Annotated in this window: 53 protein-coding genes and 5 tRNA genes (2 of these 58 only partly in view); 17 read left to right on the forward strand and 41 right to left on the reverse strand. The window is 37.0% G+C overall.

The features are described 5' to 3' along the window. Both dnaE and HQN86_RS11960 read right to left on the reverse strand, forming a co-directional pair. A protein-coding gene (gene dnaE / locus HQN86_RS11955; RefSeq protein ID WP_172661213.1) for a DNA polymerase III subunit alpha crosses the window boundary here: on the reverse strand, positions 1–3932 show its 5' portion. The gene continues 496 nt to the left of window position 1, outside the view; only the first 3932 of its 4428 coding nucleotides appear in the window; it begins with the start codon at positions 3930–3932; the stop codon falls past the left edge of the window. Positions 3933–4026: 94 nt separating this feature from the next. Continuing rightward, positions 4027–4509, reverse strand: a complete 483-nt coding sequence (locus tag HQN86_RS11960) for a lipocalin family protein (RefSeq protein WP_172661214.1) — start codon at positions 4507–4509, stop codon at positions 4027–4029. Between the two features lie 148 nt (positions 4510–4657). Between HQN86_RS11960 and mdh the strand changes: the two genes are divergently transcribed. Next, positions 4658–5596 (forward strand): malate dehydrogenase, encoded by a 939-nt coding sequence (gene mdh / locus HQN86_RS11965; protein WP_172661215.1) that lies wholly within the window; start codon positions 4658–4660, stop codon positions 5594–5596. A 24-nt stretch (positions 5597–5620) separates the two neighbouring features. Next, complete coding sequence (locus HQN86_RS11970) at positions 5621–6043, forward strand: retropepsin-like aspartic protease (RefSeq protein ID WP_172661216.1); 423 nt, start codon at positions 5621–5623, stop codon at positions 6041–6043. Between the two features lie 227 nt (positions 6044–6270). On the opposite strand, the gene gyrB is transcribed toward HQN86_RS11970, so the two are convergent. After that, positions 6271–8229 carry a DNA topoisomerase (ATP-hydrolyzing) subunit B gene (gyrB, locus tag HQN86_RS11975; protein WP_172661217.1) on the reverse strand — a complete coding sequence of 653 codons (1959 nt, stop codon included), beginning with the start codon at positions 8227–8229 and terminating at the stop codon, positions 6271–6273. A gap of 214 nt (positions 8230–8443) precedes the next feature. Between gyrB and HQN86_RS11980 the strand changes: the two genes are divergently transcribed. From HQN86_RS11980 to HQN86_RS11990, 3 genes are all read left to right on the forward strand, one after another. Continuing rightward, the gene (locus tag HQN86_RS11980) at positions 8444–9040 is read left to right on the forward strand and encodes an OmpH family outer membrane protein (RefSeq protein WP_172661218.1); all 597 of its coding nucleotides are present in this window, start codon (positions 8444–8446) and stop codon (positions 9038–9040) included. A 64-nt stretch (positions 9041–9104) separates the two neighbouring features. Next, on the forward strand, positions 9105–9587 hold the full coding sequence (locus HQN86_RS11985) for a nucleoside deaminase (protein WP_172661219.1): 483 nt from the start codon (positions 9105–9107) through the stop codon (positions 9585–9587). 77 nt (positions 9588–9664) lie between these two features. Then, positions 9665–10390: an EcsC family protein gene (locus HQN86_RS11990; RefSeq protein ID WP_172661220.1), complete on the forward strand. Its 726-nt coding sequence runs from the start codon at positions 9665–9667 to the stop codon at positions 10388–10390. Here the strand turns inward: HQN86_RS11990 and HQN86_RS11995 are convergent, their stop codons facing one another. After that, positions 10391–10792: an RNA-binding S4 domain-containing protein gene (locus HQN86_RS11995; protein WP_172661221.1), complete on the reverse strand. Its 402-nt coding sequence runs from the start codon at positions 10790–10792 to the stop codon at positions 10391–10393. It abuts the gene before it with no gap. A 129-nt stretch (positions 10793–10921) separates the two neighbouring features. On the opposite strand from HQN86_RS11995, the gene HQN86_RS12000 reads away from it, so the two are divergent. Next, positions 10922–11740: a 2,3,4,5-tetrahydropyridine-2,6-dicarboxylate N-succinyltransferase gene (locus HQN86_RS12000; RefSeq protein ID WP_048907289.1), complete on the forward strand. Its 819-nt coding sequence runs from the start codon at positions 10922–10924 to the stop codon at positions 11738–11740. 32 nt (positions 11741–11772) lie between these two features. Here the strand turns inward: HQN86_RS12000 and HQN86_RS12005 are convergent, their stop codons facing one another. Beyond that, positions 11773–12915 carry a glycosyltransferase family 4 protein gene (locus HQN86_RS12005; protein WP_172661222.1) on the reverse strand — a complete coding sequence of 381 codons (1143 nt, stop codon included), beginning with the start codon at positions 12913–12915 and terminating at the stop codon, positions 11773–11775. Between the two features lie 99 nt (positions 12916–13014). On the opposite strand from HQN86_RS12005, the gene HQN86_RS12010 reads away from it, so the two are divergent. The 4 genes from HQN86_RS12010 to miaA are packed head-to-tail and all read left to right on the forward strand — an operon-like array spanning position 13015 to position 16642. Then, entirely contained in the window at positions 13015–13581 is a 567-nt protein-coding gene (locus tag HQN86_RS12010; protein WP_172661223.1) for an L-threonylcarbamoyladenylate synthase, read from the forward strand. A 26-nt stretch (positions 13582–13607) separates the two neighbouring features. After that, on the forward strand, positions 13608–15014 hold the full coding sequence (locus HQN86_RS12015) for a CCA tRNA nucleotidyltransferase (RefSeq protein WP_172661224.1): 1407 nt from the start codon (positions 13608–13610) through the stop codon (positions 15012–15014). Positions 15015–15071: 57 nt separating this feature from the next. Beyond that, positions 15072–15725: an IS1096 element passenger TnpR family protein gene (locus HQN86_RS12020; protein WP_172661225.1), complete on the forward strand. Its 654-nt coding sequence runs from the start codon at positions 15072–15074 to the stop codon at positions 15723–15725. A gap of 8 nt (positions 15726–15733) precedes the next feature. Then, complete coding sequence (gene miaA / locus HQN86_RS12025; protein WP_172661226.1) at positions 15734–16642, forward strand: tRNA (adenosine(37)-N6)-dimethylallyltransferase MiaA; 909 nt, start codon at positions 15734–15736, stop codon at positions 16640–16642. Here miaA and HQN86_RS12030 read toward each other — a convergent pair. The 18 genes from HQN86_RS12030 to rpsU form a co-directional block, all read right to left on the reverse strand. Next, positions 16639–16953 (reverse strand): DUF3467 domain-containing protein, encoded by a 315-nt coding sequence (locus HQN86_RS12030; RefSeq protein WP_048907295.1) that lies wholly within the window; start codon positions 16951–16953, stop codon positions 16639–16641. The two genes, miaA and HQN86_RS12030, sit on opposite strands and share 4 nt — an antisense overlap. Before the next feature lie 86 nt (positions 16954–17039). Continuing rightward, complete coding sequence (rpoC, locus tag HQN86_RS12035) at positions 17040–21326, reverse strand: DNA-directed RNA polymerase subunit beta' (protein ID WP_172661227.1); 4287 nt, start codon at positions 21324–21326, stop codon at positions 17040–17042. Positions 21327–21418: 92 nt separating this feature from the next. After that, entirely contained in the window at positions 21419–25222 is a 3804-nt protein-coding gene (rpoB, locus tag HQN86_RS12040; protein WP_172661228.1) for a DNA-directed RNA polymerase subunit beta, read from the reverse strand. Between the two features lie 154 nt (positions 25223–25376). Continuing rightward, positions 25377–25751 (reverse strand): 50S ribosomal protein L7/L12, encoded by a 375-nt coding sequence (rplL, locus tag HQN86_RS12045; RefSeq protein ID WP_008243131.1) that lies wholly within the window; start codon positions 25749–25751, stop codon positions 25377–25379. A gap of 62 nt (positions 25752–25813) precedes the next feature. Then, positions 25814–26335: a 50S ribosomal protein L10 gene (rplJ, locus tag HQN86_RS12050; RefSeq protein ID WP_048907298.1), complete on the reverse strand. Its 522-nt coding sequence runs from the start codon at positions 26333–26335 to the stop codon at positions 25814–25816. A 2-nt stretch (positions 26336–26337) separates the two neighbouring features. Next, positions 26338–27036 (reverse strand): 50S ribosomal protein L1, encoded by a 699-nt coding sequence (rplA, locus tag HQN86_RS12055; protein WP_048907299.1) that lies wholly within the window; start codon positions 27034–27036, stop codon positions 26338–26340. A 23-nt stretch (positions 27037–27059) separates the two neighbouring features. Beyond that, positions 27060–27503: a 50S ribosomal protein L11 gene (gene rplK / locus HQN86_RS12060; protein WP_008243137.1), complete on the reverse strand. Its 444-nt coding sequence runs from the start codon at positions 27501–27503 to the stop codon at positions 27060–27062. Positions 27504–27574: 71 nt separating this feature from the next. Continuing rightward, positions 27575–28117, reverse strand: coding sequence for a transcription termination/antitermination protein NusG (gene nusG, locus HQN86_RS12065; RefSeq protein ID WP_048907300.1), 543 nt, complete (start codon positions 28115–28117; stop codon positions 27575–27577). A 9-nt stretch (positions 28118–28126) separates the two neighbouring features. Further along, positions 28127–28324 carry a preprotein translocase subunit SecE gene (gene secE, locus HQN86_RS12070; RefSeq protein ID WP_108206554.1) on the reverse strand — a complete coding sequence of 66 codons (198 nt, stop codon included), beginning with the start codon at positions 28322–28324 and terminating at the stop codon, positions 28127–28129. A gap of 13 nt (positions 28325–28337) precedes the next feature. After that, positions 28338–28408 (reverse strand) — tRNA-Trp (locus tag HQN86_RS12075). A gap of 117 nt (positions 28409–28525) precedes the next feature. Further along, positions 28526–29713, reverse strand: a complete 1188-nt coding sequence (gene tuf, locus HQN86_RS12080; RefSeq protein ID WP_048907301.1) for an elongation factor Tu — start codon at positions 29711–29713, stop codon at positions 28526–28528. A gap of 124 nt (positions 29714–29837) precedes the next feature. Next, positions 29838–29909 (reverse strand) — tRNA-Thr (locus HQN86_RS12085). Between the two features lie 87 nt (positions 29910–29996). Further along, positions 29997–30069, reverse strand: a tRNA-Gly gene (locus HQN86_RS12090). 10 nt (positions 30070–30079) lie between these two features. After that, positions 30080–30162: transfer RNA gene (locus tag HQN86_RS12095), tRNA-Tyr, on the reverse strand. An 8-nt stretch (positions 30163–30170) separates the two neighbouring features. Next, positions 30171–30243 (reverse strand) — tRNA-Thr (locus tag HQN86_RS12100). A gap of 209 nt (positions 30244–30452) precedes the next feature. Next, a complete protein-coding gene (gene hpf / locus HQN86_RS12105) occupies positions 30453–30800 on the reverse strand; it encodes a ribosome hibernation-promoting factor, HPF/YfiA family (protein ID WP_048907302.1) in 348 nt (115 codons plus the stop codon). A gap of 16 nt (positions 30801–30816) precedes the next feature. Then, entirely contained in the window at positions 30817–31701 is an 885-nt protein-coding gene (locus tag HQN86_RS12110; RefSeq protein WP_172661229.1) for a tyrosine-type recombinase/integrase, read from the reverse strand. Between the two features lie 128 nt (positions 31702–31829). Further along, positions 31830–32024 carry a 30S ribosomal protein S21 gene (rpsU, locus tag HQN86_RS12115; RefSeq protein WP_008243148.1) on the reverse strand — a complete coding sequence of 65 codons (195 nt, stop codon included), beginning with the start codon at positions 32022–32024 and terminating at the stop codon, positions 31830–31832. Positions 32025–32179: 155 nt separating this feature from the next. Between rpsU and HQN86_RS12120 the strand changes: the two genes are divergently transcribed. Further along, a complete protein-coding gene (locus HQN86_RS12120) occupies positions 32180–32551 on the forward strand; it encodes a hypothetical protein (RefSeq protein WP_048907304.1) in 372 nt (123 codons plus the stop codon). A gap of 101 nt (positions 32552–32652) precedes the next feature. Here the strand turns inward: HQN86_RS12120 and HQN86_RS12125 are convergent, their stop codons facing one another. Next, positions 32653–33825, reverse strand: a complete 1173-nt coding sequence (locus HQN86_RS12125; protein ID WP_172661230.1) for an acyl-CoA dehydrogenase family protein — start codon at positions 33823–33825, stop codon at positions 32653–32655. Positions 33826–34023: 198 nt separating this feature from the next. Here HQN86_RS12125 and HQN86_RS12130 point away from each other — a divergent pair, with 198 nt between their 5' ends. Then, positions 34024–35073 (forward strand): P-loop NTPase family protein, encoded by a 1050-nt coding sequence (locus HQN86_RS12130; protein ID WP_172661231.1) that lies wholly within the window; start codon positions 34024–34026, stop codon positions 35071–35073. Here the strand turns inward: HQN86_RS12130 and HQN86_RS12135 are convergent, their stop codons facing one another. The 4 genes from HQN86_RS12135 to HQN86_RS12150 form a co-directional block, all read right to left on the reverse strand. After that, positions 35074–35811: a LuxR C-terminal-related transcriptional regulator gene (locus HQN86_RS12135; protein ID WP_172661232.1), complete on the reverse strand. Its 738-nt coding sequence runs from the start codon at positions 35809–35811 to the stop codon at positions 35074–35076. A 246-nt stretch (positions 35812–36057) separates the two neighbouring features. Next, positions 36058–36585: an adenine phosphoribosyltransferase gene (locus HQN86_RS12140; protein ID WP_172661233.1), complete on the reverse strand. Its 528-nt coding sequence runs from the start codon at positions 36583–36585 to the stop codon at positions 36058–36060. A gap of 2 nt (positions 36586–36587) precedes the next feature. Further along, positions 36588–37205: a ComEA family DNA-binding protein gene (locus tag HQN86_RS12145; RefSeq protein WP_317171713.1), complete on the reverse strand. Its 618-nt coding sequence runs from the start codon at positions 37203–37205 to the stop codon at positions 36588–36590. Positions 37206–37211: 6 nt separating this feature from the next. After that, the gene (locus HQN86_RS12150; protein WP_172661235.1) at positions 37212–37499 is read right to left on the reverse strand and encodes a hypothetical protein; all 288 of its coding nucleotides are present in this window, start codon (positions 37497–37499) and stop codon (positions 37212–37214) included. Positions 37500–37632: 133 nt separating this feature from the next. On the opposite strand from HQN86_RS12150, the gene HQN86_RS12155 reads away from it, so the two are divergent. Together HQN86_RS12155 and HQN86_RS12160 are read left to right on the forward strand one after the other, a co-directional pair. After that, complete coding sequence (locus HQN86_RS12155) at positions 37633–39384, forward strand: lysophospholipid acyltransferase family protein (RefSeq protein ID WP_172661236.1); 1752 nt, start codon at positions 37633–37635, stop codon at positions 39382–39384. 222 nt (positions 39385–39606) lie between these two features. Next, on the forward strand, positions 39607–40809 hold the full coding sequence (locus HQN86_RS12160; RefSeq protein ID WP_172661237.1) for a hypothetical protein: 1203 nt from the start codon (positions 39607–39609) through the stop codon (positions 40807–40809). Positions 40810–40812: 3 nt separating this feature from the next. Here HQN86_RS12160 and HQN86_RS12165 read toward each other — a convergent pair whose 3' ends face one another. The 13 genes from HQN86_RS12165 to rpsT form a co-directional block, all read right to left on the reverse strand. Further along, a complete protein-coding gene (locus tag HQN86_RS12165) occupies positions 40813–41352 on the reverse strand; it encodes a hypothetical protein (protein WP_172661238.1) in 540 nt (179 codons plus the stop codon). Between the two features lie 130 nt (positions 41353–41482). Then, entirely contained in the window at positions 41483–42943 is a 1461-nt protein-coding gene (locus HQN86_RS12170) for a hypothetical protein (protein ID WP_246269578.1), read from the reverse strand. An 86-nt stretch (positions 42944–43029) separates the two neighbouring features. Next, a complete protein-coding gene (locus HQN86_RS12175; protein WP_084498422.1) occupies positions 43030–45825 on the reverse strand; it encodes a TonB-dependent receptor in 2796 nt (931 codons plus the stop codon). Positions 45826–45937: 112 nt separating this feature from the next. Continuing rightward, entirely contained in the window at positions 45938–46438 is a 501-nt protein-coding gene (locus HQN86_RS12180) for an Mpo1 family 2-hydroxy fatty acid dioxygenase (RefSeq protein ID WP_172661239.1), read from the reverse strand. Between the two features lie 103 nt (positions 46439–46541). Continuing rightward, complete coding sequence (gene rny / locus HQN86_RS12185) at positions 46542–48095, reverse strand: ribonuclease Y (protein WP_172661240.1); 1554 nt, start codon at positions 48093–48095, stop codon at positions 46542–46544. Between the two features lie 273 nt (positions 48096–48368). Continuing rightward, positions 48369–48659: a cell division protein ZapA gene (locus HQN86_RS12190; protein WP_068891351.1), complete on the reverse strand. Its 291-nt coding sequence runs from the start codon at positions 48657–48659 to the stop codon at positions 48369–48371. 33 nt (positions 48660–48692) lie between these two features. After that, positions 48693–48983 (reverse strand): hypothetical protein, encoded by a 291-nt coding sequence (locus HQN86_RS12195; RefSeq protein WP_048907317.1) that lies wholly within the window; start codon positions 48981–48983, stop codon positions 48693–48695. Between the two features lie 52 nt (positions 48984–49035). Next, the gene (gene pheT / locus HQN86_RS12200) at positions 49036–51435 is read right to left on the reverse strand and encodes a phenylalanine--tRNA ligase subunit beta (protein ID WP_172661241.1); all 2400 of its coding nucleotides are present in this window, start codon (positions 51433–51435) and stop codon (positions 49036–49038) included. A 77-nt stretch (positions 51436–51512) separates the two neighbouring features. After that, positions 51513–51710, reverse strand: coding sequence for a hypothetical protein (locus tag HQN86_RS12205; RefSeq protein ID WP_048907319.1), 198 nt, complete (start codon positions 51708–51710; stop codon positions 51513–51515). Between the two features lie 2 nt (positions 51711–51712). After that, positions 51713–53119, reverse strand: coding sequence for a radical SAM protein (locus tag HQN86_RS12210; protein WP_172661242.1), 1407 nt, complete (start codon positions 53117–53119; stop codon positions 51713–51715). Then, positions 53116–53853: a prolipoprotein diacylglyceryl transferase gene (locus tag HQN86_RS12215; RefSeq protein ID WP_172661243.1), complete on the reverse strand. Its 738-nt coding sequence runs from the start codon at positions 53851–53853 to the stop codon at positions 53116–53118. Before HQN86_RS12215 ends, HQN86_RS12210 begins: the two co-directional genes overlap by 4 nt. 5 nt (positions 53854–53858) lie before the next feature. Continuing rightward, positions 53859–54557, reverse strand: a complete 699-nt coding sequence (radC, locus tag HQN86_RS12220; protein WP_172661244.1) for a RadC family protein — start codon at positions 54555–54557, stop codon at positions 53859–53861. A 72-nt stretch (positions 54558–54629) separates the two neighbouring features. Beyond that, positions 54630–54884, reverse strand: a complete 255-nt coding sequence (gene rpsT / locus HQN86_RS12225) for a 30S ribosomal protein S20 (protein ID WP_048907321.1) — start codon at positions 54882–54884, stop codon at positions 54630–54632. A 409-nt stretch (positions 54885–55293) separates the two neighbouring features. On the opposite strand from rpsT, the gene purN reads away from it, so the two are divergent. The 3 genes from purN to HQN86_RS12240 all read left to right on the forward strand — a co-directional run. Next, positions 55294–55872: a phosphoribosylglycinamide formyltransferase gene (gene purN / locus HQN86_RS12230; RefSeq protein ID WP_172661245.1), complete on the forward strand. Its 579-nt coding sequence runs from the start codon at positions 55294–55296 to the stop codon at positions 55870–55872. A 73-nt stretch (positions 55873–55945) separates the two neighbouring features. Next, entirely contained in the window at positions 55946–57472 is a 1527-nt protein-coding gene (purH, locus tag HQN86_RS12235) for a bifunctional phosphoribosylaminoimidazolecarboxamide formyltransferase/IMP cyclohydrolase (RefSeq protein ID WP_172661246.1), read from the forward strand. Between the two features lie 88 nt (positions 57473–57560). Further along, positions 57561–57671: the start of a rod shape-determining protein gene (locus HQN86_RS12240; protein ID WP_048907325.1), read on the forward strand. It continues 912 nt past the right edge of the window; 111 of the gene's 1023 nt are visible here — the first part of the coding sequence; it begins with the start codon at positions 57561–57563; its stop codon lies off the right edge, out of view.

The raw sequence follows: 57671 nt of genomic DNA on the forward strand, positions 1-57671 counted from the left end.
CCTCCTACAACTAATTCTCTGTTTTTTATCCCTTCAAACTCTGCAAGTACCTCTTCATTTGTATCACCAGTTCTTATTTTGTTAACCACAGAAAGATGCTTAACCTTTTGCTGGCAAAATTCCTTTAATTCTAAACGATAATTATCAAGTGGATGGCCACTCAGAAATATCCCAATAGCATCCTTTTCAAATTTCAACCGATCAATTAAACTCCATTCCGGTGCAACAGGAAGTGATGGTTCTGAAATCATATCGGCAACCGAACCTCCAAATAGAGACGATTGAGATGAGGATTCATTATTTGAAAAATCGTTGGCAAACTTGATAAGCTTCTCAATACCGTTCATTTTCTCATTTAAACCCACAAAAAAGTACTGTGCACGATGATAACCGAAGCCATCAAATGCACCACTATAAACAAAGCTCTCATATGCTTTTTTGTTTACAGTACGAGTATTGGATCTTTTAGCAAAATCATGAACATCTTTGTACATACCATTAACATTACGCTCTTCGATAATACTTTCTACCGCCTTATCACCAACTCCCTTAATACCAGATAAACCAAAACGAATTTCACCTTGAGTATTTACAGAGAACTTAATGTCCGACTCATTAACATCCGGGCCTAGTACCTGAACTCCCATTTGTTTACACTCTTCCATAAAAAAGGCAACCTGTTTAATGTCACTCATATTGTTTGACAGCACAGCAGCCATATATTCGGCCGGATAATGAGCCTTTAAGTAAGCCGTTTGGTAAGCAATCCATGCATAACAGGTAGAGTGCGATTTGTTAAAGGCATAGGATGCAAATGCTTCCCAATCTTTCCAAATCTTTTCAAGCGTAGCGGCGTCGTGTCCTTTCTCTGCGGCCTGGGCTACAAATTTAGGTTTCATCTTATCCAGTACATCCTTTTGTTTTTTACCCATTGCCTTACGCAAAACGTCGGCTTCACCTTTGGTAAAACCTGCAAGTTTTTGCGATAAAAGCATCACCTGCTCCTGATATACGGTAATACCATAGGTTTCCTTTAAATATTCTTCGCAGGCATCAAGGTCATACTTAATCTCTTCTTCTCCGTTTTTCCGGCGCACAAAGCTTGGGATATACTCTAAAGGTCCAGGACGATACAGCGCATTCATGGCAATTAAGTCGCCAAAAACAGTAGGTTTCAGCTCCTTCATGTATTTCTGCATTCCGTTGCTCTCGTACTGGAAAATACCTATGGTTTCTCCCCGTTGGAAAAGCTCATATGTCTTTTCATCATCGATAGGGAAATTATCAGGATCAAGATCTACCCCATGGCCGAGTTTAACAAGCTTTACTGTATCCTTAATAAGGGTTAGCGTTTTTAACCCCAAAAAATCCATTTTTAACAAACCCGCACTTTCCACAACAGAGTTGTCGAACTGCGTTACATACAGATCAGAATCCTTAGCTGTAGAAACAGGAACGAAGTTCGTAATATCATCAGGCGTAATAATTACCCCGCAAGCATGTATACCTGTGTTACGTAATGATCCTTCCAGAATCTGTGCCTGAAGAATGGTTTCGGCACTTAGGTTTTTAGCTTCAGATAATACCTTTAATTCTAAAACCTTTTCATATTCATCTGCTCTTAAAGCACCTTTTAAAGTCTTTTCATCAAGCGTAAATATTTTGGCAAGCTTCATATTAGGTATGAGCTTGGCTATTTTATCAGCTTCAAAAAGTGGCAGATCCAGTACACGTGCAGTATCTCTGATCGAAGATTTTGCCGCCATGGTACCATAAGTAATGATCTGAGCAACCTGGTTTGATCCATATTTTTTAATTACATAGTCCATTACCCTGCCACGGCCCTCATCGTCAAAGTCGATATCAATATCGGGCATGGATACACGATCCGGATTCAGGAAACGCTCAAAAAGGAGGTCATATTTAATCGGATCTATGTTGGTGATCCATAAGCAATACGCAACCACCGATCCCGCAGCTGAACCACGACCAGGTCCAACAGAAACATCAAGGTTTCTTGCTTCAGCAATAAAATCCTGTACAATAAGGAAATAGCCTGGATAACCTGTTTTTTCGATAGTCTGCAACTCGAAATCAAGTCGCTCAATAATTTCCGGTGTAAGCTCGCCATACCGTTTTTTAGCACCTACATAAGTTAGATGACGCAGGAATTTGTTTTCTCCACGTTTTCCTCCATCTTCTTCATCCTCGGCAACTAGAAACTCTTCGGGGATATCGAACTTAGGCAAAAGAACTTCACGGGCGAGTTTATAGATCTCAATTTTATCTACAATAGACTGTATGTTTAAGATTGCTTCAGGAAGATCAGCAAAAAGTGCCTTCATCTCATCCGAAGATTTGAAATAGTATTCCTGATTAGGCAAACCATACCGAAAACCTCGGCCACGACCTATTTGTGTAGCTTGTTTCTCACCATCTTTTACACAAAGTAAGATATCATGCGCATTTGCATCCTTTTTACTAATGTAATACGTATTGTTGGTAGCAACAATTTTCACATCATGCTTGCGCGCCAGGGAAACAAGAGAAACATTTACAATATTCTCATCATCCTGATTGTGACGCATAAGCTCGATGTAAAAATCGTCGCCAAATTGTTCTTTCCACCATAGCAAAGCTTCTTCTGCCTGACGCTCTCCAATATTCAGTAATTTACTGGAAATCTCTCCATAAAGATTTCCTGATAATACGATAATATCTTCCTTATACTGTTCAATAACCGCTTTATCTATCCTTGGAACATAGTAAAAACCTCTGGTATAGGCAATGGACGACATTTTTGCCAGATTATGATAGCCATTTTTATTTTTGGCCAGCAATACCATCTGATAACCATCATCTTTACGTTTTTTGTCTTCATGGTTCTCGCATACAAAAAACTCACACCCAACTATTGGTTTTAAAACAACATCAGTAGGTTCCTCTCCTTTTTCTACAGCAGCAGCATTTTTAGCCTCTATGGCTTTATTATGATTGAGTACCTGGGTTACAAAATGAAAGGCTCCCATCATATTTGCATGATCGGTCATCGCTACAGCTGGCATTTTCTCGGCGGCCGCCGCCTTTATAAGCGCAGGAATATTAATGGTCGACTGTAGAACAGAAAACTGCGTATGGTTATGTAAATGCGCAAAAGAAGCGTTTTTAAGCTCTTCTTTATTACCTGCGAGTTCCTGTTTAGAAGGTCCACCGCTGGTTTTTTGCAACCTTTTCCTGATATCATCAGAGGCCGACTTAAGGTTTATATGTGTTAAACCGATGCGGTTTATTACCCCTGGGTTCTTTTCTTTAAAAAGACGTAAATAGTTCTGGTCTGTCTGTAACTGATCAGGTCGGAAGGCATCAATTTTGAGAAGTTGAAAAAAGCAACGTGTGGTTGCCTCTACATCGGCAGTAGCATTGTGTGCTTCCGAAAATGGCTCACCAAAAAGGTATTCGTGAAGTTCCGTTAAATTAGGTAGTTTAAACCTGCCTCCTCTACCCCCGGGAAGACGCAACAGCTCGGCCGTAGTTTCTGTACAGGTATCAAGAACAGGCATCTGTGCCATCGGACTTTCTACACCCATCCTATGAAACTCGCATCCCATAATATTAACGTCGAAACCAATGTTCTGACCTACAATAAATTTTGCCTTAGAAAGTGCAATATTAAACTTCTCTAACACCTCCTGTAATTCAATTCCTTGTTCCTGCGCAAGTTCAGTTGAAATGCCGTGAATACGTTCGGCATCATAAGGAATATTGAATCCGTTAGGATTTACAAGATAATCCTGGTTTTCGATAAGATTACCAAACTCATCATGAAGCTGCCATGCAATTTGAATACACCTGGGCCAATTATCTGTATCAGTAATCGGGGCATTCCAATTGCGTGGTAAACCTGTAGTTTCGGTATCAAAAATCAAATACATATTGTAATCAAATTACTCGTTTCGGAATTCAAGAATGGAAGTCCAAAAATAGGTATTTTTTGACTGTGATGTAAGGTGTTTCTAAATTTTAAGATCAGGCTAGTGCTGCATCAGCACAAGAAAGAATGTGATGTTCCTGAGAAACAAGCTTTGAGGTATCATAACCGCGCTGCCCACACCTGTCAATAATTTCTGCAAGTAGTTTATCAGCCATGCCCGGTTTACGCGATAGAATAGAAAGATGCCTGTGCTTAGGATGCCCAACCACGGCATACGAATAATCATCGGCCAGTTCCACTACCCAATAGTCAACTTTAAAAGGCCATACATATTGAGCCTTTAAAATAGCATTATTACTGCCCCTGGTTACAAAAAGTTTTGATCGGGTATATCTTTGCTCATCAGTCCCAACAACTTTATATGTTGTAAATACAGCATAGTAACCATCGGGGTGTATTACATAAGTTTCGGTAGTTTGATACCAGTCTTTATCCATAATAGTAGGTATGGAACATAGCGAATACCATTTGCCTGCATAAGACATTATATCAACTTTTTGTACTGGTATATTTTCCATAAGCCCCCCTATTTTTTCACTCGATTAGCAAATGTAAATTCTTTATCATAAAACCAGCAATAAAGAATAAAGTTTTAAAAACCATTTTTTAAACTCATGTATTTTTCTAACTTCGAAGGGAAGGTAACATATGTAAAAAACTATATTTATGAAGATAACGGTTGTAGGTGCAGGTGCCGTTGGCGCTACCTGTGCAGATAATATTGCCAGAAAAGAATTAGCTGAAGAGCTAATTTTACTGGACATTAAAGAAGGTTTTGCAGAAGGCAAGGCAATTGATATGATGCAAACGGCCGCTCTATTAGGCTTTGACACTAAAATTACCGGTGTTACCAACGATTATGCCAGCACGGCAGGATCTGAAGTTGTGGTTATAACTTCGGGCTTACCACGTAAACCGGGCATGACTCGCGAAGAGTTAATTGGAATTAACGCCGGCATTGTAAAAGGCGTTGCCGAAAATATCTTAAAACACTCTCCTGACACCATTATCATCGTGGTTTCGAACCCGATGGACACCATGAATTATCTCGCCTTAAAAACTTCAGGACTACCTAAAAACCGTGTAATAGGAATGGGTGGTGCTTTAGATTCATCAAGGTTTAAATATTACTTAAGTCAGGAATTAGGCTGTTCTCCAGCTGACCTGAATGCCATGGTTATTGGCGGTCATGGAGATACAACTATGATTCCTTTAATTAACCATGCCACCTGGAATAGCATCCCTGTTACTCAATTCCTAAGCAAAGAGCAACAAGAAAAAGTTGTTGCCAGCACCATGGTAGGCGGTGCTACTTTAACTAAACTAATTGGCACATCGGCATGGTACGCACCCGGTGCAGGTACTGCTGCAATGGTTGAAAGCATTGTACGCGACCAGAAAAAACTGATCTCATCCGGCGTGTTCCTTGAAGGAGAATACGGACAAAAAGATATTTCATTGGTTGTTCCGGTAATTCTTGGTAAAAACGGTGCCGAAAAAATACTAGATATTAAATTAAGTGATACTGAACAAGCTACATTTAACAAAAGTGCTGATGCTGTTCGTAACATGAATGACGTACTTTATGAAATGAAACTCGTTTAAACGAGGGTATACAGATCTGCTTAAATGAGACCAATCTCAATACCCTTAATATTAATAAGCTTACAAGACGACGGTTTCCACCTGCTGGTGGAAATTGTTGTTTTTGGACAAAAGTTATTTGCCGTTGTTGACACAGGAGCGTCCAGGTCAGTTTTTGACAAAACCTTTGTTAAAGAACACCTTAAGGAACTGGAACATAGCGAAGAGACACAGGCCACTACATTATTCTCTACCTCAAGTACATTGCAAGCGATAATACCGGCTATAAAAATTGGCAGCCTTGTATTAAAGGATTACGAAACAGTAGCACTGGATTTGGAAACCGTAAACCAGGCGTATGAGAATCTGGGCCACCCACCTATTATTGGAATTATAGGGAGCGATTTGCTCTTGAAATATCAGGCAGTAATTAACTACAAAAAGATGAAACTATTCCTTTATAAGTAAATATTTAAAATATTTCTTATAGGGATCAAACAGGGAGTTAATAGGGGCAATTCTCTATTAACTCCTTTTAGTATCCGTTTAAAAACCCTTGTTGTTTCTTATAATCTATTTTAAGGAACAATCCAATTCCTCATAGATAAATGGCACCAAAAAATCGATTGGACAAAAAAAGAGGATGTATCATAATCATGACCATCCTCTTTTACATATTCTTGAAAGCTTAAAAATTAAGCATCAATTTTAGCATACTTAGCATTTCTTTCAATAAACTCTCTTCTTGGCGCAACATCATCGCCCATAAGCATAGAGAATGTATGATCGCACTCTGCAGCATTTTCAATTGTTGCCTGCATTAATGTACGCTTTGCCGGATCAAGAGTTGTATCCCACAGTTGCTCCGCGTTCATCTCTCCCAAACCTTTGTAACGTTGAATATGTACGCTTTCTTCTTTACCAGCACCTTTTAAACGCTGTACGGCAGCATCACGTTGCTGGTCATTCCAGCAATATTCAAATTCTTTACCTTTTTTAACCTGATACAGCGGAGGAGCAGCGATATAAACATATCCGGCCTCTATTAAGGCTTTCATATACCTAAAGAAGAAGGTAAGAATCAAAGTGGTAATGTGAGATCCATCGATATCAGCATCCGTCATGATTACGATTTTATGATAGCGAAGTTTGGTAAGGTTTAAGGCTTTATCATCCTCTGGAGTACCAATACTTACGCCAAGAGCAGTAAACATATTTTTGATCTCATCATTTTCGTAGATCTTATGTTCCATTGCTTTTTCAACATTCAGGATCTTACCTTTTAGAGGCAGGATGGCCTGGAAGTTACGATCTCTACCTTGTTTGGCAGTTCCACCTGCGGAGTCTCCCTCCACCAGGTATAGTTCGCATTTTTCCGGATCGCTATCTGAACAATCGGCAAGTTTTCCAGGAAGGCCCGAACCTCCCATAACGCTCTTGCGCTGTACCATTTCGCGAGCTTTACGCGCCGCAGCACGGGCAGTAGCCGCAAGAATTACTTTATTAACAATTGATTTAGCTTCTCTCGGATATTCTTCAAGGTAAATACCAAGGGCCTCACCTACTGCGATATCAACCGCACCCATAACCTCAGAGTTACCTAATTTAGTTTTAGTTTGACCCTCAAACTGAGGCTCCTGAACCTTAACAGAAATTACTGCAGTTAAGCCTTCTCTAAAATCATCACCGGTGATTTCAAATTTAACTCCTTTAAGCAATCCTGATTTATCAGCATACGCTTTTAAAGTTCTGGTTAAACCTCTTCTAAAACCGGCAATGTGTGTACCACCCTCATGTGTGTTAATATTGTTTACATAAGAGTGAACGTTTTCTGCATAGCTGTCGTTGTACTGCAAAGCAAGTTCAACAGGAATACCATTTTTGATTCCTTCAACATAAATTGGTTCAGCAATTAGCGACGGACGATTGCCATCAAGGAACTGAACAAATTCTTTCAGTCCACCTTCAGAATGGAAAAGTTCTGTACGGAAAGTTCCATCGTTATTTACTTCCCGCTCATCAGTAAGGGTTAATCTGATCCCCTTGTTCAAGAAAGATAGCTCTCTTAATCTTGAAGCCAGTGTATCATAACGATATTCTGTAGTTTGTGTAAATATAGTAGGGTCAGGCGTAAAGGTTACTATAGTGCCACGTTTATCGGTTTCGCCAATAGATTTTACTTCGTATAGTGGTTTACCAATATTGTATTCCTGTACCCAGATTTTTCCTTCTCTATGTACTTCTGCTCTTAAATGGGTTGACAATGCATTTACGCAACTTACCCCCACCCCGTGTAAACCCCCAGATACTTTGTAAGTATCCTTATCGAATTTACCACCGGCGTGTAGAACTGTCATTACAATTTCTAGTGCGGATTTCTGTTCTTTTGTGTTAATTCCTGTTGGAATACCACGTCCGTTATCTTCAACTCTTATCGAGTTATCTTCAAGAATATTTACATAAATGGTATCGGCGTGTCCTGCCAATGCCTCATCAATCGAGTTATCTACAACCTCATACACCAGGTGATGTAAACCTTTAACTCCTGTATCGCCTATATACATCGAAGGGCGCTTCCGCACCGCTTCTAAACCTTCTAAAACCTGTATATTATCTGCCGAATAATTTGAATTAGGATCCTTTTCTTCGCTCATATTTTTAAATAAAACAATTAGACTCAAATTTAACCATTTATGGCCAATTAACGGCAAATGTGGATAACTATTTGACTTAAAACAGCCAAAAAACATCCGAAAAAAAACAGTTCTTTAGGATACTAAATTTGAAATTTTATATTTGTTGAAATTTATCACTCAGAAATGGGCAAGAGGATAGATTTATAACCCAGAAAAAACAAATTAAACACTAATGAAAACAAAATCAACATTAGGCAGTATAGCTACTGCTGTAGCCATAGTTTCTTTAATGGCATCTTGTCAGAATAAAGAAGAGAAGGCTGGCGCAGCTACTAAATCTGAGCCAACTACTGTTTCAAATAATGAGAAAATTGTTTACGTGAACTCTGATTCATTACTAACAAAATATCAGTATTTTAAAGACATTAAAGTAAAATTAGAAGCAAAATCTAAAACAGCACAAGCTGATCTTGGGTCAAAACAACAAGCGTTTCAACGTGAGGTTGCTGCTTACCAACAACAGGCAAATACTTTACCCGCTGATCAAAGAGCTAAAACTGAAGAAAGATTAGCACGTAAACAACAAGAATTACAGGCATATCAGCAAAATGCTGGTGCTGCACTTCAAACTGAACAAGCTACTGAAAACGAAAAACTTTACGATAAAGTTGCTGATTACTTGAAAGGTTATGCAAAAAAGAAAGGCTATAAAATGGTGTTGACTTACTCTAAAGGAAACAGTGCAATTTTATTTGCTGACGAAAGTTTAGATGTAACCAGTGAGGTTATTATTGGACTAAACGATACTTACAAACCAGCAACAAAATAATGCTGATTTATTAACATATATGTGCCCCGAATTATCGGGGCATTTTTTTTGCACCACGATTAATATGGACAAATTAAAAGAGCACGAGAAATTCATGAAGCTGGCGATTCAGCTTTCTGAAGAAAATGTTTTAGAAAAGATGGGTGGCCCTTTTGGTGCCGTTGTGGTAAAAAACGGGAAAGTTATTGCTAAAAGTGCCAATATGGTTACAGCAAGTAACGACCCTACAGCACATGCGGAGGTTGCTGCGATAAGACTGGCCTGTAAAAAACTTAAAACATTTGATTTAAGCGGGTGTGTGATCTATACTAGTTGTGAACCATGCCCTATGTGCCTAAGCGCTGTTTACTGGGCAAGGATTGACACTATCTATTACGCAAATACAAAAATAGACGCAGCGGATATAGGCTTTAGCGACAAGTTCATTTATGATGAAATTCATAAATCTATGGCTGACCGTGTACTTCCTTTTAAGCAAATGCTTAGAGATGAGGCTCAAAGAGCCTTTAAGCTTTGGAGTAAAACTGCAGAGAAGACAGAATACTAATCTTTTCTGTAACTTGGAACTGCCTTGTTACGTCTTATACCAAACAGTGTAATGACAATGCCAAAAAACCCTGCAGAATGGACAATTATAAGCAAAAAGTAGAGATTGAACTGGAGTTTTGGAAAAGGGATATTCTTAAGAAACCATCTGCTTTGAGCAAGGTTACAGATGGTATTCAGAAAAAGATAAACACCTATATTCCCGACAAGGTTCATAATACAATTACTGCTGCCATTAAGGGAATGACAAAGGCTGTTCTTTTTGGTTCTACTTATACTACTTCTTCCACCCCTCCAATGGGAATGAGTTTGATTCATAGGGAAGCGCTGGTGCGCGAAAAAATAGACAGTTACTGTAAAACCGGAGCTGCTGAAGGGGGGATAACCGGGGCCGGAGGTTTTTTAATGAGTATGGCCGACTTCCCAATTCTTGTTGGCATTAAAATGAAAATGCTTTTTGAAATTGCTGCTTTATATGGTTTCGATGTAAAGGATTTTCGGGAACGCTTATACATTCTTTACATTTTCCAATTGGCTTTTTCAAGTAAAGAAGGTGCCGCAAAGGTATTTCTGCATATGCAGGACTGGGATCAAAAATTAATTGTACTACCGGAAAGTTCTGACAATTTCGACTGGAAAACGTTTCAACAGGAATATCGCGATTATATTGATATTGCTAAGCTGGCTCAGTTGCTACCAGTAGTAGGTGCCGCTGTTGGGGCGGTTGCCAATTATCAGCTGATTAAAAAATTAGGAAAAACGGCCACCCAGGCTTATCGGATGCGTCTGATAAAAAAGGAATAACTACTCTTCTTCTTCAAACATCCCCCCTATCAAATCGTCGGTTTCGCGCCTATCCTTTTTAGTTGGTCGGCCAGATCCTCTGTCTCTTTTTAATGCAGGAGCATGGAACATGGATTTGAATGCATGTGTTTCTTCGACCGGGGTGATGTCTTTGTATTTAGTTACGGCAATTTTAGATTCTACCCTGTTATACAAAAGTTCCACTACCTCTATTAATTTTTTTTCTATCCCTTTTGATACCTGGTAAACATCACCAGGTTTTACGATAGCAGATGGCTTAAGATTTTGACCATTAAATTTAACGCGACCTGCCTTACAGGCCTCTGTGGCTAAACTTCTGGTTTTAAATAATCTTATTGCCCACAAGTATTTATCAATACGTAATTTTTCCTTTTCAGTCATAAAAAATCAAAAATACATAAGAACCATCAGGAATTGATAAATACGAATAAAAAAAACAATAATTATATGGCAAAAAACAATGCGCTATACATAAAATTCATTTATTTTGTCAAAAAATAAACAAACAACATGATAGCAGAATTAAAAAAGTTAGTAGAAGCCGCTTGGGAAGACAGAACTTTATTAGAATATACGGAACATTGTGAAGCAATTGAAACCGTAGTTATGCAGTTAGATAAAGGTGAATTGCGCGTGGCTGAACCTATTCTAAATTCATGGGGTGTAAATGAATGGATCAAAAAAGCTGTTATTCTTTACTTCCCCATCAGACAGATGAAAGTAACTGAAACAGGACCTTTTGTGTTTCATGATAAAATGAAACTAAAAACCAATTATAAAGAACTTGGAGTAAGAGTAGTACCTGGTGCTAGTGCACGTTATGGCGCTTATCTGGCTAAAGGTGTAATTATGATGCCTTCTTATGTAAACATCGGTGCTTATGTAGATGAAGGTACTATGGTTGATACATGGGCTACTGTTGGTTCATGTGCTCAGATTGGAAAACATGTTCACTTAAGTGGTGGTGTTGGTATTGGTGGCGTTCTTGAACCGATCCAGGCTGCACCTGTTATTATTGAAGACAATTGCTTTTTAGGATCAAGAGCTATAGTTGTTGAAGGTGTTCGTGTTGAAAAGGAAGCTGTATTGGGAGCAAACGTAGTACTAACTGCATCTACAAAAATTATAGACGTTACCGGAAGCACTCCAGTTGAGTATAAAGGTATTGTGCCGGCTCGCTCTGTGGTTATCCCGGGAACTTATGCTAAACAATTCCCAGCTGGTGAATATCACGTTCCATGCGCTCTAATTATTGGCAAACGTAAAGAATCAACTGATAAAAAAACCTCACTTAATGATGCATTAAGAGAAAACAACGTTTCAGTATAAGAAGCTTAAATTTATATTAAGAGCCTGTATCATTATTTATGATCAGGCTCTTTCATTATAGCCTGATAGGTCTTCATGACTTGTTCTGCACAGTTTTTATTGCTGAACTTTTCGGCATGTACAAATCCTTTTTTGATCATGTTCTGCACTTCCTCTCCCCCCTTTAATATCTTTAACATACAATCTGCAATTTCAGCATAGCTATCAGGATTAACGTATAACGCGGCATCGCCACCTGCTTCTGGCAAACAACTAACTGAAGAGGTAATAACGGGCACGCCTACGCTTAAAGCCTCTAGTACCGGGATACCAAAACCTTCAAAATAGGAAGGATAAATCAATGCCTCCGACAGGCTATATATTGCTGGCAGATCCGCAGAGCTAATATCAGAAAGAAAGATTATTTTACTGTTCAGGTTATTTTTTTCAATGAAACTGTCAACCTCGTTTTTGTATTTACCACTCCCCTTTCCAATCACAATTAAATTAACTGCTGTATCCTTTACTAACATTTGAACCGCTTTACAGACATTGAGCAGGTTCTTTCTTTCTATAATAGAGCCAACGGAAAGGAAAAACTTTTCTGGCAGGCTAAATTTATCAGCTACTAATCGTTTATGATTGTCCGAAATTGATGGGTTAAAGCTGTTATCGCAACTTTGGTAACAAACATCAATTTTATTTGGGTCTGTTTGATAAAAGTCTACGATATCTCTCTTGGTTTGCTCACTAATTGCAATTACCCTGTCGGCATACTGGCAGGCATGTTTAAATTTTCTTCGATAGATTTTAACATCTAAAGGGTTATGCTGTTCAGGGAAGTGTTCATAAATCAGATCGTGTATGGTAACAACCGACTTAATAGGTGTTTTATTTATACCTACCGGAATTTCGTGACTTAGTCCATGATAAAGCTCGATACCAAGATCCAGTAAATCCTTTATCATCCATTTGCTCCTCCATAAGGATGAAAGTTTGCGGGAGAAAAATCCTTTAGGTAAAACCTGATGTATATTATTATTTTCTAGTGAATATTTTTTTGAAGGTTTAGGGTTTAACAAAAAATATTCATTATTAGGATAAAGCCGGGACAGGTCCTGGATCAATGTCCTGCTATAGTTCCCTAACCCTGTATTATTATGATAGGCTCTCTTTGCATCGAAGGCAATTTTCATATCACATTTAAAATTGAGGCGAAATATACAACAAATTAAAAACTGAGGTCAATAAAAAACGAAATTTGCCTACTTTTATAGACTAAAAGAAACTCATATATGTTAAATGATCAGATTAAACAGGCGCTGACTGTACTAAAGGATGGTGGTATAATCCTTTATCCTACCGATACAGTATGGGGTTTGGGCTGTGATGCTACCAATGAGCAGGCTGTAGAAAAAATAAATGCCATCAAAGGACGCAGCAATGATAAGAGTTTTATCATTTTATTAGATACTGATGCTAAACTGCAGAGCTATGTTACCGAAATCCCTGATGTTGCCTACGATTTGATTGAATATGCTGAAAGTCCGCTAACCATTATTTTTTCAGGAGCAAAAAACTTGGCAAAAAATGTAATTAATGTTGATGGAAGCGTAGGTGTAAGAGTTGTGAAACATGATTTCTGTGAACAGTTAATACAACGCTTCCGTAAGCCCATCACCTCCACTTCTGCCAATATATCCGGAGAACCTACTCCAAAGTTTTTCGATGAGATAAGTGATGAGATTAAGGATGCGGTTGACTATATTGTTGACTGGGAGCAAGACTTAAACGTTGATAGAAAACCATCAACTATAATGAAATTAGCTCCCGGAGGACAGTTTTCCTTTATTAGAAGGTAAGTTTTACTACTTTTGCAAACTCAGTAATGGAAAAACACCTACAACATCCTGTTTTTAAAGTTCTTGCAGGGATAGCTGCGAAACACAACATTGAAGCTTATGTTATTGGCGGGTATGTACGCGATATTTTTTTGCAAAGGCCATCAAAAGACATCGATATAGTTGTACTTGGAAATGGAATCAATTTTGCCGAATTAGTTGGTGCACAACTGAAAACCAAAGTAGCTATTTTCAAGAATTTCGGTACAGCAATGCTTAAATTTCAGGATCTGGAAATAGAATTTGTAGGTGCAAGAAAAGAATCTTACCGCGCAAACTCACGCAAGCCAATTGTCGAAAATGGTACAATTGAAGATGACCAGCTCAGACGCGATTTTACCATAAATGCGCTGGCAATTTCTTTAAATAAAGATAATTACGCAAGTCTCATAGATCCTTTTAGCGGTATAGAAGATCTTAAGAATAAATTAATCAGAACTCCTCTGGATCCTGAACTTACTTTTTCTGATGATCCTTTGCGTATGATGCGTGCCATTCGCTTTGCCAGTCAGCTTGGTTTCACTATTGATGAAGCTGCAATAAACGCTATCAAAAAACAAAAAGAACGTATCAGTATCGTTTCAAAGGAACGTATTACTGATGAACTTAATAAAATTATTCTATCTCCCTTACCCTCAATAGGCTTTAAGTATTTATTTGATACCGGTTTATTGCACCTGATATTTCCTCAAATGGCCAACTTATATGGCGTTGAGATCATTAAAGGGAAAGGGCATAAAGATAACTTTTACCATACCTTGCAGGTCCTCGACAATATTTGCACCGTAACTGATGACCTGTGGTTGCGCTGGGCTGCAATTCTACACGATATTGCCAAACCGGCGACAAAACGTTTTGAAGAAGGTCATGGTTGGACTTTTCATGGCCATGAAGATAAAGGCGCACGCATGGTACCTCAAATCTTTGGTCAGCTTAAACTACCTCTTAATGAAAAGATGAAGTATGTTCAAAAGCTGGTCCAACTACACCTACGCCCTATCGTACTGGCACAGGAAGTAGTAACCGACTCAGCAGTTAGACGGCTATTGTTTGATGCTGGAGAGGATATTGAAAGTTTGATGTTGCTCTGCAATGCTGATGTAACGACCAAAAATGAGTACAAGGTAAAAAAGTATAGAAACAACTTTGAATTGGTTAAGCAAAAGCTTAAAGATGTTGAAGAGCGTGACAAGATCAGAAATTGGCAACCACCAATTTCAGGAAATGACATTATGAAGGTATTCGGCTTGGGAGCAGGAAAAGAAGTGGGAATCATCAAAAACGCCATTCGTGAGGCCATTTTGGAGGGAGAAATAACCAACTCTTACGAGGAAGCTTTACAGTTTATGCTTAAAAAAGCAAAGGAACTGGGGCTTTTACCAGTAACTCATTAATACAATTATATAAAGTATATTTTATTTTTTAATTTTATAGCTAGAAAATAAGCTCAAATGGCAATTTATAGATTTAGAATAAGTTTCGAAGATTTCGATGAAGTAGTAAGGGAAATAGATATTAAATCGACCCAAACATTTGAAGATTTACATAAAGCAGTTCACCGCTCAACCGGTTATTCTGCCGAAAAATCTTCTTCCTTTTTTGTGAGCACAGATAATTGGATAAAAGGCGATGAAATAGCCTATTTGCCTAATCAGCGTAAAACTGATCGGGGCGTAGCATTAATGGAAAATTCCAAATTAAGCAGCTTCATTGAAGACCCGCATCAAAAATTCTACTACATATATAATTTTGACCGCCCCTTTGATTTTCATGTTGAACTGATAAAGATCATCCTGGAAACAGATCCTAACATCGAATATCCATACCTTGTTAAAAGTACTGGAGAGGCCCCTAAAATTATCGACAAGAATAATTTTGGATCGGTTGCCGTATCTTCAAATCCGGTGTCTACAGATTTCGATTTCCTAAATGAAATGGATTTTGTCCCTGAAGACACGGATGAAATCGAAGCAATGGGTGGCAGAGGAATTAACACGGAAGAGAAGGATGAGGATGCTGAAGAGGAATCGGAAGACGGAGCAGATGAATTCTCTGATAATGACAACTACGAAGACGAAGAATACAATAGCAAAGAGGATTATTAGTGCCGGCTATGGCATCAGGTAAAACTTTAATTGTTATTGTAGGCCCAACTGCAATAGGTAAAACTGCCTTAGCTATCGAAATAGCTAAGCAGTTTTCTACCGAAATAATTTCTGCAGACTCCAGACAATTTTTTAAAGAGATGGAAATTGGTACTGCTAAACCTTCTGCCGAGGAATTAGCTGCCGCGCCACATCATTTCATTAATTCACATAGTGTAAATACATTATTTAGTACCGGTGACTTTGAAATACAAGCGCTTAAACTAATGGATGAATTGTTTAAAAAGCATGACCTTTTGGTTATGGTTGGAGGTTCAGGTCTTTATATAGATGCTGTATGTAAAGGTTTGGATGATCTTCCTGCCACTGATATCAACATTCGTGAACAACTCAATGAGCAGCTCGCAACAGAGGGGATTGAGGCAATAAAAGATCAGTTAAGCAGGGATGATCCTGAATATTATGCTAAAGTGGATCAATCTAATCCCCAACGAATGATAAGGGGTCTGGAGTTTTTTCTTTCAACCGGAATGAAATTATCTTCTTTTCTTACCAACAGTAAAAAAACAAGACCCTTTAATATCATTAAAATTGGTTTAAATACAGACCGTGCAATACTTTACAATAGAATCAATTTAAGGGTTGATCTGATGATGGATGCGGGTTTACTGGATGAAGTAAAGGCCTTAAAGGATTATAGAAGCTACAATGCTTTAAATACCGTAGGCTATTCTGAACTTTTTGCCTATCTGGATGGAGAAATTGACCTTGAACAAGCTGTAGATAAAATCAAACAAAATACACGTCGTTTTGCCAAAAGGCAATTAACATGGTTTAGAAGAGATGACCACACCACTTGGTTTGAGCCAAACCGCACTGATGAAGTCATCACTTTCATTAAACAGGCATTGGCTTAAGCCTGAGCTGTTGGCCCACCAAAGTTCATTGGAAAACCCGGAGGCTCTTCCTGAGTCTTAATACGTCCGTTTATAGCTTCATATTTTTCTATATTATCCTGCATTGCAGCTAACAATCTCTTTGCATGCTCCGGGGTAAGAATAATACGTGACTTTACCCTTGCTTTAGGAACACCTGGCATTACTCTTATAAAATCGAGCACAAACTCTGTATTAGAGTGAGTAATAATAGCCAGATTAGAAAATATACCCTCTGCTATTTCTTCAGAAAGTTCTATGTTTAGTTGGTTCTCGTTATTTTGTTCTTCCATATAACAAACTTAGATATTTTTTATAGTATAAAAAAAGTCCCCCAACTTTTAAAGAAGGGGGACTTGTAGAAAAATGTATTTAAAAATTAAGCCTCTATTTCTTCTTGTTTAGAAGCTAACAATTTATCGTATTCTTCCTGAGAACCAACAATGATACGCTCATATCCACGTACACCAGTACCTGAAGGGATTAAGTGTCCAACAATTACGTTTTCTTTTAGTCCAAGCATACTGTCACGTTTACCAGCAATAGCTGCTTCGTTCAATACTTTTGTTGTTTCCTGGAATGATGCTGCAGAGATAAATGATTTCGTACCTAATGATGCACGTGTTATACCTTGCAGCACTGAACTCGCAGTTGCAGGTCTTGCATCACGAACTTCAATTTGTTTCAAATCCTTACGTTTCAATTGAGAATTTTCGTCTCTTAATTTACGTAAAGAAAGAATCTGACCAGGTTTAACTGTGTTTGAATCACCAGCTTCTACTACAACTTTTTTGTCATAGATCTCATCATTCTCGATCATAAAGTCCCAACGATCTACAGAGTTATTCTCTAGGAAACTGGTATCACCCGGATCTTCGATATGTACTTTCTGCATCATTTGGTGTACAATAACCTCAAAGTGTTTATCATTGATTTTCACACCTTGTAAACGGTAAACCTCTTGGATACCATTAACAAGATATTCTTGTACAGCCGCAGGGCCTTTAATTGCAAGGATATCAGCAGGCGAGATAGAACCATCAGATAATGGCATACCAGCTTTCACAAAGTCATTATCCTGTACAAGGATGTGTTTAGACAATGGAACAAGGTATTTTTTAATCTCACCGTCTTTAGATTCAATAGTCATCTCACGATTACCACGTTTCACACCACCTAAAGTTACCACACCATCAATTTCTGTTACTACAGCAGGGTTAGATGGATTACGTGCTTCGAATAACTCAGTTACACGCGGTAAACCACCCGTAATATCCCTTGTTTTTCCAGTAGCACGAGGTATTTTAACTAAGATCTGACCTGTTTTAACAGCATCACCTTCATCAATTGCAATGTGAGCACCTACAGGAATGTTATATCCTCTGATTAGTTCACCTTTTTTATCAACAACTCTTACAGAAGGGTTTTTAGTTTTATCACGTGTGTCAATAATTACTTTTTCTCTGTGACCAGTTTGCTCATCTGACTCTTCACGGAAGGTTACACCTTCGATAATTGCATCAAATTCGATTTTACCGGCAAATTCCGAGATAATTACAGCATTATATGGATCCCACGAACAAATCCTGTCACCTTTAGTAATTTTAGCTCCATCCTCTACGTACAAGAATGCACCGTAAGGAATGTTACTGGTCATGATAATCTTATTCGTTTCCGGTTCAACAATTTTGAACTCACCTGAACGGCCTAAAACAATTTGTTTTACTCCATCTTCAGTATCATTCTCAACTGTACGAACGTTTTCAAATTCGATAATACCATCAAACTTCGCCATAATCTGAGATTCAGCAGCAATGTTCGATGCAGTACCACCCACGTGGAATGTACGTAGTGTTAACTGCGTACCCGGCTCACCGATTGACTGTGCAGCAATTACACCCACAGCTTCACCTTTTTGAACACGTTTACCAGTTGCTAAATTACGTCCATAACAAAGGGCACAAACACCTCTTTGATTTTCGCAGGTTAATACAGAACGTATTTCAATACCTTCAAGTGGAGACTCTTCGATTGTTTTAGCAATCTCTTCGTCAATATCCTCTCCGGCTCCCACTAATAGTGCTCCATCCAATGGATTGAATACATCATGCAGCGAGATACGTCCTAAAATTCTGTCATATAATGGCTCAACGATATCTTCATTGTCTTTCAATGCAGTGGTATACATACCTCTCAATGTACCGCAATCCTCAGAATTAACGATCATATCCTGTGCCACATCATGTAAACGACGTGTCAAGTAACCAGCATCGGCAGTTTTTAACGCCGTATCCGCCAAACCTTTACGAGCACCGTGAGTAGAGATAAAGTATTCTAGTACCGATAATCCTTCTTTAAAGTTAGATAAGATCGGGTTTTCGATAATCTCACCACCAGAACCTGATTTTTGAGGTTTTGCCATCAAACCACGCATACCGCACAACTGGCGAATCTGTTCTTTCGAACCACGGGCACCAGAATCCAACATCATGTATACAGAGTTAAATCCTTGGTTATCGTTCGATAACTGGTTCATCACGAATGATGTCAAACGGTTATTGATACGAGTCCAGATATCGATAATTTGATTGTAACGCTCGTTGTTGGTAATGAATCCCATGTTATAGTTATTCCTTACCTCTTCAACTTCTGCAGAAGCTTGCTCTAATAAAGTATGTTTTTCAACAGGAATGTTTACGTCTTGTAAGTTAAACGATAAACCTCCTCTGAATGCCATTTGGAAACCTAATTCTTTAATATCATCAAGGAATCTTGATGCACGAGCCATACCAGTGATTTTTACTACCTCACCAATAATGTCTCTTAAAGATTTTTTAGTTAACAATTCATTGATATAACCAACTTCTTCAGGAACCATTTGATTAAATAGTACGCGTCCAACCGTTGTTTCTGTCAATTTATTAACAATAGATCCGTCCTCAATTTTAACATTTACTTTAACTTTAATAAATGCGTGAAGATCAATTTGTTTCTCATTGTAAGCAATGATTACCTCTTCAGGAGAATAGAATATAGAATCTTGTCCTTTAACTACACGTCCTGCATCAGTTCTACGGCCTTTAGTAATATAATAAAGACCCAAAACCATATCCTGTGAAGGTACAGTAATAGGAGTACCGTTTGCAGGGTTTAGAATGTTGTGTGCAGCAAGCATTAATACTTGTGCTTCTAATATTGCAGCGTGCCCTAATGGTAAGTGTACTGCCATCTGGTCACCGTCAAAATCCGCGTTAAATGCGGTACAAACTAACGGGTGTAATTGAATTGCTTTACCTTCAACCAATTTAGGTTGGAAAGATTGTATACCCAATCTGTGCAATGTAGGCGCACGATTCAGTAATACAGGGTGTCCTTTTAAAACATTTTCAAGAATATCCCAAACTAGTGGATCTTTTCTGTCTACAATTTTCTTAGCAGATTTTACTGTTTTAACGATACCTCTTTCTATCATCTTACGGATGATAAATGGTTTGAATAGCTCGGCAGCCATATCTTTAGGTAAACCACATTCATGTAATTTAAGGTTAGGCCCTACAACAATTACAGAACGAGCAGAATAATCCACACGTTTACCTAATAAGTTCTGACGGAAACGACCTTGTTTACCTTTCAGGATATCTGAAAGAGATTTTAAAGCACGATTACCTTCAGTTTTTACAGCGTTTACCTTACGTGAGTTATCAAATAACGAATCAACAGCTTCCTGTAACATACGCTTTTCGTTACGTAAAATTACTTCCGGAGCTTTGATCTCGATCAAACGTTTCAAACGATTGTTACGGATAATAACACGACGATAAAGATCATTTAAATCAGAAGTCGCGAAACGACCGCCTTCAAGAGGTACTAATGGACGCAATTCTGGTGGAATAACCGGAACGATCTTAATGATCATCCACTCTGGATTATTCTCAATACGTGATCTTGAGCCACGGAATGCTTCAACAACCTGTAAACGTTTTAATGCTTCGTTTTTACGTTGTTGAGAAGTTTCATTAGCAGCCTGGTGACGTAAGTTATATGATAATGTATCTAAATCAATACGTTTTAATAAATCCTCTAATGCTTCAGCACCCATTTTGGCTACGAATTTATTAGGATCTTTATCATCCAGGTATTGGTTCTCTTTAGGTAATTTATCAAGAATATCTAAATATTCTTCCTCAGTAAGGAAATCCATATACTGAATACCTTCCTCAGCCATTAAACCTGGTTGAATTACTACATAACGCTCGTAGTAAATGATCAGATCTAATCTTTTAGTAGGCAAACCTAATAAGTAACCGATTTTATTTGGCAGTGAGCGGAAATACCAGATATGCGCAACAGGAACCACCAGGTTGATATGTCCCATACGCTCTCTACGTACTTTCTTTTCAGTTACCTCAACACCACAACGGTCACAAACAATACCTTTATAACGGATACGCTTGTATTTACCGCAATGACATTCGTAATCTTTCACAGGACCAAAAATACGCTCGCAAAACAAACCATCACGTTCAGGTTTGTAAGTACGATAATTGATGGTCTCAGGTTTCAACACCTCACCACTTGAGCGCTCTAAAATAGCCTCAGGCGATGCCAAACTAATGGTGATCGATGTGAAATTGCTTTTTAATTTATTATCCTTTTTGTAAGACATAGCTCTTTTGTTTTAGTAACTAGTACTTAGTAGTTAGTATTTAGAAACAGGCGCTTAGCCTATCTAATTACTAACTACTTAATACTATATACTTAGTCTAACGTAATATCTAAACCTAATCCACGTAACTCATGCACCAATACGTTGAACGATTCTGGTACACCCGGTGTAGGAAGGTTTTCGCCTTTTACAATCGCTTCGTAAGTTTTAGCTCTACCGATAACATCATCCGATTTAACGGTTAATATCTCTTGTAGAATGTTGGCAGCACCAAACGCTTCCAGTGCCCAAACCTCCATCTCACCAAAACGCTGACCACCAAATTGAGCTTTACCACCCAATGGTTGTTGTGTAATTAGTGAGTATGGTCCGATAGAACGAGCGTGCATCTTATCATCAACCATGTGTCCTAATTTCAACATGTAGATAATACCTACAGTTGTTGGTTGATCAAATTTCTCACCTGTTAAACCGTTATTTAAGTAGGTTCTTCCAGAAGCAGGTAATCCAGCCTTTGCGATCCAGTCTTCAACCTCATTGTGCTTAGCACCATCAAAAATTGGAGTAGCAAATTTAACACCCAATTCTTTACCGGCCCATGCCAATACAGTTTCATAGATCTGACCAAGGTTCATACGTGAAGGTACACCAAGTGGGTTCAACACGATATCAACAGGAGTTCCATCTTCTAAGAATGGCATATCTTCATCACGTACAATACGAGCTACAATACCCTTATTACCGTGACGACCAGCCATCTTATCACCTACTTTTAACTTACGCTTTTTAGCTACATAAACCTTAGCCATTTGAACAATACCTGATGGCAACTCATCACCCACACTAATCGCAAATTTATCACGTTTGTAAGCACCAAGTTCTTCGTTTACACGAATACCATAGTTGTGCAATAACAATTTGATCTGCTCATTCTTGTCATCATCAGTAGTCCATTTGTATGGATTAATGTGCGCATATTCTAAATCGGCTAAACTCTTTTGAGTAAACTTAGCTCCTTTAGGGAATAACAATTCCTTATAAACATTGTACACACCTTGAGATGTCTTACCGTTTACAATCTGGAATAATTTATCTACAAGCTCATTTTTTAGATTTGTAGTGGCAAGTTCATATCTCTTGTCTAATTTTTCTATTGCTGATTTTTCCTCAGCTTTAGTAGTTTTCTTAGCTCTAGAGAATAACTTAGTATCAATTACAACACCTTTAATAGATGGAGGAGTTTTTAATGATGCATCTTTAACATCACCAGCTTTATCTCCAAATATCGCACGCAGTAATTTCTCTTCCGGTGAAGGATCAGATTCTCCTTTCGGAGTAATTTTACCGATAAGGATATCGCCTTCTTTAACTTCAGCACCGATACGGATAATACCGTTCTCATCTAAATCTTTAGTAGCTTCTTCAGAAACGTTAGGGATATCTGGTGTTAATTCCTCTTCCCCGCGTTTCGTATCACGTACTTCCAATTCAAACTCTTCAATGTGTAATGAAGTAAAGATATCTTCACGAACAATACGCTCGTTAATTACGATCGCATCCTCAAAGTTATATCCTTGCCAAGGCATGAAAGCAACTTTTAAGTTTCTTCCTAATGCCAACTCACCATTTTCAGTAGCATAACCTTCACAAAGCACTTGTCCTTTAACAACTTTCTGACCTTTCTTAACGATTGGTTTCAAGTTGATACAAGTATTCTGGTTGGTTTTCTTGAATTTGATTAATTTATAAGTTTTGCTATCACCTTCAAACGATACTAAACGATCTCCATCGTTTCTTACATATTTAATAGTGATCTCATTTGCATCAACATATTCAACAACACCATCACCTTCAGCATTGATCAAAGTTCTTGAATCGCGGGCTACGCGACCTTCTAAACCTGTACCGACAATTGGAGCCTCAGGACGTAACAAAGGTACAGCCTGACGTTGCATGTTTGATCCCATCAATGCCCTGTTCGCATCATCATGCTCAAGGAAAGGAATTAAAGAAGCAGCGATTGAAGTAATCTGATTAGGTGCCACGTCCATTAAGTCTAATTTCTCAGGCTCAATAATCGGGAAGTCACCCTCATAACGTGCTTTTACACGAGGAGTAGTGAAATTACCTTTATCGTCATACTCAGCATTTGCTTGTGCAATTGTTTTACCATCTTCATCCTCAGCAGAAAGGTAAATAACCGGTTCATCAACAGACACAACACCATTATCTACTTTTTTATAAGGGGTTTCAATAAAACCTAAGTTGTTTATTTTCGCATGCACACAAAGAGACGAGATCAAACCGATGTTTGGTCCCTCTGGAGTTTCAATTGTACATAAACGACCGTAGTGAGTATAGTGAACGTCACGCACCTCGAAACCAGCACGCTCACGTGAAAGACCACCTGGGCCTAAGGCTGACAAACGACGCTTGTGCGTAATCTCTGCCAAAGGATTTGTCTGGTCCATGAACTGAGACAACTGGTTAGTACCAAAGAAAGAGTTAATAACCGACGATAACGTACGGGCATTAATTAAGTCTGTTGGAGTAAATACCTCGTTATCACGAATGTTCATACGCTCACGAATAGTACGCGCCATACGTGCTAAACCAACACCAAATTGAGCGTATAATTGCTCACCTACTGTACGAACACGACGATTCGACAAGTGATCAATATCATCTACTTCTTCTTTAGAGTTGATCAACTTGATCAGATATTTAACAATAGCAATAATATCAGCTTTTGTCAAAACCTTTACGTGATCAGGAGTATCCATTTTCAACTTACGGTTGATACGGTACCTACCTACATCACCTAGATCATAACGTTTATCCGAGAAGAACAAACGCTCGATAATACCTCTTGCAGTTTCCTCATCAGGTGGTTCTGCATTACGCAAAGCACGATAGATGTTTTCAACAGCCTCTTTTTCAGAGTTAGAAGTATCCTTTTGTAATGTATTATATATAATGGTATAATCAGCCTGGCTTGCACCATCATCTTTAGATAAGATAATAGTTTTAACACCAGCATCAATGATCATATCAATATGGTCATCTTCTAAAACAGTATCCCTGTCTAAGATCACTTCATTACGATCTATAGAAACTACCTCACCAGTATCTTCATCAACAAAATCTTCAACCCATTTTCTTAATACTCTTGCAGCAAGCTTACGACCGATATATTTCTTCAATCCCGATTTGCTAACCTTAACCTCATCAGCTAAGTCAAACAATTCAAGGATATCTTTATCAGAATCGTAACCAATGGCACGCAATAAGGTGGTAACCGGGAACTTTTTCTTACGATCGATGTATGCATACATGACGTTATTTACGTCGGTAGCAAACTCAATCCAAGATCCTTTGAAAGGAATTACACGGGCAGAATAAAGCTTAGTTCCGTTAGTGTGACGGCTTTGACCGAAGAACACACCCGGAGACCTGTGTAACTGAGAAACAATTACACGCTCTGCGCCGTTAATCACAAAAGTACCTTTAGGAGTCATATAAGGTATGGTTCCTAAATATACATCTTGAATGATCGTTTCAAAATCTTCGTGTTCAGCATCATTACAAGAAAGCTTAAGCTTTGCCTTTAATGGAACACTATAAGTTAACCCACGGTCAATACACTCAGGTATATCATAACGTGGTGGGTCAATAAAATAATCAAGGAACTCAAGAACAAAGATGTTTCTTGAATCGGTGATTGGGAAGTTTTCAGCAAACACCTTAAATAAACCCTCAGTGTGACGGTTATCTGAAGTTGTCTCGATCTGAAAAAATTCTCTGAATGATTGCAACTGCACATCTAGAAAATCTGGGTAATCTATGATATGCTTACTACGTGCAAAATTTACTCTTTGGTCGACTTTATTTGCCAATGGACTAAAGTTAATTTACTTTAAGAATAAACTATTTGTTTGGTTAGCCGTTAAACAATTCCACCAACCAAACAAGATGAAATGTTTATAAACAGGTATAGACTCCGACTATACAGTCGGAGTCTATGGTTAAAGTTATATTAAAATTAAGTGATTACTTAATTTCAACTACAGCTCCAGCTTCTTCTAATTGTTTTTTCAAAGCTTCTGCTTCGTCTTTAGCAACACCAGCTTTTAATTCTTTAGGTGCACCATCAACTAAGTCTTTAGCTTCTTTCAAACCTAAACCAGTTAAGTCTTTTACCAATTTAACAACTGCTAATTTCTGACCACCGGCTTCTTTCAAGATTACATCGAAAGTTGATTTTTCTTCAGCCGCAGGAGCAGCATCACCAGCAGGTCCTGCAACAGCAACTGCAGCAGCAGCTGGTTCAATACCATACTCGTCTTTTAAGATTTGAGCTAATTCGTTAACTTCTTTAACTGTTAAGTTTACCAATTGCTCAGCAAACGCTTTTAAATCTGCCATTTTTATAGATTTTAAAAATTTACGTAAAAATAATTTGTTTAATATGAACTTTTAAGGTGTCCTTAACCTTCTCTTTCTTGAAGAGTTTTAACAATTCCTGCAATTTTGTTACCGCCAGACTGTAAAGCCGAAATAACGTTTTTAGCTGGTGATTGTAATAATCCAATGATATCTCCAATAAGCTCTTCTCTTGATTTCAAGCTTACTAAAGTATCTAATTGGTTGTCACCAATAAATACCGTTGAATCGATATATGCAGCTTTAAGCTGAGGTTTATCAGACCCTTTTCTCAAGGCTTTGATCAGCTTAGCTGGACCATTACCTACTGTTGAGAATAATAATGCTGATTGGCCTTTAAGCGCAACAAAGATCTCTGATGCATCGCCTTCTAATCCTTCAATCGCTTTTCTGATTAAAGTATTTTTAGCAACCTGCATTTCAATCCCACTTTCGAAACATTTGCGACGGATACTGTTTACTTTCTCAACAGATAAGCTTGATGTATCGGCAATATAAAAATTACCGAATTCCTGCATCTTCACTTGAAGAGCCGAAACGACTTCGTGTTTTTCTTCTCTGTTCATAATTAGATCCCCGCTACTGATTTAGTTTCGATTGCAATTCCAGGACTCATAGTTGAAGAAACATGTATGCTCTTAAAATAAGTTCCTTTTGCAGCAGATGGTTTTAGCTTAGAAATTACTTGAAGAACTTCTAAAGCATTTTCATATATTTTATCTGCTGGGAATGATACTTTTCCTACTGAAGCGTGTATAATACCACTTTTGTCAACTTTAAAATCAATCTTACCGCCTTTTACATCAGTTACTGCTTTACCAACTTCGTTAGTTACAGTACCTGATTTAGGGTTTGGCATAAGGTTACGTGGACCTAAAACGCGGCCCAGTTTACCTACTTTTGCCATACAAGCAGGAGTAGTGATAATAATGTCAACATCAGTCCATCCACCTTCAATCTTGGCTACATATTCGTCTAAACCTACAAAATCTGCGCCAGCCGCTTTAGCCTCTTCTTCCTTATCAGGAGTACAAAGAACTAAAACACGTACAGTTTTACCTGTACCATGTGGTAAAGTTGCAATACCACGTACCATTTGATTGGCTTTACGTGGATCTACACCTAAACTAACATCGATATCAACCGATGCATCAAATTTAGTAGTAGTTATTTCTTTAACCAAAGCAGCCGCATCCTTTAAAGAATACGTTTTACCAGATTCTAGTTTAGCATGTGCCTTTTTTTGATTTTTTGTTAATTTAGCCACTGTTGTAAACTGTTATTTGTTAATTAATTTGTCCAAGGCGCATCACCGCTAACGGTGATTCCCATACTGCGTGCTGTACCGGCAACCATACTCATTGCCGATTCGATAGTGAAAGCATTTAAATCAGTCATTTTATCTTCAGCAATTGACTTAACCTGATCCCAAGTCACCGAACCAACTTTTTTACGGTTGGGCTCAGCAGAACCACTCTGTAATTTAGTAGCATCCTTTAACTGGATAGCAACCGGAGGGGTTTTGATGATGAATTCGAAAGACTTGTCAGCATAAACAGTAATTACAACAGGTAATACTTTACCAGGCTTATCTTGGGTACGAGCATTGAATTGTTTGCAAAACTCCATTATGTTCACCCCCTTAGCACCTAAAGCAGGTCCTACTGGTGGCGATGGATTTGCAGCTCCACCCTTGATCTGTAATTTAACAAGTGCACTGACTTCTTTTGCCATTTTCTGTTTTTGTTAATTTGTAATACTCAATGTTAAAATGTTGGAAGCATGTAACAATTAAGATCTTTATTCTATTCCTTTTCTACTTGCATATAGTTAAGTTCTAACGGAGTTTTTCTTCCGAAGATCTTAACCATAACCTTTAATTTCTTTTTCTCTTCGTTAACCTCTTCAATAACGCCGGTAAAACCGTTAAACGGTCCATCCATTACTTTAACGTTCTCTCCAACATAATAAGCAACGTTCATGATCTCGCTTTGTTGGCTCATCTCATCAACTTTGCCTAAAATACGGTTAACTTCCGCTTGGCGCATAGGAACAGGATTTCCGCCCTTATCTCCTAAGAAACCAATAACGCTATTAACATTCTTAATAATATGTTCTAACTCACCATCTAAAATAGCTTCAATTAAAACATAGCCAGGATAAAAGTTGCGCTCTTTTGCAATTTTTTTCCCGTCTTTCATTTGGTAATATTTCTCCATCGGTATTAAAACCTGAGGAACCAAATGTGAAAACCCTAAACGGCTAATTTCAGAATCAATATACTGTTTTACTTTCTTCTCTTTTCCACTAACGGCCCTAACTACATACCATTTCAACTGATCGTTCATTTAGCTATATTAATTAGAAAGTGATTTATAAAAAGTATCCAAAACGAATGTAGAACCCTTATCCATTGCAAAAATAACACATGCAATAATAAGCGACGCTACCAAAACCAACACTGCAGAATTTTGCAATTCTCCCCATGTAGGCCAGGTAACCTTCTGGGTCATTTCTTCATATGATTCTTTAACAAATTGAACTACTTTAGCCATAATTAATTTTTTGCACGGGAACAAGGATTCGAACCCTGATCAAAGGTTTTGGAGACCTCTATTCTACCGTTGAACTATTCCCGTGTATAATTTTCGCTCTTCCAAGCGAATCGTTTTGCTATTAGAACAAAGTACTCAGGCTGTTAAAGCCCAAGTACTTTGCTTTATAAATTTGTCCGGTATCTTTTGGATACCTAAGAACTATTTTACAATTTCAGTTACCTGACCAGCACCTACTGTTCTACCACCCTCACGGATAGCGAAACGTAGACCTTTTTCCATTGCGATTGCGTTGATCAATTTAACATTGATAGTAACGTTGTCACCTGGCATAACCATTTCAGTTCCTTCAGCTAGTGTAATCTCACCAGTAACGTCTGTAGTACGGAAATAGAATTGTGGACGGTATTTGTTAAAGAATGGAGTGTGACGTCCACCTTCTGCTTTTGATAACACATAGATCTCAGCTTTGAAATCTGTGTGAGGAGTTACTGAACCTGGTTTGCAGATAACCATACCACGACGGATATCAGTTTTCTCAATACCACGTAACAATAAACCTACGTTATCACCTGCTTCACCATAATCAAGGATCTTACGGAACATCTCAACACCTGTTACAGTTGATTTAAGATTTTCTGCACCCATACCCAAGATCTCAACTGGATCTCCAGAGTTGATTACACCACGCTCAATACGACCAGTCGCAACAGTACCACGACCAGTGATCGAGAATACGTCCTCAACAGGCATTAAGAATGGAAGATCAGTTAAACGTGGAGGAATTGGAATGTAGCTATCAACAGCATCCATTAATTCCATGATTTTAGCTACCCATTTCGGATCTCCGTTCAAACCACCAAGAGCTGAACCTTGAATAACAGGAATATCATCACCAGGGAATTCATAGAATGATAACAATTCACGAACTTCCATTTCTACTAATTCTAATAACTCAGGATCGTCAACCATATCCACTTTATTCATGAATACTACCAACGAAGGAACACCTACCTGACGAGCCAATAGAATGTGCTCACGAGTTTGTGGCATCGGACCATCTGTAGCAGCTACAACAATGATAGCTCCATCCATTTGTGCAGCACCAGTAACCATGTTTTTCACATAATCCGCGTGACCTGGACAGTCAACGTGTGCATAGTGACGGTTAGCAGTTGAATACTCAACGTGTGCTGTATTAATGGTGATACCTCTTTCTTTTTCCTCAGGAGCTGAGTCAATTGAATCAAATGAACGCGCCTCAGATAAACCAGCATCAGATAACACTTTAGTGATAGCTGCTGTTAAGGTTGTTTTACCGTGGTCAACGTGACCGATTGTGCCGATGTTTAAGTGCGGCTTGCTGCGGTCAAACTTTTCTTTTGCCATGTTTTTATACTTATTAGTAGGTTATAACTTTTTATTTATTTATTGTTTTGATACAATTCAATACAAAAAACCTTGTTCACCCTGCGTTTAAACAGATTCAACAAAGCCTATTTTTATTTTTTTGAGCCAAAGATGGGACTTGAACCCACGACCTCTTCCTTACCAAGGAAGTGCTCTACCGCTGAGCTACTTCGGCTTTTAATCTCTAGCAGCTTATTCTTATTATTCCTTTCGGAATCAATTTTCACAATCCCTGCCGACTGCCCACCTTTTTCCATTTAAGAGCGGAAGACGAGGTTCGAACTCGCGACCTATAGCTTGGAAGGCTATCGCTCTACCAACTGAGCTACTTCCGCTTCTTTATTGTGGGGGGAGAAGGATTCGAACCTTCGAAGTCTTGCGACAACAGAGTTACAGTCTGTCCCATTTGGCCACTCTGGTATCCCCCCAAAAAAAGAGCCTCCTATCGGGATCGAACCAATGACCTACTGATTACAAGTCAGTTGCTCTACCAGCTGAGCTAAGGAGGCTTATATCATGTGCTGCTTACAAACGAAGCAACAAATCTTATAATATTAATCTTTCATAGAACATTCCATTTTAGTTGTTGAGGTAACGCCCTCTCTGAAATGGAATGCAAATCTACAAGAATTTATGATAGACGCAAAATTTATTTCAAAAAAAAATTGGCGAAACTTACTCCGCCAATTCAATATTAAAATATCGCTAAAATATGTACCTAATAATCAGATACTTCATTCGCGTTTAAAATTGCCTTATGTTCACTTAATTTTATTCTCGTCTTGTCTTTATGTTTGGTAATTTGCTTCCTTAACGACTCAATTGCTAAATCTGTGGCCTCTTCAAATGATTTACACTGTTCCTTTGCGAACATTGTTCCGCCCGGTACGATCAATTTAATCTCACTTATTTTATTGGCTTCATCATCTACATTCTCTAATTTTAAATAAACTTCGCCACTGATAATCTGATCAAAAAACTGATCTAGCTTATCTACTTTCTTTTGAATGAAATCTAATAACTTCTGGTCTGCATTGAAATGGATCGATTGAACTGTAATTTTCATATTTTCCTCCTCTTTTTTATGCCTTTGGATGGGCTTGTTTATATATTGATTTTAATCTTTCTACTGAATTGTGGGTATAAACCTGAGTAGCGGCCAGGCTTGCATGCCCCAACAATTCTTTTATTGCATTTAAGTCTGCCCCCCTATTCAACAAACTGGTGGCGTAAGAATGGCGCAACACGTGTGGACTCTTCTTATCCTGCGTTGAAATGAAACTTAAATAACGCTGAACTATTCGGTATATTAATTTAGGATATGCATCCGCTCCTTTATCTGTAACGAATAAGCCTTCCGTTTTGTTATCAAATTTTTGTAATGTTTTTAATTCAATGTAGGTTCTTAGCTGATCCTCAAGTGGTTTGCTTATCGGAACTATCCGCTCTTTATTTCTTTTTCCCAAAACCCTGATATTTGAGTCGTAAAAGTTAATGTCAGATTCCTTCAAGGTCAGCAATTCTGCAAGCCGCATACCGGTTCCAAATAATGCTTCGATAACTAACCGGTCTCTTACTGATGAAAAGCTTCCATCAAAAAACTCTTCAGAATCAAGAAGCAGATCCAGCTTTTGGTCGTCCACAAATACAGGAAGGCGCTTAGGGGCTTTAGGAGCTTTTACGAGAGCCATAGGGCTCGATTGAACTATTTGCTCGCGAACAAGGTATTTATAAAAACTGCGCAGGGTAGATAGCTTCCTTCCTATAGAATTCTCGGTAACACCTTCCTCCATCAGCCAAACCATATAATTCCTTACATGGATATAGGCCACCTCATTAAGTGACAGTTCAAATGTTTGGAGCATAAAATCTCTAAACTGAATCAGGTCGGTTCTGTAGGACTGGACTGTGTGTGGAGAATATCGCTTCTCGTGCTGGAGATATGTTAGAAATTGTTCAACAGTCATAGAAACTATTTGTATTGCTCGATAGAGTGAATATACAAAACATTATCTTAACAATTCCTTTTTATTTGAACAAAAAAAGCCATCAAACAATTGATGGCTTTTAATATTATTATGTTAAACTACAAGAACTATATTGTTCCTTCTAGTTGCATATTTTGCTTATAAATAGCGTGTTTCACTAATGTACGACGTGCTACAGATTTTTTCTCGTAAGCTTGGCGGCTACGTAATTCTCTTAACACTCCTGTTTTTTCAAATTTCTTTTTGAAACGTTTTAACGCTTTATCTAGTGATTCACCGTCTTTAATATTAATAATGATCATAACGTAAAATACCTCCTCTCGTTGTTTTTAGGACTGCAAAGATAGGTATTTCATTTGATAATCAAAACACTATGTTTAATTTTATTAATAATATTGGATTTGAAAATACGTGGTACACTTTTTATACTTATTTTTAATATAAAAACAAATCTATCATGAAATCTAAAAAGCCGCTGTTTATTACTCTTGCTATAATAATTGTTATCCTGTCAGGATTCATTTATTACCGTTATTATTTTGTGTTTGGCGATGGTGTTAAAGCTGGTGAGCTGAACTATGTTGTAAGAAAAGGTTACGTATTTAAAACCTACGAAGGCAAACTGATCCAAACAGGGCTCCGATCCAAACAAACCGGCACCATACAATCAAATGAATTTGAGTTCTCTGTTGATGACAAAGCCATCGCCGAAAAAATGATGATGAACAGTGGAAAAACATTTGAATTACACTATAAGGAATATGTCAGCACACTTCCCTGGAGAGGTTACAGCCCTTATGTAGTCGACCGTATCATATCCATAAAATAGAAGTAAGCTCTTTAAAAACAAAAATCCGGCATATTTAAATATGCCGGATTAATTGGTTTTATATTTGGTTAGAATATTCTCTTTTATTTTGTTACACTAATCTAATGTTTTAAAACTTCTCTTGCAATAACTATTTTCTGAATTTCTGAAGTTCCTTCTCCAATAGTACACAATTTACTGTCTCTATAGAATTTTTCTACTGGAAAATCCTTTGTATAACCATAGCCTCCAAAAATCTGCACTGCCTCTGTTGCCGTTCTTACAGCAACTTCCGAAGCAAAATATTTAGCCATAGCAGATTCTTTGGTCATAGGTAAACCACGATTCTTTAAATCGGCAGCCTGTCTAATCAACAGCTCCGCAGCCTCAATCTCAGTAGCCATGTCTGCCAGCTTAAAGCTAATGCCCTGAAAACTTGCTATGGGTTGCCCGAATTGATGTCGTTGTTTAGCATAAGCAACAGCTGCCTCATAAGCACCTTTTGCAATACCTAGTGCCAGCGCTGCAATAGAGATTCGTCCACCATCTAAAACTTTCATTGCCTGCTTAAAGCCTCCGCCTATATTCCCTAAAAGATTTTCTTTTGGAACACGGCAATTGTCAAATATCATTTCAGTTGTCTCCGATGCTCTCATACCTAATTTATTCTCCTTCTTGCCTGCTGCAAACCCTGGCGTTCCTCTTTCAACAACAAAAGCCGAAACCCCATTAGAATCTCCTTTTTCACCTGTTCTGGCCATAACAACTGCAATATCTCCGGTCTTACCATGAGTAATCCAGTTTTTAGAGCCATTAATAACATATTCATCTCCATCCAGTGTAGCAACTGTCATCATCCCCAAAGCATCAGATCCTGTATTTGCTTCGGTTAAGCCCCATGCTCCTATCCATTCTGCTGTTGCTAATTTAGGCAACCATCTCATTTTTTGTTCCTCATTAGCAAAAGCCAGGATATGACCAGTACATAAAGAATTATGAGCCGCTAAAGAAAGACCTATTGAACCGCAAACTTTAGATACCCCTACAATCACATCTACATATTCCTGATAGCCCAAACCAGATCCACCATAAACCTCAGGAACAAGAACTCCCATCAAACCTAATTCGCCAAGTTTTTTAAAAACATCTATCGGAAAATGCTGCACTTCATCCCACTCCATTACATTTGGACGAATATTCTTCTCCGCAAAATCATGTACCACCTTTCTTATCATTTCCTGATTTTCTGAGATGCTAAAGTTATAGCCTACAGAATTATCCATTGTTTCTAACATAATTTTATCGATTGAATCCCGACAATTATAAACAAATAAAACAACAGAAACACAAGTTTAAATTTGCAGAATAATAGAACGAAATGGTATTTAGTTCATTAACCTTACCTCCTTATTTTAAGTAAGTCAAATACGCTAAAAACTTTTTTTATTTTTTTTTAGCTTTACCCCCTTAGAACTATCTAAATAAAGCATCTCATGAAGTCCATTACCGTAAAAGCTCTTGTCGCTCAATTAAAGAACGACCTTATAGGCAAAGATTCTTACAGAGGAGTAACGCTTACTTACTCCTGGCTGGCAAACCAGTTTGGTCACTTTTCTTTAGGTTTTATTCCAACAATACTGCTTTATAATGTACTTAAAGCAAAGACAAATATGTCTCAGCCTGAATTGTGGGCGGCATTTGGTGTTTGGGCTGGCTGGATTTTGTTTGAACTTTTTAATTTCCTATGGCCGTTATTGTTTAAAACAGAATCAATACGTAAGGCTCTTGGAACAGGCAAATACACATTTCAGCCAGCATGGACAAATGTTGCATTCGATACTTTAACAGATCTGGTTTATTTTGGAATGGGCGCACTTGCTGCAAGTCTCATCTGTGAGTTTCACAAAGGTATGTTAATTGGTCTTATTGTGTTAGTATTATTGGTTATTTACCCCTTCTACTATTGGTACACCACAAAAATGTTTATCCAAAATGCCGATTATCCTTTTCAGTTACGACTAAGTCAATGGAACCAACGAATAAAAGAAGACAACAAAGCATTGATTTTAGACTTCCTCAAGCACAATGAACCAGGAAAACATATGTTGCTATTTGGCTCCAGAGGCAGTGGCAAAACAATGCTATCAGTCGGAATTGCAACGGAGTCATCTATTAAAAATAACAGTTGCAGCTACATTACTGCCGTAAAACTACTCTGTTTATTTTTCGAGAATGAAGATAACCCGCCGATTACAAAGCCTGGGGCTTGGTCGTGGAGAAACTCTTCTTTATTAGTTATTGACGATATTAATCCTGGCGGAAATGTACAAGACGATATTTTAAGCGCAAAACAATTCTACACGATACTTAATAATTTAAACTGTGGCGAATTAAATAAAAAAGCTATCAAAGAAAAAAGTATTATCTGGGTTATGGGTAATGATGACCCAGACAGGCACGCTGAAGAACGCTGGGAAACATTATTAGAAAATATAGGTGTAGAGAAATCAAATATTACAACCGTAAACCTCGATGCAGTTTAATTAAGGAAGTATGTTATTGTCATACGCAAAGCTTACCAGGTGTGTTAAACTTTTAACATCAAAGCGCTTGTACAGTGGAATTATCCTTTTTTCAATTGCTGAGTGCGAAACACCCAATTCATGGGCAATTTCTTTGAAGGAATAGCCTTTTGCCACAAGCGAAAGTGCCTCCTTCTCTTTATTGGATATAGCCAGATGGTAAAACAATATCTTGTTTAATTCCTCTTCAAATTTTTCCTTATCAGGGCCATAAGCCGCATATCTCATTATTTTTCCAAAAATAAGACTCCTGTTAATTTGAAAACGACCGATAATAGATTCGATTTTACCATTCTCAGAACTAAAAACACCTACCCTTGCAGAGATAGGAACTTCCTGACCGTTTTTATGTATCTTTTTAAGCTCTATAGTAAAGCTATACTTCTCCAGGTCTTTTGACTTGTTATGAATAAATTTGAGGGCCTTATCATTAAGGTCATGTGAGAAGGGAGCAAATTCAGGGGCCGACATATTTACTATTGCCAGCATATTTATTTCATCATCTTTATAACCAACCACCTCTTCCCATCCGCTGGCAAAAATCATTCTGTTCTCTTTAAATGAATAGATATAAATGGCTTCTTCAGCAAACCTGGGGATAGTTTGTTCAAAGAACAATGCTTGTTCGCTCTCTAAGTCGGCAGGAACATCTGTAATAAAGTTCCTTGAATAGTCTCCAAAATTCCCTTTTGATTTCATTTTATATCAATTTTGAGAAATCCTTTCATTAAAACCTGCGTATTTACTCAGTTGATTTCAATTAAAAGCACTGCTAATTTTGCAACAAGTTTAAAAAAAATACCTCTCATTTCAGCATACAAAAAAAAGCTGCAAAATTATGCCTAGTCTTACCCCTCGCTTTTCTATTCTAATTTTAAAATTAATTGCAATTTCTCTACTGATCTTATGTTTATATCAAGCCAGCAATTTAATCGTTTAAGAGAACTAGTAAGAGGCTAAAGAAAAAACCTCACTTCCATAAGGGGTCAATCTCTTCCTGCCATTTAAAAAATCCAACGATATAATAAAAGAATAAGCGGCTACCGTTGCTTCCATTTGCATCACAAGTTTTGATGCCGCTACAACCGTTCCCCCCGTGGCCAGTAGATCATCATGAATTAAAACCCTTTGTCCTTTAAGCAATGCATCCTGATGACACTCTATGGTTGCACTGCCATATTCCAGATCATATGATTCCTGCATCGTTTTGTAAGGCAACTTCCCTGCCTTTCTAATAGGGATAAAAGGCACATTTAACAGCTGAGCCAAAGATGGGCCAAACAAAAAGCCCCGGCTCTCTATACCTGCAACCACATCAATGGCCACATTCGAAAGTTGTTTAGCCAACGCGGCTGTAATATCCATGCACAAGCCCGGATCCTTTAGTATCGGAGTTATATCTTTAAAAATGATTCCTGGTTTTGGAAAGTCTTGTACATCGCGTACAGTTTGTTTTATTCTTGATTCTATCATGACTAAAAAGTAAGGTAAGGCGCCAAACGCTCAACCGTTTCCGGGTCTAAAATAGCAACCTTATTTAAGTCAGCAATATTACTATAATTTCCGTGTTGTTTTCTATATTCAATAATAGCATTTACCTGTTTATACCTTATATATGGATGTCCTTTAAAATCCTCTAACCTTGTAGCATTAACGTTAATTCTTTTCAATTTTTGATCATCCACAGTAACCTGATTTCTGATCTCCTCGTATTTTACTGAGTCCAGTCCAAATACTTCAAGCAGCGGCTCCTTTTTATAAAAACCTCCAATACGTTCCCTGTATTTTATTATCCTCCTGGCAAAAGCCGGCCCAATTCCTTTTATCTCAATAAGGGCCACACTATCTGCCCCATTCATTTCTATTATTTTGCGCGCGCTGGAAACTGGGCTGTTGACATTATTCTTAAAACTCTTCTCCGGCACTTTAGTATTTCCAGCATACTTATCCTCAATTCGTACATAAGGAGATAACCTTTCATACATTTTCTCAGTAATCGTATACATTTTCTTCAGATCTTCTACATTTCTAAACTTCCCTCCTTTCTCTAAATATTTTAAAATAGCTGCAGATTGCTTAAAAGACAGGCCCAGTCTTTGCTAATCATCAACATTTATAGTATTCGGATCAAACACGAACAAAGAATAATGATGTTCTTTTTTAACATTGTACTTTAATTTTCTACTGTTAAAAACGGAAGACTTATTAACCGGCAGCACTAACCTTTTAATGGCTAATTGTTCGGCTACTGAATTATCCGGTTCTGGTGTCACAAAGCTGTATAAATAAGGAGTAGCACTAATTAATACTATAAGCACTATTAGAACTAAAAGACCATTAAATTCCTGTTTACTAAAATCAAAATAAGCATTCAACCATTTTCTCATTGCCTAATCTATAGCAGAATATTATAAATAACAACCATAATAGGATTAGTATTATATTTTAGTATGTCGCCAACGATTAAAAATATAAATCTTACTTTTGAGGTTGGATAATGTTTCACAAACTGGAATTTAAATGAAGATCATAACTACCCAAGAGTTTGCAAAAGCTACTAAAATAGATAAACTGGGCGTACCCGGACTTGCTGCTTTACTCATGGAGATGATGAAACTTAATGACATCAACAAAGTTTTTTCGCAGAATGAGCATTTTAGTGGTTTAGAATTTGTCGATAAAATTTTAGAAACCATAGGCGTTAGTATCGATTTTGATGAAGACGACCTTAAAAACATACCCAAAACCGGAGGTTTTATTGCAATAGCAAATCACCCATATGGCGGTGTCGAAGGTCTTGCACTTGTAAAATTACTTTGTACCGTAAGGCCCGAGGCAAAGGTGATGGTTAATTTTATACTTAAAAAGATTCCCAATCTAAGTGAGTTCTTTGTAGCAGTAAATCCTTTTGAAAACGTTCAGCACACCTCAAGCATAAGTGGCTTAAAAGCTACTTTCGACCTCCTTCAAAGCGGTACACCAATAGGAATATTTCCCGCAGGTGAGGTTTCAACCTTTAGTTTAGATAAGCAGGAAATTACAGATAGGATATGGCACCCGGTAGTAGGTAAATTAATTGCCAGGGCTAAATTACCTGTAGTACCAATCTATTTCCATGGCAACAACGGGGTTTTATTCAATATCCTTAGCTTTATCCATCCTACGTTAAGAACAGCTAAATTACCTTCAGAATTTTTAAACAAACAAGGTTTAAAAATAAAAGTAAGAATTGGTAAGCCTATTAATATAGAAGATGTTTCTTACAGAAATAACACCAATAAACTACTTGATTTTCTTAGGGCACGTACCTATGCCCTTGGAACCGGTTTAGAACAAGAAAAGAAATTGTTCAACCCAATCAATCTGTTTAAAATAAAGAAAAAGCCAGAAGAAGTTATTGTTGAAACGGATAGGAATAAAATTGTAGAAGAAGTTGATCAGCTCGAAAACTTCAGGGTATGGCAAGAAAAGAACTACGAAGTATATATTGCCCCTACGGTAGCCATTCCAAATATTTTAAGGGAAATTGGCCGTTTAAGGGAAATAACCTTTAGAGAAGTTGGAGAAGGAACAAATAAAAAGATTGATCTCGACAACTACGATATTTATTACAACCATCTTTTCATCTGGGATAAAGACCTGCAAAATATCGTAGGTGCTTATCGTATCGGTAAGGGAGATGAGATTTTAAATACCATGGGCAGACGTGGGTTCTATCTATCAGAACTCTTCAAAATCAAAGAGCCTTTTTATCCGATCTTAAGGCGTGGAATTGAATTGGGCAGATCGTGGATCCGAAAAGAATATCAGCAAAAACCACTTCCTCTTTTCTTGTTGTGGAAAGGTATTTTAAAATACCTTTTGGATAATCCTCACTATCGCTACATGTTTGGCCCGGTAAGTATCAGCAATAATTTCTCAAAGTTCTCCAAGTCTTTAATTGTAGACTATATTACAAAGAACCACTTCGATTATGAGCTGGCGCATTATGTAAAGCCTAAAAATAAATTTAAAGCAGATCTTTCTGCGATTGATAAGGATCTGTTAATTGAAAGCAGTGATTCCTTAAAAGACCTTGACAGCTTAATATCTGACATTGAGAACTCTCACATTAAGATACCTGTATTACTTAGACAGTATATGAATCTTAATGCCAAAATAATTTGTTTCAATATTGATCCTAAATTTTCTGATTGTCTTGATGGCTTTTTAGTAGTGGATATGCAAAATATCCCACCTGAAATGCTAGAGAAGATTGGTAAGAATTTTTAATAACAAAAGCCCTGACATCCATCGGGGCTTTTTGTATCAACTAAACCTAAACGTATATAAATACTAACCAAATATTTATGCCACAAAAGTACTGGCGTGATGTTAAGTGCTTGTTAACTATTGATTACTATATAATTTTTTAAAGCCGAAAACTTAATATGCAACTACTGTTAATTCTGTGTATATTTAATGTTACCATAATATTAATTAATCTACAGAGTCATGGGCCGTTTGCTAAAAATATTCGGTACGCTAATTTTACTTCTGGCTACACATTTTGCATATAGTCAAAATAATAGCTACAATATTAGCTTTGAGTTTTATAACGACACCTTCAACGTTGAAGTTGATTCGTCTATTATTGTAAATGCCCCAACAGAACTCTCAGAACAATACATTAAAGCAAGCTACAATAAAGCAAATGCCGGCAAGTACTCATCAATAATAAAAACGCTTACTGATTACAAGGGGAAACATCAGCTCAACGACTGGCTTTATTATCAGCTGATCAGAAAAACAGCTCAGCAGATTAGCCCTAAAAAAGACAACTATGAGCGCTATACTTTTTACAAATGGTTTCTTTTAGGTAAATCGGGATACGACGCCAGACTTACCATTGCAGATAACCGGATCATATTTTATGTTTATAACGATGAGGATATCTCTGATATACCTTTCGTCATGTTCAAAAACAAAAAATACATGTGCTTAAACCATCATGATTATGCATATGCAGATTTAAATAAGGTACCTCCTCACGATATGATCAGCATCCCTGAAGCTAAAGAGGCCTTTTCTTACAAAGTAACCAGAATGCCTGATTTTAAGCCCGAAGACTATTATGAAAAACAGATTCAGTTCAGCTATAAACATAAAACCTATCATTTCAACATTAAGCTAAATCCTGATGTAGAAACTATTTTTGCCAACTACCCGGTGGTTGACTTTGAATCGTATTTTAATATCCCCCTTAGCAAAGAAACTTATGGTTCCTTAATTCCCCTCCTTAAAAAAAATGTGAGTGGAATGAAACAAAAAAAAGGGATTGATTACCTGATGCGTTTTACCAGATATGCATTCTTATATGAAAATGATGAGGAGAATTTTGGAAAAGAAAAGCGACTCTCTCCGGAAGAGACGCTCTTCTCTAAATATAGCGACTGCGATGATAGAGCAGCCTTGTTTTTTTATCTGGTAAAGGAGATCTATAATGTTCCAATGATTGCTCTGCTGTACCCTACCCATATCACTATGGCAGTTCAGTTTGACACACCTGTAGGCGGCGACCCTATAGTTTATAAAGGCAAGACCTATTCTATTTGTGAACCAACACCACAGAAAGAGGATCTTGGTATTGGGAAAATGTCTGCCGAACTAAAAAAGATCCCCTATCAAGTAGTTTATGCTTATGAGCCGAAACACTAAAGCCTAATTAAAAACAAAATTTGGGTCAAAATATTGCTTTACATGTAAAGTATCTCGCTTTGCTGGCTGTCCGATTGCTTCCAAAATAATCTCTGCCTCTAATAACCACCTTGTTTGGTCTGCTTGTTTATCAGGTCTTAAATTAATTCCTTTAACATATCCATCTTCTATTAGCCTAAACGGTGTCATCAGGCAAGCTGCACAACTCCTGATTAACTTTACTTTTCCATCTAAAATAGCTTGCTTGTTAAATGAAAAAGTTTTTCCTTCCATTGGCGCCTTTATGTAGAGCGTTGTTCTAACACCTGGGGTCTGTATATCTGCCCAAAATAGTCGATAAGGGCCGGTTATTAATCCTGAACCAGCTTCATTTAAATCTGCATCTTCAGTAAATAGATATTGACAACTTGCTTTTTCGGGACAAGGTGTTAGATTTTTTTCATCTATTTCATCCTTAATAATTTTTCCTTTGTCTTTCGTGCAGGAAACACCGATCAAAATGGTTGTCATTACCATCAACAGTTGAATAGTTATTTTTCTCATAATCTTATTGTTTACAACTATACGCTCAGCCATCTATTACCGCTACAGAATTCAGGTTAAGTTTATGTTAAATAAAAAGGCCTTTTTGCGATGTGCAAAAAGACCTTTCAAAAATGTTATGATTTGAATATTATTTTACAGCTCCAGGAGTTGTATAAGGTAATACCTGAGGATTATAATTAGCCCAACCAGCAGTCCAATCAGTTGTACCAAAAGCACCTCTATAAGCAACTTTCTCGAAAAAAGCATCAGCAACTTTTACATTTGTGTACAAAGCTCCGTTAGCAGCGGCAGAACCTGCAACTACAGTAAAGTTAGGAGTACCTTGTTTAGCTGCAGCAACTAAATCAGGTGAAAACTTGTAAGGATCAGTAATAACTGATGAAGCATAAGCATCAGGAGTAAAAGTATTATTTGAAGTCAAAGAAGTAGTTAATGCAGCCAATATACCAGCAGCACCTTTAATTTGATTTGATTTACTATTACTTCCTAATACTAGATTGTTAGCAAATACAGATTTACCTGCCACAAAGTTAGCATAAGTAGCGCCAGCTGTAGTAACCTTCGTATCATCATAATAAACACCCTCTGTATATCCAGCTAATACTGAATTAAAGATGCTTATTGATGAGTTACGACGAATTTGAGCAGCATGTTGATAGTTAGCATTTATATTTCCAGCACCAGCTACGTCAACAGGACCTAATATAGTTACGTTAGAAAAAATAGCAGATGTTTGAGGAACATTATTTGATCCATTTCCATCATTATCAGATTCAAAACCATTTGAGCCAGAGAAGTCAGCAATTGTAGCCACACGTTGTGCTAAAGCAAATTGAACCTTTCCAGAATAGCCATTATCAGTATCAAAATCATCATCCCATGTTCCAACTGAAAGTAAGTGTTTTGCATTTACTGTTCCACCGAACCATTCAAAAGCATCATCTCCTGAACGATAAACCTGAACATAATCAATAGTAGTACCTGAACCAACGCTTCCAAAAGTAAGACCGTTGATTTCATTATCAGGACCTAAGGCAATACCAGCATATTCAATACGAATATATTTCAGAGTTCCTGAATTATCAGCATCATCAGTACCTCCGTGTAGTGCCTTATCAGTAGCATCAGCAATACCTTCTATTTTAACACCTGTACCGATATTGTTTTTTGCTTTTCCTAATAAAACTAATCCACCCCAATCACCTTGAGCACGACCACCAGCAGGTTGATTTGAAGTAAATACAATCGGCTTGTCAACTGTACCTACAGCCTCGATTTTAGAACCACGTGTAATAACTAATGAACCTTTAGAAGCTTTATCACCTTTAATGATTGTCCCTGGCTGAATTGTAAGAGTAGCATTTCCAGTTACATAAACATTGCCTTTTAAAAGATATATTTTATCAGCAGTCCATGTAGTGCTTGTAGCAACATCTCCTGTTACGGTAACAACTCCTTCTGTAGTTGGAGGATTTATGATTCCTTCATCTGAATCATTCTTTGAGCAGCTTGCAAAAAAAACAAGCACACTTAAAGCTGATATTAATAACTGTTTTTTCATTTCTTTATTTTTAATTTGTTGTTTCAAAGATATTAAGCGTGATTTACCTGTATATTACTATATGTTTAAATAAACATTAAGCATTATTAAAGTCAATTAACAATGATTTAACATTAAAGCGTGTAAGAGAAAGACAAGGAGTAATTGCTACCCAATTTATATCTATTGATTGTTTCATCCTCTCCATTCATTTCATACTTCTTGTTCATGTTATTATCGTAGTATAAAATATTATTGTTGTTTAGGATATCTCCGGCATTGATTTTAAATTCACCCTTATTTTTAAATACCTTCATTCCTAATTGTAGATCTAAAACATTTCTTGGTGCTTCCCAGATGCTAGGGAATCTAGAACCCCCAGCTGCTATAATTCTACGGCCTACCTTGTTATACAAAATATTGAAGTTCATTTTATTATTAAGAAAAGCATGTTGCAAGCCAGCATTTATAGTATAAGGAGCCTGTCCTACCATTTGGCGACTTTTTTCTAAATAAACTACCCCTGTATTTTCCGGATTTGTTACTTTAGATTTAATCAAAGCTAAATTGGCATAGGCAGTAGTATTTTTCATAAATTCATTCTCTGCTATAAAATCAAGAGACTTTCTAACTTCAAACTCTAACCCATAAACATCCGCCTTATCAGAATTGAAATAAGTAATTGTTCTTGTAGAATTGTAATCCTCATTTAGAGATTCAATGGCATTATTAAATTGCTTATAAAATGCGGATACAGAAATAATCTGACCTGCCGAAGGATATAGTTCAAAACGAATATCTGCATTATTAACCTGAGCACGCTTCAGATTTGGATTTCCTTGCTGAAAGGCAAGTTGTTCATAATCATAATATTGAAATGGGGCAAGTTCTCTAAATTCAGGACGTGCCAATGTACGGTAATATGATGCCCTTAAATTTATTTTTTCCGTTAGGCTATAAGTAAAATTCAATGAAGGTAAAACGTCAAAATAATCCTGTTTAACTGGTTTATTACTTGGGTCAAGTGTTTTTAAGTTTACATTGAACATTTCCGTTCTTACTCCCCAAACTAATCTTGCCTTCTCGCCAAATTTATTATCTAACATAGCATAGCCTGCATTCGTAAGTGAATTAGCTGTATAGATATCTCCAGAGTTTGGAATTTCACTTAGCGTATAAGCACCACTCTCAATTAAATCCTTGCCAAATAATGTTTTTAGTGGTCTTGCTCTTATGGCCTCAACATTTTCGTTATTGAACCCTAACTGTAATCCAAGGAAGCGAACATCAAAATTACGATCACGGTAAGATGAAGCTAGTCCAACTTTAAGTGTCGATGTCTCTTTAAATAAATTAACGGGTAAAGAATAATTTACTGAACCAGTGTATCCATTCTCTTTTAGGGTAGAGAACAATCTTGTGTTTTCTTTACCAATATTTAAAACGTTAGCTGTGTAAGCAATTTCAGGTTTATCCAGATCAGAAATATTTTTAGAATAATTGATCTTACGTTGATCTGGTTGATCATTTAATACGTTACTGAAGCCTACTGACCAATTAATCTTTGCATTTCTTGCCCCTAGCTGATGATTACCTTCTAGTGTTGATTTGAATAAAGATTTCTGAATTAGGTCAAAAGCAAAAAATTTGTTATCTGTTCCAGAACTTCCATTGGTTCCAGTTCTACTAGTATATTGGTCGTCAAATATTCTATTATAAATATTTTTGAAGGTAATTTTACTCTTACCATAAGTGTATGCAAAATTAGCAAGGGCACCTACGTTTGTAGAGAATTTATAAGAATTATCCAAATAATTATACTCATAAAAATCACGTACAGCGTCTCTAGTTATGCTTTGTGCATTACGATAAGTTAATGAAACTATAGCTCCGAATTTCCTATTATCCTTTAAATCCTTAACCCGACCTAAAGTAAACTGATAGTTTTGAGTTGGCAATGCGGTCATGTTATAGATCGACCAGTCTTGAGGAAGCGTTCTTATCGCTTTGATATTTTGCTCATAAGTAAGGCCTGCTGCTAGTCTATTTGTAGAAGGAAAACTTGATTGTAGCTTTCTTTTACCATCATCAAAACCAAAATAATCGGTTGCATTTCGAGGGCCACTAAAGAAGTCTTTAAAAGTCGATGCTGTATTATAGCCAACCCCACCACTTAATGTAATATAATTCTGATCAGGTATATCTTTAGTAGTAATCTGAACAGCTCCACCGGTAAAATCTCCTGGAAGATCTGGTGTGGCTGTTTTACTAATAATTAGATTATCTACCAAGTTCGAAGGCACAATATCAAACGAAAAAGCCTTTCTATTTGGTTCAGTACTTGGCAATGAAGCTCCATCAAGCATCGCAGTGTTATACCTATCACTTAAACCACGGATAACAACAAATTTATTATCCTGAATTGTAGCTCCACTTACCCTTTTTAGAACATCCGAAGTATTTTTATCTGGAGAGCGTTTAATTAATTCTGATGAAATACCATCAGAGATTACCGCGCTATTCTTTTGCTGAGCATAAAGTGCATTTACACTTTCCTTTTTAAAACTCCCCTGAATAACTACTTCATTCAGGTTTTGACCGCCTGCTTCATCAAGGATGATATCGAATATTGTATTTTTTCCAGAGGTTACTTCAACATCACTGATCTCTTTTCCATTGTAACCAACATATTGAAATATTAAAGTGTATTTTCCAGTAGCCAATCCTGTTAATGAATATTTACCATCAACATCTGTAGCCATACCTTTGGGGGTATTTTTTATCTTAACCGTAACACCAATAAGTGTTTCACCGGTTTTCTTATCAGATACCTTTCCTGAAATTTTGCCCGTTTGTGCAAATACTGCTGTGCCGATAATTACAAATAAGGCCGTAATTATTGCCTTTTTAAGATTTAGTTGTGATTTCAATTTGCCGTATATTAATTTCCAGCAAAGCTATTACCACAATGTTAGGTATATGTTAGGTGTAAATTACCATTCGTTTACCAGAGTGTTAACCCTATGTTAAGTAGCATTAGGCTCAGTATCTTAGCCCTACTTTTTTGCAAATAAAGTGCAATAACCAAATCGGTCCGATTAATAGAAACTTAACATCATCTAAAAACGAAGGCTTCTTTCCTTCAATCTTGTGCCCTATAAACTGCCCTATCCATGCAATTACAAAAATCACCAAACACACCAGCCACAATGCTGGTCCACCACTGGCCTCCCATTTCTCTAGCTGAACAATGATCATACTCATTCCAAAAATGAGCAACAGCATCAGGTACGACAATACAGGAGAAAGCTTTAAATAGTAATAAACAGAAAAGGCGATTAAGAACGAAGCCCAGTTCAGGTATCCATTGTACCTTCCCAAAAATCCGATATGCGGAAAAGGAATGGCCCAAACCAAACCTAATAAACTAAACACAATTAGAGGAACACAAATCCAGTGAATAATTTCATTTGAAGGGTTTTGATGGCTTTCGGCATATTTATCAAAAAGGACATCTACCTCACTTCTTTGCTCCGTTTTCATATCGTTATAAGTTTACTGAGTAAAAATAAAAAAAGCGACAGAATAAACCGTCGCTTTTATAAAATATTAATAGCCTGCAGTAATAATTGCAGGTTCGCTTATGCTATTTCGCAAAAGAAACCGATCTGGTCTCTCTTATTACAGTTACTTTAATCTGACCTGGATAAGTCATCTCTGTTTGAATGCGGTTCGAGATGTCAGCTGCCAATAGTTCTGCCTGCTGATCAGTTACCCTTTCACTTTCAACCACAACCCTAAGCTCTCTACCTGCCTGTATCGCAAATGTTTTCTCTACACCCGGATAAGAAAGCGCAAGCTCTTCCAACTCTTTTAATCGTTTAATATAGCTTTCAACTACCTCACGTCTAGCACCCGGACGTGCACCTGATATGGCATCACAAGCCTGTACAATAGGAGATATCATTGAAGTCATTTCTATCTCGTCATGGTGAGCTCCAATAGCATTACAAATTTCAGGATGTTCCTTATACTTCTCAGCCAGTTGCATACCTAAAATAGCGTGAGGTAATTCTGGATTATCATCTGGCACCTTACCTATATCATGTAACAGACCTGCACGTTTTGCCATTTTTGCATTTAAACCAAGTTCTGCCGCCATAGTAGCACAGAAGTTAGCAACCTCACGTGAGTGATGTAATAAATTTTGTCCGTAAGATGAACGGTAACGCATACGACCAACCATTCTGATCAATTCAGGATGTAACCCGTGGATACCCAAATCAATTACAGTACGCTCTCCTATCTCTACAATTTCATCCTCAATCTGCTTCTTGGTTTTAGCAACAACCTCTTCAATACGGGCCGGATGAATTCTACCATCAGTTACCAAACGGTGTAAAGCCAAACGCGCTATCTCTCTTCTTACCGGATCAAATCCTGATAAGATAATTGCTTCAGGAGTATCATCTACAATAATCTCAATACCTGTTGCAGCTTCTAAAGCACGGATATTACGACCCTCTCGCCCAATAACACGTCCTTTAATTTCGTCACTTTCGATATGAAAAACTGAAACCGTATTCTCAATAGCAGCCTCAACTGCCGTACGCTGTATGGTTTGTATAACAACTTTCTTTGCTTCTTTTGTTGCAGTAAGCTTAGCTTCATCAACAATATCCTTAACCTGGATCATCGCTTGTGTGCGTGCCTCCTGTTTCATTGTTTCAACCAACTGGCTTTTTGCTTCATCAGCACTTAAACCTGCAATAGTTTCCAATTGCTTTACATGTTGGTTTTTCAACAATTCAACTTCTTCTTGTTTCTTTAATGCAATTTCAGTTTGCTTTTCAAGGTTCTTTTTATGATTATCAAGTTCTTGATCTTTGCGGGTAGCGTTTTCAAGCTTCTGGTTTAAAGACTGTTCTTTTTGTTTTAAGGTATTCTCTCGTTGATTGATCTGGTTATTTCTGGAATTTACTTCTTGCTCGTGCTCAGATTTCATTTGGAGGAATTTCTCTTTTGCCTCTAGCAATCTGTCTTTCTTTAAGATCTCAGCGTTACTTTCCGCATCCTTAAGTATCTTCTTTACCTTGCTCTGAACTGCAATTTCCTGCTTCTTAAGCAGGCTACGCAGCAGATATCTGCCTATTAAAATGCCGATTACTAATCCGGCAAGTACGTATCCTAATATTTCCATTCTATTTTTCTATATAAATCAGCTCATACACGCTGCATCACTGTTAAAAATTCGTTTAAAAAAAAACCGCAACTAACTTTATTGAGCCCCAAAGTTTTAAAAACCTCAACTAATTATAATTAGGATTTAAGTCATTTTCAGGTACATAAATGCAAATGAAATACACCTTCTTAATCCTATAAATATTGAAGTGTTAAGTTTTAAAAATAATGAAACTCAAAAACCTAGCTGCGGCTAATATCTTTGTTGTCTTAACTAATATAAAGAACGATCTTATTTCGAAAAAAAATCATTTAATAAACTATCCAATTCTTCCACCTTCTCGGCAACAGCAGTATCTTGATCCTGGACTTTGTTTTCTACTCTCAACACTGCCGTTGCATAGTGCAGTACTGCCATAGAAAGCAAATCCTGTTTATCGCGAACGGCATAATTTTCCTGATAATCTTTTATGCGCTCGTTAATAATCTTGGCTGCTCGCCTTACAATTTCTTCCTCTTCTGTATTGACCTTTAAGGGGTAAATACGATCGGAAATAGTTATTTTTATAGAGATTTCTCCCATTTTTTAGCTTTGTTTCACTTTTTCAAGTATTCCTTATTTCTTAAGTAATACAACACACTTATCTATTTCACGCACAAAATCGTTAATTTTTTGCTTTATATCAAGTGTCTTTTCACTTGTTCCTTCAATACTTTTCGCAAGCTTCAAAACTCTAAGCTTTTCCTCAAGCTCAGTGTTCTTGTTTTTTGATGTATCAAGGGCAACTTTTACTGACTGGTTCTCAAGCTTTAATAAATCATTTTCTTCCTGCAAAGCATTACAAAGCTCTATTAAACGAGTTGTTTTTTGCAATACTGAATTTAACTGATCTGCTACAGAAGACATTCTACTAAAGTTGTTTTTTATTTAAAATATTATTTTTTCAGAAAACACTTACTTATTTTCTGATTTCTGCTTTCGCTGTTTGCGCTAAGTTAGATATAATCTTTTGCATAACGGAATCAATCTGCTTATCCGTTAATGTTTGCTCTTCATCCTGAAGGGTAAAATTAAGTGCATATGATTTCTTTCCTGCAGGTAGTTTATCTCCAACGTACACATCAAACACCTGTACATTCTTAATCAATTTCCGCTCTGTTTTGAATGCTATGGTCTTTAAATCATCAAAAGTCACATTAGTATCTACCAGCATAGATAAGTCTCTTCTTACTGATGGATACTTTGGAACTTCTTTATTTATGATTTTATTTCTCTTTATAATATCTAAAAGCTGTGCCCAATCAAAATCTGCATAATAAACATCTTTATCAATATCAGCTTTCTTTTTATCAGCAGCTGTTGCAGCTCCAAAAGTTACAATTGCTTTATCACCTCTAAAGTATTTTAAACCAAAAGCAAAGCTTTCATTTTTAACTTCTTCAGTTTGATAGTTTGTTATGCCAAGGCGACCAATAACGGCATCAACTGCAGCTTTTAAATTATAAAAACTTACCGGCGAGGCTTTATGGTTCCATTGCTCAGATTGATTAGAACCTGATAACACAATTAATAACCTTGGGCGCTCTACATATTTCTCATTTATCAAATGGTAGGTTTTACCAAATTCATAAAATTTAATATCAGCAGTTTTCCTGTTTAAATTATAAGCAACACTCTCCAGGGCAGGCAACAGCAATTCCTGGCGCATTACATTTAAATCTGAACTTAATGGATTTAAGATCTGTACTGCTTCTTCAGGCACTTTTGAATAAGCTCCCTTTGTTAATGAATTACACCAGATCTCTAAAAAGCCGTTAGCAGTTAACATATCAGCAATAACATGCTGTGTTTGCTCTTTATCTGGCTTAGTGCCATAAGATAGTGATGCATTTATTTTACTAGGAATCTCAATATTATTATAGCCATAAATCCTTAAAACCTCTTCAGTAACATCGCATTCGCGGGTTACATCAACTTTAAAGCTTGGCACTTTAAGCTCCAAACCTTCGGTGGTTTCTTTGGCCACTTCAATGCCTAATGCAGTAATTATATCTTTAATTTCTGCATCGGGAATATTAGCTCCAATTAATTTATTGATGTTCTGATAGCTAACTTCAACATCAAAAGGCTTTATAGGATTAGCGTAAACATCTGAAACCGACGAAGCGATTTCACCGCCTGCCAATTCCTGAATTAATAGCGCTGTACGTTTTAAAGCAAAAGTTGTTATTTCTGGATCAGCACCACGCTCATACCTGAACGAAGCATCTGTTTTTAAACCATGGCGTTTAGACGTTTTACGCACAGAAACAGAGTCGAAATAGGCACTTTCCAGGAATACATTTTTAGTGGCATCAGTTATTCCCGAGGTTTTGCCTCCAAAAACCCCTGCAATACACATAGGTTCTTCTGCATTACAGATCATCAAATCTTCAGCAGAAAGCTTACGCTCAACCCCATCAAGCGTTACAAAAGGTGTTCCTTCAGCACATTTCTTAACAAAAACTTTAGCACCTTTTATCTGATCAGCATCAAAAGCATGAAGTGGTAAACCCAGATCATGTAAAACATAATTGGTTATATCTACAATGTTATTGATGGGTCTGATACCTATTACTTTTAATTTATCCTGAAGCCAATCTGGAGAAGCTTTGACAGTAACTCCACTTATGGTAACACTGCTATAACGCGGACAAGCACTCGTATCTTCAACCTTAACTTCAATTTTAAGGTTTTCATTATTCGTTTTAAAGCCAGAAACGTCAGGCATCTGAATACTTTTACGCAAATAAGCAGCTAAATCTCTTGCTACACCTAAGTGCGAAGCAGCATCTGCCCTGTTAGGTGTTAAACCTATTTCAAAAAGATAATCATCTTCCAGCTTAAAATATTCTTTAGCAGAAATACCAATTGCAGTATCGGCTGGCAAAACAAGTATTCCGTCATGAGAAACGCCCAAACCAATCTCATCTTCTGCACAGATCATCCCTTCGGATACTTCTCCTCTTATTTTTGATTTGTTGATTTTAAAAGGCTCCCCTTCATTTGGGTAAACGGTAGTGCCAACAGTAGCAACCACAACCTTTTGGCCCTGAGCTACGTTTGGAGCACCACAAACAATTTGTAAAATATCTGGTCCGCCAACATCAACGGTTGTAACACGAAGACGGTCTGCATTAGGATGTTGTACGCAAGTTAACACATGACCTATAACCAATCCGGCTAAACCACCAGCAACAGGCTGCACGGTTTCTAAGCTTTCTACTTCCAGTCCAATATTTGTTAATATAAGAGAAAGTTCCTGAGGTGTTTTATCAGTTTGTATGAATTGTTTAAGCCAATTGTATGATATCTTCATTATCTGGTATCTAGTATGAAATACTGGGAAAACGCAAAGATAATATTTTAAAGGGGAATGCTAAAAGAGAAATGCCATTAATGCATACCTCCCAATCCCGATAACATAATGGCACATGCTCCTGCTCCTATTACTAATAAGATAACTGATAGAATAACCAATCTGAGACCCGGCTTTACAGGTTTGTTATTTGCTGTCGCTACAATCATCATGATAATACCAACTATAAATATGATGGCAACAGCTGCCCAATACAATAAAAGAAGAGCAATCATAATTACTGTATTAATTTAAAACGTTCGTTTAACTTTTCTCTGATATCATCGATTTTATTATCTCTGTAAAAAATATTCATTGTTTCAAATGGGATGATCTTCATTTTATCACTCACAATATGAACACATGATTTTTTTACTGCCCGTACATCAAAATCCAGAGGATCCATAAAGTTCATTATAATGATGCGAAACAGGTTATTATAATTCAAATGATCTGATTTTACTCTTGGCAAACAACACATAAGCTCTCCAAACTCTCCCTCTGCACAATCAACAGATATTCCTGTACTAAACAAATTCAGCAGATGCTCCTTCAGTTTCTCATCATGTTCAAAAACGATGGTGTTTTTTGAATTGTTCAGCAAATCTTCTGGATTAATTAAATGTGTCATAGGTATTACGTCATCCCCAATTTTTAACGCATAAGCCATACAAAGTGCATCAGGGTTACAAGGCACCGGAATCAGGTCCTGCGGGGTAAACAATGGGTACTGTTCATATATTTTCCTACGAACCTCTGTAAGCGTTATCCTTCCCTGCTGATCGTTATAATTGTCATTTCTGCCGGCAACCTGGGTTGGCTGAAATGTTACTCCACGCACGCATTTTTGTTTTAAAGCGTAATCTAGGATATCACCAATTTCATGGTCATTCAAGCCTTTTTGTAACGTTACCACCAATGTGGTCGAAACATTAAACTTATTTAAATTATCTATCGCCTTTTTCCTTACTTCTGTAAGGTCTTCTCCTCTTAACTTTGTTAAAACGGCTGCATTAAAACTGTCAAACTGAAGATAAATTTCAAAATCAGGCATATATGAGGCCAGCTTTTCAACAAAATTAATATCCTTTGCAATTCTAATTCCATTTGTATTTACCATTAGGTGTTTAATGGGCTTACTCTTTGCAAGATCAAGAATTTTAAAAAAGTCGGGATGCACAGTTGGCTCGCCTCCAGAAATCTGAACCACATCCGGCTCCCCTTCATTCGCCACTACCGTATCCATCATTTTATTGATTTCTTCAAGAGTTCTGTGTCTACCATAACTCGGAGAAGACATAGCATAACAGGTTGGGCAACTTAAATTACATCGGTCTGTTACTTCTATTATTGTTAAACACGAATGCTGTTCATGATCTGTACAGAGGCCACAATCATATGGGCAACCATAATGTACCTTGGTATTAAATTTCAAAGGCATCTCAGACTGTTTGTTGTAATTTCTGATCTGCTTGTAATACTCTACATCGTCGGCAATCACAACTTTACTATCGCCATGGGTTTTACAATGTTTTAGCATATAAACCTTCTCATCCTGAAAAACAATTTTTGCATCTATTAGTTCCAGACATTCCGGACACAGACTTTTTGTATAATCGTAATAGATATAATTTCTTATTTTCATTTGAGGATGCTATTTGAGATGCGAAGAATAAATTTGTAATAATAGTTGAATATAAACAATGAAATCCAATGGATCACACTTAAATCCAAAAACAATGGGTGATACGGTTTAATAAATTCTACCAGAAATCGATATAAAAAATATAAAACCATAAACAATTTAAAGTGATCGCCATTGATCAGCCTCTTTTTCAAAAAAATAAAGAATAGGAAAAGAAACACCATATAGATCATTTCATAGAGTGCCACTGGATGTCTTTTTAAACCATCACCCAGATCCATCCCCGTAAAAAAATGTGTTTCAACACCAAAAGTGGGCTCATCTATACCCATTAAAAAACAACCTATGCGCCCAATAAACAAGGCAACTATAATTGGTATTACATAAAGATCACCGGAGGCAATCTTTACGCCTATAATTTTTTTGATAAGCTCTACGCCAAACAACCCTCCAATAAAACCTCCTGCGATAGTTTTATTACTGAAGAATGCCAGCAAACTTAAATGTTTTATTGATTCCGGATCCTCAAGCGCAGCAACGACCCGGGAGCCAATAAGTGCACCAATCATTGCCCCCAGCATAATCCACAACCTGTTTTCATCAGAAATAGGATCAACTATCTTTTTCTTTAAGAAATAATAAACCCTAATGCCTATAAGAAAGGCTAGTGTTTCAAAAATATAATGCCAATGATATAACTCACCAAAAAGCTCAAAACGAACGGGAAAATTCATGTTTATCAGATTAACCCTTGATCTCCGAAGCTATAATATCCCTTATCTGCAAGAATAAGATGATCCAATACTTGTAAATCAAGCATCTTCCCTCCCTCTACCAGCTTCTTTGTAAGCTGTAAATCCTGACTGCTGGGCTTCAGATTTCCTGAAGGATGATTATGAGCAAGAATAATAAAAGCTGCGTTATGTTCAAGTGCAGTTTTAAAAATAATTTTTGGGTCTGCTACCGTACCTGCCAACCCACCTTTGCTAATAATCTGCTTTCCGATTACCCTATTTGCCGTATTTAAGATCAAGATCCAAAACTCTTCATGATTTAAGTCGGCAAAAACCGGCATCATTATTTCAAAGGCATCCTTTGATGATGCTATATGCACCACCTCTGTTGCTCCTGTATCCTTTCTCCTACGACCCAGTTCTAATGCGGCAACTATAGCTATTGCTTTTGCTTCTCCAATGCCTTTAAAGTTCGAAAGGCTTTTAACAGAAACTTTGCCTAGTGCATCCAGATCATTTCCATACTCGGCAAGTATTCGTTTGCTTAGATCAACAGCACTTTCATTTCTGTTTCCAGAACCAATTAAAATAGCTATAAGCTCGGCATCGGTTAAATGCCTGCGGCCGTTAAGTAATAGTTTTTCGCGAGGCCTATCTGCCTCTGCCCATAATTTTATCCCCAGTTTTGGTTGATATGGTTTCATTGGAACGCTTTTTTGAACATAAAAAAAGGGATATGCAATGCATATCCCTTTTACAATATTGTAAAGCTATGTTTATTTTAAGCTATTAACAAACTTAGTTAATTTAGATTTGTTGTTAGCTGCTTTATTTTTGTGAATAACGCTTTTTTTGGCTAAACGATCTAACATAGAAACTACTTTAGGAAGTAATTCTAGTCCTGTTTTTTTATCTTCAGCAGCACGCAGTCTTTTAATAAACGTACGAGTTGTTTTTGCTTGATATCTATTACGTAAACGTTTAGTTGCGTTTGCTCTAATTCTTTTTAATGAAGATTTATGATTTGCCATTTTTTGTTATTAAAATATTTTATGTTGAGACCAGCTCTTTTATTTCTTCTTATTTTTCGGACTGCAAATATAGAACTAATGTTTTTAAAATGCAAAATCAGAACATAAATATTTTTTTTAATCTTCTCCAACATAAATACTTGTATCATCAATATACCACATTAATACATGTTAGATATTAGATAAATCGAATTTAGAGCACCAATTGTTCGAAAAAAACACCTGTTTTGCGAAGTAATGTCGAACCAGCAACATTCTAACACAGTGCCGATCAATACCAACAGCTATATTTATCAATCAAAAAACCGAATTAAAAGCTTTCATTAAACGCTTAAAATGCTATTTTTGGACATAATGATAACATTACTACCTTTGAAAAAGAATAAATAGCCTCAATTTATATTGCCCCATGAAAAAACGTATAGCCATATTTGCCTCAGGGTCAGGATCTAACGCCCAAAAGCTAATGGAGCATTTTAAAAATAACCCTGAAGTAGAAATTGCATTGGTGCTTACCAACAACCCTGATGCCTACGTTCTACAGCGTGCAGACAATTTTGAAATCCCTTCTCATATTTTTGACAGACATGAATTTTATCAAACCGATAATATTATTGATCTGCTAAAAAATCTGGATGTGGATCTGATTGTATTAGCAGGATTTTTATGGCTAATCCCTAAAAATTTAATAAATGAATATCCGGGACGTATTGTAAACATACACCCTGCTATATTACCTAAGTTTGGCGGAAAAGGAATGTATGGAGATCATGTACATAATGCGGTACTGGCTGCCAAGGAAACTGAAGGTGGCATAACAATACATTATGTTGATGAAAATTACGATGAAGGAGAATATATTTATCAGGCAAAATACCGTATTGACAAAGACGATAATTTGGAAATGATTAAGTTTAAAGGCCAGCAATTAGAGCACCAGCATTATCCCCGTATCATAGATGGGATTATTAAAAAGATAAAAAAATAGTATATTTTTATTATTTAGGCATACTAATTTCTCGGTTAAAAAAACTAATTTTGCGGCTCAAAATTTTTCTCTAATGAGTCAATCGATAAAGATCAAAAACGCTTTAATTTCAGTTTATTACAAAGATGGTTTAGAGCCTTTAGTTCGCCTGCTGGCAAAACAAGGTGTTCAATTGTTTTCTACCGGAGGTACAGAACAATTTATTAAAGATTTAAATTTACCTGTTACCGCAGTTGAAGACCTTACGGGTTATCCTTCAATTTTAGGCGGAAGAGTTAAAACTTTACACCCTAAAGTTTTTGGTGGTATTTTAAACCGCAGAGCTTTAAGTTCAGATCAGGAACAAATTTCTCAGTATGAGATTCCAGAAATAGATCTTGTTATTGTTGATTTATATCCTTTCGAAGAAACACTAAAAGCTGGTGGTTCTGAAGAAGAAATTATTGAAAAAATAGACATCGGTGGCATCTCACTGATTAGAGCAGCAGCTAAAAACTTTAATGATGTAGTAATCCTTGCTTCTAAAGATGATTATTCAACTTTACAGGAGCAACTGGAAAATCAGAATGGAGAGACTACTTTAGCTCAACGTAAAGCATACGCCAAAAAAGCATTCCATACTTCTTCTAACTACGACACTGCAATCTTCAATTATTTCAATACTGAAGAACCGCTTAACGTATTTAAACAAAGTATCAGCAAAGCACAAATCTTAAGATATGGCGAGAACCCACATCAGCAAGGTGTGTTTTATGGCGATTTAGATGCAATGTTCACTAAATTAAATGGCAAAGAGCTTTCTTACAACAACCTTGTTGACGTTGATGCTGCTGTTGCATTAATTGACGAATTTGAGGCGCCTACATTTGCTATTTTAAAACATACAAATGCTTGTGGCGTAGCTTCAAGAACAAATCTTTTAGATGCCTGGAACGTAGCTTTAGCTTGTGATCCGGTTTCTGCATTTGGTGGTGTATTAATTGCCAACAGAGAGATTGACCTTGCTACAGCAACAGAAATTAATAAATTGTTTTTTGAAGTATTAATTGCTCCTTCTTATCAGCCTGAAGCTGTTGAGCTTTTCCGTGCTAAAAAGAACAGGGTAATTTTACAGAGAAACGATGTAGAATTGAGCAAAAAACAATTTAAAACTTTGTTAAACGGAGTTATTGAGCAGGATAAGGATTTAGTTATCGAAGGTCCGGATCAAATGACCGCTGTAACAGAAAAAGCACCTACTGCCCAGGAATTAATTGATCTACATTTTGCTAATAAAATTGTAAAGCATACAAAATCAAACACCATCGTATTTGTTAAAAACGATCAGCTATTATCTAGTGGTGTTGGTCAAACTTCAAGAGTTGATGCATTAAAACAAGCAATTGTAAAGGCAGAGGCTTTCGGTTTTGACTTAAAAGGCTCTGTAATGGCTTCAGATGCATTTTTTCCGTTCCCTGATTGTGTAGAAATTGCTGCTGAAGCAGGAATTACTGCAGTTTTACAGCCAGGTGGCTCTATTAAAGATGCTGATTCTGTAAATATGGCTAATGAAAAAGGTATAACCATGGTTACTACTGGCATCAGACATTTCAAACACTAACTTTATTTGTCTCTCAATACAATAAAAAGACGTAGTTTTACATTACTATAGTACACAGAATTTTTAATACTTAAATTATCACCTATAAATGGGTCTATTTAATTGGTTTACACAAGAAGTTGCTATCGATTTAGGTACGGCAAACACCTTGATTATACATAATGACAAAGTAGTAGTTGATGAACCTTCAATTGTTGCT

Source organism: Pedobacter panaciterrae, from assembly GCF_013204795.1.
Taxonomy (GTDB): Bacteria; Bacteroidota; Bacteroidia; order Sphingobacteriales; family Sphingobacteriaceae; genus Pedobacter; species Pedobacter panaciterrae.

What these genes read in the sequence shown, in the direction of transcription:
- hpf (WP_048907302.1), bottom strand. Translation starts at nt 30,800, where the DNA reads ATGAAAATTACAGTTCAATCGATCCATTTCAATGCAGACCAGAAGTTA.
- HQN86_RS12125 (WP_172661230.1), bottom strand. Translation starts at nt 33,825, where the DNA reads ATGTTAGAAACAATGGATAATTCTGTAGGCTATAACTTTAGCATCTCA.
- HQN86_RS12015 (WP_172661224.1), top strand. Translation starts at nt 13,608, where the DNA reads ATGGAAAAACACCTACAACATCCTGTTTTTAAAGTTCTTGCAGGGATA.
- rplK (WP_008243137.1), bottom strand. Translation starts at nt 27,503, where the DNA reads ATGGCAAAAGAAGTCAGTGCACTTGTTAAATTACAGATCAAGGGTGGA.
- HQN86_RS11985 (WP_172661219.1), top strand. Translation starts at nt 9,105, where the DNA reads ATGGACAAATTAAAAGAGCACGAGAAATTCATGAAGCTGGCGATTCAG.
- HQN86_RS12135 (WP_172661232.1), bottom strand. Translation starts at nt 35,811, where the DNA reads ATGAAATCAAAAGGGAATTTTGGAGACTATTCAAGGAACTTTATTACA.
- HQN86_RS12030 (WP_048907295.1), bottom strand. Translation starts at nt 16,953, where the DNA reads ATGGAAGAACAAAATAACGAGAACCAACTAAACATAGAACTTTCTGAA.
- rny (WP_172661240.1), bottom strand. Translation starts at nt 48,095, where the DNA reads ATGGAAATATTAGGATACGTACTTGCCGGATTAGTAATCGGCATTTTA.
- HQN86_RS11990 (WP_172661220.1), top strand. Translation starts at nt 9,665, where the DNA reads ATGGACAATTATAAGCAAAAAGTAGAGATTGAACTGGAGTTTTGGAAA.
- nusG (WP_048907300.1), bottom strand. Translation starts at nt 28,117, where the DNA reads ATGAACGATCAGTTGAAATGGTATGTAGTTAGGGCCGTTAGTGGAAAA.
- HQN86_RS12140 (WP_172661233.1), bottom strand. Translation starts at nt 36,585, where the DNA reads ATGATAGAATCAAGAATAAAACAAACTGTACGCGATGTACAAGACTTT.
- rplL (WP_008243131.1), bottom strand. Translation starts at nt 25,751, where the DNA reads ATGGCAGATTTAAAAGCGTTTGCTGAGCAATTGGTAAACTTAACAGTT.
- HQN86_RS12165 (WP_172661238.1), bottom strand. Translation starts at nt 41,352, where the DNA reads ATGAGAAAAATAACTATTCAACTGTTGATGGTAATGACAACCATTTTG.
- pheT (WP_172661241.1), bottom strand. Translation starts at nt 51,435, where the DNA reads ATGAAGATATCATACAATTGGCTTAAACAATTCATACAAACTGATAAA.
- rpoC (WP_172661227.1), bottom strand. Translation starts at nt 21,326, where the DNA reads ATGTCTTACAAAAAGGATAATAAATTAAAAAGCAATTTCACATCGATC.
- purH (WP_172661246.1), top strand. Translation starts at nt 55,946, where the DNA reads ATGAGTCAATCGATAAAGATCAAAAACGCTTTAATTTCAGTTTATTAC.
- rpsU (WP_008243148.1), bottom strand. Translation starts at nt 32,024, where the DNA reads ATGATCATTATTAATATTAAAGACGGTGAATCACTAGATAAAGCGTTA.
- HQN86_RS12120 (WP_048907304.1), top strand. Translation starts at nt 32,180, where the DNA reads ATGAAATCTAAAAAGCCGCTGTTTATTACTCTTGCTATAATAATTGTT.
- radC (WP_172661244.1), bottom strand. Translation starts at nt 54,557, where the DNA reads ATGAAACCATATCAACCAAAACTGGGGATAAAATTATGGGCAGAGGCA.
- HQN86_RS11960 (WP_172661214.1), bottom strand. Translation starts at nt 4,509, where the DNA reads ATGGAAAATATACCAGTACAAAAAGTTGATATAATGTCTTATGCAGGC.
- HQN86_RS12215 (WP_172661243.1), bottom strand. Translation starts at nt 53,853, where the DNA reads ATGAATTTTCCCGTTCGTTTTGAGCTTTTTGGTGAGTTATATCATTGG.
- tuf (WP_048907301.1), bottom strand. Translation starts at nt 29,713, where the DNA reads ATGGCAAAAGAAAAGTTTGACCGCAGCAAGCCGCACTTAAACATCGGC.
- HQN86_RS12020 (WP_172661225.1), top strand. Translation starts at nt 15,072, where the DNA reads ATGGCAATTTATAGATTTAGAATAAGTTTCGAAGATTTCGATGAAGTA.
- HQN86_RS12010 (WP_172661223.1), top strand. Translation starts at nt 13,015, where the DNA reads ATGTTAAATGATCAGATTAAACAGGCGCTGACTGTACTAAAGGATGGT.
- HQN86_RS12195 (WP_048907317.1), bottom strand. Translation starts at nt 48,983, where the DNA reads ATGTCTTCTGTAGCAGATCAGTTAAATTCAGTATTGCAAAAAACAACT.
- HQN86_RS12005 (WP_172661222.1), bottom strand. Translation starts at nt 12,915, where the DNA reads ATGAAAATTGCCTTCGATGCAAAGAGAGCCTATCATAATAATACAGGG.
- rplJ (WP_048907298.1), bottom strand. Translation starts at nt 26,335, where the DNA reads ATGAACAGAGAAGAAAAACACGAAGTCGTTTCGGCTCTTCAAGTGAAG.
- HQN86_RS12180 (WP_172661239.1), bottom strand. Translation starts at nt 46,438, where the DNA reads ATGAAAACGGAGCAAAGAAGTGAGGTAGATGTCCTTTTTGATAAATAT.
- HQN86_RS12110 (WP_172661229.1), bottom strand. Translation starts at nt 31,701, where the DNA reads ATGACTGTTGAACAATTTCTAACATATCTCCAGCACGAGAAGCGATAT.
- HQN86_RS12210 (WP_172661242.1), bottom strand. Translation starts at nt 53,119, where the DNA reads ATGAAAATAAGAAATTATATCTATTACGATTATACAAAAAGTCTGTGT.
- HQN86_RS12190 (WP_068891351.1), bottom strand. Translation starts at nt 48,659, where the DNA reads ATGGGAGAAATCTCTATAAAAATAACTATTTCCGATCGTATTTACCCC.
- purN (WP_172661245.1), top strand. Translation starts at nt 55,294, where the DNA reads ATGAAAAAACGTATAGCCATATTTGCCTCAGGGTCAGGATCTAACGCC.
- mdh (WP_172661215.1), top strand. Translation starts at nt 4,658, where the DNA reads ATGAAGATAACGGTTGTAGGTGCAGGTGCCGTTGGCGCTACCTGTGCA.
- miaA (WP_172661226.1), top strand. Translation starts at nt 15,734, where the DNA reads ATGGCATCAGGTAAAACTTTAATTGTTATTGTAGGCCCAACTGCAATA.
- HQN86_RS12160 (WP_172661237.1), top strand. Translation starts at nt 39,607, where the DNA reads ATGGGCCGTTTGCTAAAAATATTCGGTACGCTAATTTTACTTCTGGCT.
- rpsT (WP_048907321.1), bottom strand. Translation starts at nt 54,884, where the DNA reads ATGGCAAATCATAAATCTTCATTAAAAAGAATTAGAGCAAACGCAACT.
- HQN86_RS11980 (WP_172661218.1), top strand. Translation starts at nt 8,444, where the DNA reads ATGAAAACAAAATCAACATTAGGCAGTATAGCTACTGCTGTAGCCATA.
- HQN86_RS12155 (WP_172661236.1), top strand. Translation starts at nt 37,633, where the DNA reads ATGAAGATCATAACTACCCAAGAGTTTGCAAAAGCTACTAAAATAGAT.
- HQN86_RS11970 (WP_172661216.1), top strand. Translation starts at nt 5,621, where the DNA reads ATGAGACCAATCTCAATACCCTTAATATTAATAAGCTTACAAGACGAC.
- HQN86_RS11995 (WP_172661221.1), bottom strand. Translation starts at nt 10,792, where the DNA reads ATGACTGAAAAGGAAAAATTACGTATTGATAAATACTTGTGGGCAATA.
- HQN86_RS12205 (WP_048907319.1), bottom strand. Translation starts at nt 51,710, where the DNA reads ATGATTGCTCTTCTTTTATTGTATTGGGCAGCTGTTGCCATCATATTT.
- gyrB (WP_172661217.1), bottom strand. Translation starts at nt 8,229, where the DNA reads ATGAGCGAAGAAAAGGATCCTAATTCAAATTATTCGGCAGATAATATA.
- HQN86_RS12150 (WP_172661235.1), bottom strand. Translation starts at nt 37,499, where the DNA reads ATGAGAAAATGGTTGAATGCTTATTTTGATTTTAGTAAACAGGAATTT.
- secE (WP_108206554.1), bottom strand. Translation starts at nt 28,324, where the DNA reads ATGGCTAAAGTAGTTCAATTTGTTAAAGAATCATATGAAGAAATGACC.
- HQN86_RS12130 (WP_172661231.1), top strand. Translation starts at nt 34,024, where the DNA reads ATGAAGTCCATTACCGTAAAAGCTCTTGTCGCTCAATTAAAGAACGAC.
- HQN86_RS12000 (WP_048907289.1), top strand. Translation starts at nt 10,922, where the DNA reads ATGATAGCAGAATTAAAAAAGTTAGTAGAAGCCGCTTGGGAAGACAGA.